This is a genomic window from uncultured Virgibacillus sp. (assembly GCF_947495635.1).
GTDB classification, from domain to species: domain Bacteria; phylum Bacillota; class Bacilli; order Bacillales; family Amphibacillaceae; genus Virgibacillus; species Virgibacillus salarius.
The window spans coordinates 1-49573 of record NZ_CANMAB010000018.1 but is presented as its reverse complement, the minus strand read 5'-3'; the positions used below and the strand labels follow the sequence as shown (position 1 = coordinate 49573).

The 49573-nt window shown below is 37.1% G+C and carries 51 protein-coding genes, 8 tRNA genes and 1 pseudogene; 19 read left to right on the top strand and 41 right to left on the bottom strand.

Annotation, left to right across the window (positions count from 1 at the left end; genetic code table 11):
• Positions 1 to 273: 273 nt before the first annotated feature.
• A pseudogene (locus Q1A47_RS06355) lies at positions 274 to 354 on the top strand (hypothetical protein); the annotation flags it as partial.
• Between the two features lie 110 nt (positions 355 to 464).
• Here the strand turns inward: Q1A47_RS06355 and Q1A47_RS06350 are convergent.
• The 9 genes from Q1A47_RS06350 to Q1A47_RS06310 form a co-directional block, all read right to left on the bottom strand.
• Positions 465 to 548: transfer RNA gene (locus Q1A47_RS06350), tRNA-Leu, on the bottom strand.
• Between the two features lie 56 nt (positions 549 to 604).
• Positions 605 to 686: transfer RNA gene (locus tag Q1A47_RS06345), tRNA-Leu, on the bottom strand.
• Positions 687 to 700: 14 nt separating this feature from the next.
• Positions 701 to 773, bottom strand: a tRNA-Lys gene (locus tag Q1A47_RS06340).
• A 26-nt stretch (positions 774 to 799) separates the two neighbouring features.
• Positions 800 to 874: transfer RNA gene (locus Q1A47_RS06335), tRNA-Gln, on the bottom strand.
• A gap of 5 nt (positions 875 to 879) precedes the next feature.
• Positions 880 to 956: transfer RNA gene (locus tag Q1A47_RS06330), tRNA-Asp, on the bottom strand.
• 25 nt (positions 957 to 981) lie between these two features.
• Positions 982 to 1053 (bottom strand) — tRNA-Glu (locus tag Q1A47_RS06325).
• A 9-nt stretch (positions 1054 to 1062) separates the two neighbouring features.
• Positions 1063 to 1153, bottom strand: a tRNA-Ser gene (locus tag Q1A47_RS06320).
• 3 nt (positions 1154 to 1156) lie between these two features.
• Positions 1157 to 1231: transfer RNA gene (locus tag Q1A47_RS06315), tRNA-Asn, on the bottom strand.
• A gap of 179 nt (positions 1232 to 1410) precedes the next feature.
• Positions 1411 to 1860, bottom strand: coding sequence for a SprT family protein (locus Q1A47_RS06310; RefSeq protein WP_121604541.1), 450 nt, complete (start codon positions 1858 to 1860; stop codon positions 1411 to 1413).
• A gap of 211 nt (positions 1861 to 2071) precedes the next feature.
• Here Q1A47_RS06310 and Q1A47_RS06305 point away from each other — a divergent pair, with 211 nt between their 5' ends.
• Positions 2072 to 3535 (top strand): catalase, encoded by a 1464-nt coding sequence (locus Q1A47_RS06305; protein ID WP_166530332.1) that lies wholly within the window; start codon positions 2072 to 2074, stop codon positions 3533 to 3535.
• Positions 3536 to 3772: 237 nt separating this feature from the next.
• Here Q1A47_RS06305 and Q1A47_RS06300 read toward each other — a convergent pair whose 3' ends face one another.
• The 15 genes from Q1A47_RS06300 to acpS all read right to left on the bottom strand — a co-directional run bounded on the left by Q1A47_RS06300 (position 3773) and on the right by acpS (position 17489).
• Entirely contained in the window at positions 3773 to 5944 is a 2172-nt protein-coding gene (locus Q1A47_RS06300) for a Tex family protein (RefSeq protein ID WP_166530331.1), read from the bottom strand.
• A gap of 630 nt (positions 5945 to 6574) precedes the next feature.
• Positions 6575 to 7165 carry a protein phosphatase 2C domain-containing protein gene (locus Q1A47_RS06295; protein WP_026680367.1) on the bottom strand — a complete coding sequence of 197 codons (591 nt, stop codon included), beginning with the start codon at positions 7163 to 7165 and terminating at the stop codon, positions 6575 to 6577.
• A gap of 2 nt (positions 7166 to 7167) precedes the next feature.
• Positions 7168 to 7959, bottom strand: a complete 792-nt coding sequence (sigB, locus tag Q1A47_RS06290; RefSeq protein WP_166530330.1) for an RNA polymerase sigma factor SigB — start codon at positions 7957 to 7959, stop codon at positions 7168 to 7170.
• On the bottom strand, positions 7931 to 8407 hold the full coding sequence (rsbW, locus tag Q1A47_RS06285) for an anti-sigma B factor RsbW (RefSeq protein WP_026680365.1): 477 nt from the start codon (positions 8405 to 8407) through the stop codon (positions 7931 to 7933). Before rsbW ends, sigB begins: the two co-directional genes overlap by 29 nt.
• Positions 8407 to 8739: an STAS domain-containing protein gene (locus Q1A47_RS06280; RefSeq protein ID WP_166530329.1), complete on the bottom strand. Its 333-nt coding sequence runs from the start codon at positions 8737 to 8739 to the stop codon at positions 8407 to 8409. The genes rsbW and Q1A47_RS06280 overlap by 1 nt, the downstream gene beginning before the upstream one ends.
• Before the next feature lie 97 nt (positions 8740 to 8836).
• A complete protein-coding gene (locus tag Q1A47_RS06275) occupies positions 8837 to 9850 on the bottom strand; it encodes a PP2C family protein-serine/threonine phosphatase (RefSeq protein ID WP_026680363.1) in 1014 nt (337 codons plus the stop codon).
• 283 nt (positions 9851 to 10133) lie between these two features.
• Positions 10134 to 10535: an anti-sigma regulatory factor gene (locus Q1A47_RS06270; RefSeq protein WP_026680362.1), complete on the bottom strand. Its 402-nt coding sequence runs from the start codon at positions 10533 to 10535 to the stop codon at positions 10134 to 10136.
• Between the two features lie 5 nt (positions 10536 to 10540).
• Positions 10541 to 10897: an STAS domain-containing protein gene (locus tag Q1A47_RS06265; RefSeq protein WP_026680361.1), complete on the bottom strand. Its 357-nt coding sequence runs from the start codon at positions 10895 to 10897 to the stop codon at positions 10541 to 10543.
• Positions 10898 to 10902: 5 nt separating this feature from the next.
• Entirely contained in the window at positions 10903 to 11772 is an 870-nt protein-coding gene (locus tag Q1A47_RS06260) for an RsbT co-antagonist protein RsbRA (RefSeq protein WP_026680360.1), read from the bottom strand.
• Between the two features lie 317 nt (positions 11773 to 12089).
• Positions 12090 to 12449: a type II toxin-antitoxin system PemK/MazF family toxin gene (locus tag Q1A47_RS06255; protein WP_026680359.1), complete on the bottom strand. Its 360-nt coding sequence runs from the start codon at positions 12447 to 12449 to the stop codon at positions 12090 to 12092.
• Positions 12450 to 12453: 4 nt separating this feature from the next.
• Positions 12454 to 12738: a CopG family ribbon-helix-helix protein gene (locus tag Q1A47_RS06250; RefSeq protein ID WP_026680358.1), complete on the bottom strand. Its 285-nt coding sequence runs from the start codon at positions 12736 to 12738 to the stop codon at positions 12454 to 12456.
• A 182-nt stretch (positions 12739 to 12920) separates the two neighbouring features.
• A complete protein-coding gene (gene alr / locus Q1A47_RS06245) occupies positions 12921 to 14039 on the bottom strand; it encodes an alanine racemase (protein ID WP_034678655.1) in 1119 nt (372 codons plus the stop codon).
• 445 nt (positions 14040 to 14484) lie between these two features.
• On the bottom strand, positions 14485 to 15501 hold the full coding sequence (locus Q1A47_RS06240) for an outer membrane lipoprotein carrier protein LolA (RefSeq protein ID WP_026680356.1): 1017 nt from the start codon (positions 15499 to 15501) through the stop codon (positions 14485 to 14487).
• 57 nt (positions 15502 to 15558) lie between these two features.
• Positions 15559 to 17070 carry an NAD(P)H-hydrate dehydratase gene (locus tag Q1A47_RS06235; protein WP_166530328.1) on the bottom strand — a complete coding sequence of 504 codons (1512 nt, stop codon included), beginning with the start codon at positions 17068 to 17070 and terminating at the stop codon, positions 15559 to 15561.
• A gap of 59 nt (positions 17071 to 17129) precedes the next feature.
• A complete protein-coding gene (acpS, locus tag Q1A47_RS06230; protein WP_026680354.1) occupies positions 17130 to 17489 on the bottom strand; it encodes a holo-ACP synthase in 360 nt (119 codons plus the stop codon).
• Between the two features lie 244 nt (positions 17490 to 17733).
• Here acpS and Q1A47_RS06225 point away from each other — a divergent pair, with 244 nt between their 5' ends.
• The 3 genes from Q1A47_RS06225 (at position 17734) to Q1A47_RS06215 (ending at position 20229) form a co-directional block, all read left to right on the top strand.
• Positions 17734 to 18507 carry a rhomboid family intramembrane serine protease gene (locus tag Q1A47_RS06225; protein WP_121604536.1) on the top strand — a complete coding sequence of 258 codons (774 nt, stop codon included), beginning with the start codon at positions 17734 to 17736 and terminating at the stop codon, positions 18505 to 18507.
• A gap of 91 nt (positions 18508 to 18598) precedes the next feature.
• Positions 18599 to 19549 (top strand): LacI family DNA-binding transcriptional regulator, encoded by a 951-nt coding sequence (locus Q1A47_RS06220; RefSeq protein ID WP_121604535.1) that lies wholly within the window; start codon positions 18599 to 18601, stop codon positions 19547 to 19549.
• A gap of 65 nt (positions 19550 to 19614) precedes the next feature.
• Positions 19615 to 20229 carry an HAD family hydrolase gene (locus Q1A47_RS06215; protein ID WP_026680351.1) on the top strand — a complete coding sequence of 205 codons (615 nt, stop codon included), beginning with the start codon at positions 19615 to 19617 and terminating at the stop codon, positions 20227 to 20229.
• Between the two features lie 529 nt (positions 20230 to 20758).
• On the opposite strand, the gene Q1A47_RS06210 is transcribed toward Q1A47_RS06215, so the two are convergent.
• Positions 20759 to 22237 (bottom strand): DEAD/DEAH box helicase, encoded by a 1479-nt coding sequence (locus Q1A47_RS06210; RefSeq protein WP_026680349.1) that lies wholly within the window; start codon positions 22235 to 22237, stop codon positions 20759 to 20761.
• A 483-nt stretch (positions 22238 to 22720) separates the two neighbouring features.
• Between Q1A47_RS06210 and Q1A47_RS06205 the strand changes: the two genes are divergently transcribed.
• The 3 genes from Q1A47_RS06205 to Q1A47_RS06195 are packed head-to-tail and all read left to right on the top strand — an operon-like array spanning position 22721 to position 24686.
• Positions 22721 to 23635: a DMT family transporter gene (locus tag Q1A47_RS06205; RefSeq protein WP_026680348.1), complete on the top strand. Its 915-nt coding sequence runs from the start codon at positions 22721 to 22723 to the stop codon at positions 23633 to 23635.
• 22 nt (positions 23636 to 23657) lie between these two features.
• Entirely contained in the window at positions 23658 to 24518 is an 861-nt protein-coding gene (locus Q1A47_RS06200; protein ID WP_026680347.1) for a DegV family protein, read from the top strand.
• A gap of 30 nt (positions 24519 to 24548) precedes the next feature.
• Entirely contained in the window at positions 24549 to 24686 is a 138-nt protein-coding gene (locus Q1A47_RS06195) for a hypothetical protein (RefSeq protein WP_166530327.1), read from the top strand.
• Positions 24687 to 24728: 42 nt separating this feature from the next.
• Here the strand turns inward: Q1A47_RS06195 and Q1A47_RS06190 are convergent, their stop codons facing one another.
• From Q1A47_RS06190 to Q1A47_RS06170, 5 genes are all read right to left on the bottom strand, one after another.
• The gene (locus Q1A47_RS06190) at positions 24729 to 25433 is read right to left on the bottom strand and encodes a carboxylesterase (protein WP_026680346.1); all 705 of its coding nucleotides are present in this window, start codon (positions 25431 to 25433) and stop codon (positions 24729 to 24731) included.
• Positions 25434 to 25646: 213 nt separating this feature from the next.
• The gene (locus Q1A47_RS06185) at positions 25647 to 26069 is read right to left on the bottom strand and encodes a YppG family protein (protein ID WP_051388271.1); all 423 of its coding nucleotides are present in this window, start codon (positions 26067 to 26069) and stop codon (positions 25647 to 25649) included.
• A 75-nt stretch (positions 26070 to 26144) separates the two neighbouring features.
• A complete protein-coding gene (locus Q1A47_RS06180) occupies positions 26145 to 26438 on the bottom strand; it encodes a glutaredoxin domain-containing protein (protein ID WP_026680345.1) in 294 nt (97 codons plus the stop codon).
• A 494-nt stretch (positions 26439 to 26932) separates the two neighbouring features.
• Positions 26933 to 27391 (bottom strand): MarR family winged helix-turn-helix transcriptional regulator, encoded by a 459-nt coding sequence (locus Q1A47_RS06175; RefSeq protein WP_026680344.1) that lies wholly within the window; start codon positions 27389 to 27391, stop codon positions 26933 to 26935.
• A 454-nt stretch (positions 27392 to 27845) separates the two neighbouring features.
• A complete protein-coding gene (locus Q1A47_RS06170) occupies positions 27846 to 28745 on the bottom strand; it encodes a diacylglycerol kinase family protein (protein ID WP_026680343.1) in 900 nt (299 codons plus the stop codon).
• Between the two features lie 213 nt (positions 28746 to 28958).
• On the opposite strand from Q1A47_RS06170, the gene Q1A47_RS06165 reads away from it, so the two are divergent.
• The 5 genes from Q1A47_RS06165 (at position 28959) to Q1A47_RS06145 (ending at position 34053) form a co-directional block, all read left to right on the top strand.
• A complete protein-coding gene (locus Q1A47_RS06165; protein WP_026680342.1) occupies positions 28959 to 29891 on the top strand; it encodes a phosphate/phosphite/phosphonate ABC transporter substrate-binding protein in 933 nt (310 codons plus the stop codon).
• 110 nt (positions 29892 to 30001) lie between these two features.
• Positions 30002 to 30778 carry a phosphonate ABC transporter ATP-binding protein gene (phnC, locus tag Q1A47_RS06160; RefSeq protein ID WP_026680341.1) on the top strand — a complete coding sequence of 259 codons (777 nt, stop codon included), beginning with the start codon at positions 30002 to 30004 and terminating at the stop codon, positions 30776 to 30778.
• Complete coding sequence (gene phnE / locus Q1A47_RS06155) at positions 30775 to 31584, top strand: phosphonate ABC transporter, permease protein PhnE (RefSeq protein WP_026680340.1); 810 nt, start codon at positions 30775 to 30777, stop codon at positions 31582 to 31584. Before phnC ends, phnE (Q1A47_RS06155) begins: the two co-directional genes overlap by 4 nt.
• The gene (phnE, locus tag Q1A47_RS06150; protein ID WP_026680339.1) at positions 31584 to 32384 is read left to right on the top strand and encodes a phosphonate ABC transporter, permease protein PhnE; all 801 of its coding nucleotides are present in this window, start codon (positions 31584 to 31586) and stop codon (positions 32382 to 32384) included. The genes phnE (Q1A47_RS06155) and phnE (Q1A47_RS06150) overlap by 1 nt, the downstream gene beginning before the upstream one ends.
• Positions 32385 to 32454: 70 nt before the next feature.
• Positions 32455 to 34053: a bifunctional UDP-sugar hydrolase/5'-nucleotidase gene (locus Q1A47_RS06145; protein ID WP_026680338.1), complete on the top strand. Its 1599-nt coding sequence runs from the start codon at positions 32455 to 32457 to the stop codon at positions 34051 to 34053.
• 228 nt (positions 34054 to 34281) lie between these two features.
• On the opposite strand, the gene Q1A47_RS06140 is transcribed toward Q1A47_RS06145, so the two are convergent.
• The 5 genes from Q1A47_RS06140 to Q1A47_RS06120 form a co-directional block, all read right to left on the bottom strand.
• Positions 34282 to 34821, bottom strand: coding sequence for a PepSY domain-containing protein (locus Q1A47_RS06140; protein WP_026680337.1), 540 nt, complete (start codon positions 34819 to 34821; stop codon positions 34282 to 34284).
• 349 nt (positions 34822 to 35170) lie between these two features.
• Positions 35171 to 35758, bottom strand: a complete 588-nt coding sequence (locus Q1A47_RS06135; RefSeq protein ID WP_166530326.1) for a PepSY domain-containing protein — start codon at positions 35756 to 35758, stop codon at positions 35171 to 35173.
• 100 nt (positions 35759 to 35858) lie between these two features.
• A complete protein-coding gene (locus tag Q1A47_RS06130) occupies positions 35859 to 37217 on the bottom strand; it encodes a cell wall metabolism sensor histidine kinase WalK (RefSeq protein ID WP_026680335.1) in 1359 nt (452 codons plus the stop codon).
• Positions 37214 to 37909 carry a response regulator transcription factor gene (locus Q1A47_RS06125; protein ID WP_026680334.1) on the bottom strand — a complete coding sequence of 232 codons (696 nt, stop codon included), beginning with the start codon at positions 37907 to 37909 and terminating at the stop codon, positions 37214 to 37216. Before Q1A47_RS06125 ends, Q1A47_RS06130 begins: the two co-directional genes overlap by 4 nt.
• Positions 37910 to 38011: 102 nt before the next feature.
• The gene (locus Q1A47_RS06120) at positions 38012 to 38578 is read right to left on the bottom strand and encodes a GNAT family N-acetyltransferase (RefSeq protein ID WP_026680333.1); all 567 of its coding nucleotides are present in this window, start codon (positions 38576 to 38578) and stop codon (positions 38012 to 38014) included.
• 87 nt (positions 38579 to 38665) lie between these two features.
• Here Q1A47_RS06120 and Q1A47_RS06115 point away from each other — a divergent pair, with 87 nt between their 5' ends.
• A complete protein-coding gene (locus Q1A47_RS06115; protein WP_166530325.1) occupies positions 38666 to 39292 on the top strand; it encodes a VOC family protein in 627 nt (208 codons plus the stop codon).
• Between the two features lie 363 nt (positions 39293 to 39655).
• Positions 39656 to 40948, top strand: a complete 1293-nt coding sequence (locus Q1A47_RS06110) for a S8 family peptidase (RefSeq protein ID WP_026680332.1) — start codon at positions 39656 to 39658, stop codon at positions 40946 to 40948.
• A 342-nt stretch (positions 40949 to 41290) separates the two neighbouring features.
• On the opposite strand, the gene Q1A47_RS06105 is transcribed toward Q1A47_RS06110, so the two are convergent.
• From Q1A47_RS06105 to Q1A47_RS06090, 4 genes are all read right to left on the bottom strand, one after another.
• Entirely contained in the window at positions 41291 to 42031 is a 741-nt protein-coding gene (locus Q1A47_RS06105; protein WP_121604524.1) for a Type 1 glutamine amidotransferase-like domain-containing protein, read from the bottom strand.
• A 360-nt stretch (positions 42032 to 42391) separates the two neighbouring features.
• Entirely contained in the window at positions 42392 to 42712 is a 321-nt protein-coding gene (locus Q1A47_RS06100; RefSeq protein WP_026680331.1) for a thioredoxin family protein, read from the bottom strand.
• Between the two features lie 72 nt (positions 42713 to 42784).
• Complete coding sequence (locus tag Q1A47_RS06095; protein ID WP_026680330.1) at positions 42785 to 43594, bottom strand: DUF368 domain-containing protein; 810 nt, start codon at positions 43592 to 43594, stop codon at positions 42785 to 42787.
• A gap of 152 nt (positions 43595 to 43746) precedes the next feature.
• Positions 43747 to 44886 (bottom strand): thiolase family protein, encoded by a 1140-nt coding sequence (locus tag Q1A47_RS06090; protein ID WP_166530324.1) that lies wholly within the window; start codon positions 44884 to 44886, stop codon positions 43747 to 43749.
• 218 nt (positions 44887 to 45104) lie between these two features.
• Between Q1A47_RS06090 and Q1A47_RS06085 the strand changes: the two genes are divergently transcribed.
• From Q1A47_RS06085 to Q1A47_RS06070, 4 genes are all read left to right on the top strand, one after another.
• Positions 45105 to 45263, top strand: coding sequence for a YfhE family protein (locus Q1A47_RS06085; RefSeq protein WP_080668632.1), 159 nt, complete (start codon positions 45105 to 45107; stop codon positions 45261 to 45263).
• 185 nt (positions 45264 to 45448) lie between these two features.
• Entirely contained in the window at positions 45449 to 46369 is a 921-nt protein-coding gene (locus Q1A47_RS06080; RefSeq protein ID WP_026680328.1) for an ABC transporter ATP-binding protein, read from the top strand.
• Position 46370: 1 nt separating this feature from the next.
• Positions 46371 to 47315 (top strand): ABC transporter permease, encoded by a 945-nt coding sequence (locus Q1A47_RS06075; RefSeq protein WP_318279811.1) that lies wholly within the window; start codon positions 46371 to 46373, stop codon positions 47313 to 47315.
• Positions 47316 to 47472: 157 nt separating this feature from the next.
• A complete protein-coding gene (locus Q1A47_RS06070) occupies positions 47473 to 47652 on the top strand; it encodes a hypothetical protein (protein ID WP_026680326.1) in 180 nt (59 codons plus the stop codon).
• Between the two features lie 151 nt (positions 47653 to 47803).
• Here the strand turns inward: Q1A47_RS06070 and Q1A47_RS06065 are convergent, their stop codons facing one another.
• Positions 47804 to 48076, bottom strand: coding sequence for a YkvA family protein (locus tag Q1A47_RS06065; protein ID WP_026680325.1), 273 nt, complete (start codon positions 48074 to 48076; stop codon positions 47804 to 47806).
• A gap of 199 nt (positions 48077 to 48275) precedes the next feature.
• Positions 48276 to 49346 carry a sorbosone dehydrogenase family protein gene (locus Q1A47_RS06060; protein ID WP_166530322.1) on the bottom strand — a complete coding sequence of 357 codons (1071 nt, stop codon included), beginning with the start codon at positions 49344 to 49346 and terminating at the stop codon, positions 48276 to 48278.
• Between the last annotated feature and the right edge of the window lie 227 nt (positions 49347 to 49573).

Genomic DNA, 49573 nt, shown 5'->3' with positions numbered 1-49573 from the left:
CATTGACACCCTGTACTATACCAAGGGGGCTCTTTTTTGTTCAACCCTCAAATTTCTTCATTACAGGAATGCTCCTAATACGAATAAAAGAACACACTATATCTTTTCATTTTGATAGCCCCCTTCATATATTACTGTAAGTATAAGAGCAAACGACTACTACAACAGTGTAAATTCCGTAGAAGGGACACATAGAGCTTTGAAGGAAAAATTGACGGATTACAGGAGACAAACAATTCTAGAAAGAAGAAAAATTGTGAGTTACCTCTTTTTAAAACTACAATTGATGTGTATGGTCACCTATTTCCGAACAAACAACGAGAAACAGCAGATCGGCTAGACGACTTCTTTTAAGAAATGGTGAATAAATCATAAAAAAAACGCTCAAATCCTTAATGGAAATGAACGTATAAAAAAATACCAACCCTCTAAAAGTGTTGGTATGACTTGTTCTATGGATACGATGCGGTCGAGAGGACTTGAACCTCCACGGGTTATTCACCCACTAGGCCCTCAACCTAGCGCGTCTGCCATTCCGCCACGACCGCACATTTTGCAATAAATGACAGAAAATAAAAGGCTGTGGATTAACACAGCAATTCAATGCGGGTGGAGGGAGTCGAACCCCCACGTCCGAAGACACTAGATCCTAAGTCTAGCGCGTCTGCCAGTTCCGCCACACCCGCAAAAATACAAATGATGAGCCATGGAGGATTCGAACCTCCGACCCTCTGATTAAAAGTCAGATGCTCTACCGACTGAGCTAATGGCTCATGTAAAAAAACGAAAAATAAAAAAATGGCTGGGCTACCAGGATTCGAACCTGGGGTACACGGGATCAAAACCCGATGCCTTACCGCTTGGCTATAGCCCAACATCTGGCGGTCCGGACGGGACTCGAACCCGCGACCTCCTGCGTGACAGGCAGGCATTCTAACCAACTGAACTACCGGACCCAGCCTATTTATTTTTAAAAAAAGATGACCCGTACGGGATTCGAACCCGTGTTACCGCCGTGAAAGGGCGGTGTCTTAACCACTTGACCAACGGGCCATTAAAAAATGGCGGAGAAGGAGGGATTTGAACCCTCGCGCCGCTTACACGGCCTACACCCTTAGCAGGGGCGCCTCTTCAGCCACTTGAGTACTTCTCCATATGGCTCCACAGGTAGGATTCGAACCTACGACCGATCGGTTAACAGCCGATAGCTCTACCACTGAGCTACTGTGGAATAAAGTGTGAATCAATCGCAACGAAAAATATAATACAATATTTCAGTGTAATTGTCAACATTTTTTCGTTAAAATCTATTCGAAAAATATGTAAGTTGAAGTGCTGTATGAGACAGCCTATTTAATTTATCATGGATGACATATTTCGTCAATGGGTTATAGCGATATTTTTTTGCTTTTATAGTAAATAAATTCTCCCTTTGCATTTTCCACATCTAAATTTAGCTGTGTTTACCCTCCTCATACGTTTAAACTCATCATTACAACTAGTACACTTATAGACATATTTATACTTTTTTTGTGAAGGAAGTGGCTTACAATGCCTTGGAGATCCGGTGATTTTCAAAAGTTGCTTAAACGCCTGATCACGATGCCTATATCCTCTTCCTTCTATATGTAAATGATAATGACATAACTCATGTTTAATAATCCCGATAAATTCTTCCATGTCACTTTCCTGCATGTACTTCGGATTCAATTCAATTAACTTCTTATTAGGAATATATCTTCCACCTGTTGTTCGTAAACGAAAATTAAAAGCTACGTCATGTAAAAAGGGTTTATGAAAATATGTTAAAGATAATTTATTGACCAAATTAAATAAATCCTGATCATCCAGCAGCTCCATTATACCTATCTCCTTATCAATAAGCGATGTTAATATTCTAATATATAAATATTAACTTTGTACAGAAATGGGTTACTTCCTATATTATATAAATAAATTAAACTTACTCGTTATTTAAAATTATTGTAAATAAATATTGATTTTTACTTGGATTATATTATAATATAGATGTAGATAGATAAATACTTAGTTTAAGAGAGGAGATTTAATATTGAGTAATAAAATAAATACCTTAACTACTGCCGCTGGAGCTCCAGTTGGAGACAATCAAAACTCCATTACAGCTGGACATAATGGACCTACATTACTTCAAGATTTTCATTTACTAGAAAAACTTGCTCATTTTAATAGAGAACGTATCCCTGAACGCGTCGTACATGCAAAAGGTGCTGGTGCACACGGATACTTTGAAGTAACAAATGATGAAATTTCAAAATACACAAAAGCTGATTTCCTTAGCGAAGCCGGAAAGCGTACTGACATGTTTATCCGCTTCTCAACCGTTGCTGGTGAACTAGGCTCTGCAGACACAGTACGTGACCCACGTGGTTTTGCAGTTAAATTTTATACGGAAGAAGGGAACTATGACTTAGTTGGAAATAACACACCAATTTTCTTCATTCGTGATGCAATTAAGTTCCCAGACTTCATTCATACGCAAAAACGTAACCCGCAGACGCACTTAAAGGATAAAGATATGGTTTGGGACTTCTGGTCATTATCACCAGAATCACTTCACCAAATTACGTACCTTCATAGTGATCGTGGCATCCCGGCTACGTTCCGTCACATGAATGGATATGGAAGCCATACCTTTAAATGGGTAAATGCAAAAGACGAAGCATTCTGGGTTAAATATCACTTTATAAGTGAACAAGGGGTCAAAAACTTAGATCCAGAGCTTGCTGACAAGATCGCTGGTGAAAATCCTGATTATCACACAGAAGATCTCTTTAATGCTATTGATCAAGGTGACTTCCCTGCTTGGAAGCTTTACGTACAAATTATGCCTTACGAAGACGCCAAGACTTACAAATGGGATCCATTTGATGTTACAAAAATCTGGTCGAAAAAAGACTATCCACGTATTGAAGTAGGTCGAATGGTACTAAACCGTAATCCTGAGAACTACTTTGCTGAGGTTGAGCAAGCTGCCTTCTCACCTGGTCAATTCGTACCTGGTATTGAAGCTTCTCCAGATAAAATGCTTCAAGGTCGTCTATTTGGTTATTCAGATGCACATCGTTATCGCTTAGGAGCAAACCATCATCAAATTCCCGTAAACCGTCCAAAAAATGAAGTAAATAATTATCAACGTGATGGTTTCATGAATGTAAGTGGTAATGGTGGTAGCAAGCCAAACTACGAACCAAACAGTGTAGATGGACCAACTGAGGATCAGGCAACCAAAATTAATCCGTTTGAGGTTTATGGCGAAGCTAATAGCGTTTCCTATGACAGTGATGATCATTATACACAGGCCGGTGATTTATATCGTTTAATGACTGCAGATGAAAAAGATCGCTTAATTAAAGCATTTGTTGATCACATGAAGCCTGTTACAAAAGAAGAAATTAAGCTACGTCAAATCGAACACTTCTATAAAGCAGATCCTGAATGGGGCGAGCGTATCGCTGAAGGACTTGGCCTTAAAGTTCCAGAAAGCGTAAAATAAACAACTATGGCGCAAGCTCCCGAATAGAAACGTAGCGACTGGAAAGATTCAACTTAGATAAAGGAAGCACGGTGAGTTTGCGAGCCGATGATGACTTAGCTTAGGGCGATTTGTGAGGTCGCTTCTGGGCGCCGGAGCAGGACGCGCTTAACACGCCCATATTTATCCAGCTGGCTAATTTATCATTTCCTAGACTAAAACAAAGACATGGTTCCTATTAGAGCCATGTCTTTTCAATTAATATTCTTTGTTCACCATTGATAAGGCGATTCTTCCTTTATTCATATCAATATCCTCGACCCAGACAGTTATTACATCGCCAACAGAAGCAATGTCCATTGGATGCTTCACGAATGAATTTGACATCTTAGAAATATGGACAAGTCCATCTTGCTTCACACCGATATCTACGAACACACCAAAATCAACTACATTTCTAACCGTACCCTGCATCTCCATTCCAGGCTTGATATCTTCCATTGTCATTACGTTTTGTTTTAACAATGGTTGCGGAAAATCATCACGAGGATCGCGCTCTGGTTTACTTAGTGCTTGTAAAATATCACTTAAGGTTGGTACTCCTATGCCCAGCTCTTCTGCAACCTCCCTGTTTTTAATTGTGCTAATGGCCTGGCGAAGTTTTTCTGAGCCTATATCGCTTAGATCACAGTCCAGCATTGTTAACAGCTTTTCTGTATGAGCGTAACTTTCAGGATGTATAGGGGTTCTATCGAGTGGGTTATCCCCATCAACGATGCGTAGAAAACCAATCCCCTGTTCATACGTTTTTGCTCCTAAACGAGGAATTTTCTTTAGTTGCTTCCGATTCGTAAATTTCCCATCTTCCTCACGTTGCTTGACAATGTTGTTTGCCACCGTTTTACTTAGTCCCGATACATATTGTAGCAATGACGAGGAGGCTGTATTTACATTTACGCCTACCTGATTAACTGCAGTTTCTACAACAAATGATAATGATTCATTTAATGACTTCTGACTTACATCATGCTGGTATTGTCCAACCCCAATAGATTTCGGGTCAATTTTGACAAGTTCAGCTAGCGGATCTTGTATCCGTCGGGCAATCGACACCGCACTTCTCTCCTCGACTTGAAGATCAGGAAATTCCTCTCTTGCTAGTTTGGAAGCAGAATACACACTTGCACCAGCCTCATTAACGATAATATACGGCACATTTAGACTATTTTTTCCAATTACATCGGAAATAAATTGCTCTGTTTCTCGTGATGCTGTTCCATTACCAATTGCTATTAATTCAACATCGTATTTCTTCATTAGCTCTAGTACCTTTGCTTCCGCACCTAATTTATCATTCTTTGGTGCTGTTGGATAGATCACGCCAATACTATGTACTTTCCCCGTTTCATCGATGACAGCTAGTTTACAGCCTGTACGGAATGCCGGATCAACGCCAAGAACAGTCTTTCCTTTTAAAGGTGGCTGTAATAATAAATTCTTTAAGTTTTTGGAAAAGATATCTATTGCTTGCTGCTCAGCCTTTTCGGTTAAACTACTGCGAATTTCCCGCTCTACAGATGGTTGAATTAATCGCTTATAACTATCTTCAATTGCATGCACTAAAATATCTACTACTTGCTTAGATGCAGAACTTTTAATTACATGCTGTCGCAAGAACTCATGAATTCGCTCTGTAGGTGGCTTTATAGAGACTTTGATAACATCCTCTTTCTCTCCACGATTTAAAGCTAGAATTCGATGTGACACTAAGGAACGCACAGGTTCATGAAAATCATAGTACATTTCATAAACGTGCTTCTCGTCCTTTTCTGCATTTTTCTGCTCAGATTCAATGCTTCCTCGGTTATACGTAACTTGTCGCATAAATTCACGATAAGCTGGCTCTTCGGAAATCCACTCCGCAATAATATCATTTACCCCAGCTAGTACTTCTTCTATCGTTAGTAATTCATGATCTTCTGAAATATATTTCTTCGCTTCACTTTCTACTAATTCTATATCCTGCTTCCATACAAGTAATGCTAATGGTTCTAAACCTTTTTCTTTAGCAATCGTTGCCCTAGTACGTCGCTTTTGCTTATACGGTCGATATAAATCTTCCACTCGCTGTAGCTGTTTTGCTTCTGTAATAGCTTGTTTTAATTCATCTGTTAGTTTTCCCTGTTCTTCAATGCTTCGTAATACCTCTTGCTTCCGCTCCGAAAGATTGACAGCGTAATGCCATTTATCTTGAACCGCTTTAATCTGTACCTCATCTAAGCCACCAGTCACTTCTTTACGATAACGAGCAATAAAAGGAACCGTATTCCCTTCCTCTAATAAGGCAATTACTTTATTGACAACTTGTATATTGACTTTTGCTTCGTTAGCTACCCATTTGCTTAGATCTTGGTTTATTTCTTTTGCCACACGTTTTCCTCCTTTACCTTCCTATATATTTTACCAAAGAACAGAACGATTCCCAATGAATAAGCAACGTGTAAAGCGCCTAACAATGGGTTTCATTCACAATTTTTTACATAAGAAAAACGGAGCAAAATTCGCTCAGTCCTTATCACTACATGCTCAGATTTACGCTTCCTCTAGTAGCTATTATGGAATAATAGCTACTGCTTGACCACCACTCCGGCTGCCCACTTCCCTTTCCGTGGGGTTTGTCCTTCAGCTAACTTTGCAACGTGTTCTTCTTTGCAAAGTTAGTTGAGGCCGTGCCCGCGGAAAGCGAAGTAATTAGTCGGAGCATTGCCAATATACATCAAACATTTCAAAATAACTACTTGGCTTAACGCAGTCATTGCACTGATTTTATACTTTCTTAACTTAGAACAAAAGCGCAAGCGACAAATAGAAACGGAGCGAGTCAACGGAGATAAAGGAAGCACGGTGAGCTTGCGAGCCGATGATGACTTAGCTTAGGGCGATTCGTGAATTCGCCTCGTTTCTGGGCGCTGGAGCTTGAGACACGGCTCAACACGCCCATTTTTATCCACATGGGCTAATTTTAATTTTTCTAGACAACAAAAAAACTGACAAAGATTGTCAGTCCTTTTTATAATGCATAGCAATTAAGGTAGTATCATCCTGGCGATTAGATTCACTTACATATTCAAACGTCTGCGTAATTGCCTTGACATCTTCATTTAAAAAATATTTTTCCGACAGATCTCTATCCGAAACTCCATCAGAAAACATGATAAACATCATATTTGATTCTAGCTTTTCTTGAATGATTTTAAAGGGACGGTGATAGCCTGCCAAATAACCAGCATTAGGTATATTTCGCTTTTTCTTTTGATTTTTCACGATGGTAAGGATACCAATGTTTCCAATCGAAGAAAAAGAGTACATTCCTGTAGTAAAATCGAGCTTAAGAATACCAACTACAACACCACGTTTGCCATATAACTGTTCGTTACATTTTTTTATAATACCTTCTATTGACGTATGAGCATTATCTTGAATAATATTAATCACAATTTGGGACGATTCCTTTGCAAATTCACCACTACCAAGTCCATCTGCCACAGCACAAATAAATTCTTTATCTGTTTCCTTGTAAAAGTAACTGTCCCCACAATAATAATTACCTTTCTTCGCTCTTTGAAAGACAGATACCTGTACACGTTTCATAATTATTCAAGAACCTCCGTACTTTCTGACTGTATGGCCTCTCTTAGCTTACGCAAGGATCGACGCTGAAGTCTAGAAACATGCATTTGCGAAATCCCTAGTAACTCTCCAGTTTCCTTTTGACTCATGTTTTCAAAATAGGTATATTTCAAGATTTGCTGTTCACGCTCAGATAAAATAGGGAGTATCTTTTCTAGTAGCATTCGTTGATCGATCGTATTATATCCAGCCTCTTCATTGCCAACCAAATCTAAAATTGCTACCGTACTACCATCGGAATCTGCTTCAATTTTTCTGTCTACAGATAATGCTTTATAGCTTTTTCCCATCTCCATTGTCTCAAGAATATCCTCTTCCGATACTTCTAGATAGTCTGCTATTTCTCTCACTGTTGGGGATTTCTGATTGTTTGTCGTTAGTGTATCTACTGCTTTTTTTATTTTTGGTCCTAGTTCTTTTATTCGTCTTGGTACATGGACACTCCAGGTTTTATCGCGAATAAATCGTTTAATTTCTCCGATTATAGTAGGTATTGCGAAAGATTCAAAGGATTTACCAAATGACGGATCATACCTTCTAACTGCAGCTAATAGCCCGATCATACCAACTTGAACAAGATCTTCATGAATAGCACTATTTCTTGAGTACTTGCGTGCAATCGACTCGACTAGATCCTTATAAGTAAGAACTAGCTTCTCTTGTAATGCTTCATCAGTCGGTTCTTGTTGGATAGCTTCAATTAGCTGGTAAACCTCATCTCTTCCGCTATTGTGTGGTTGAGATTTGGTCGTCATCAAAGTCCACCTCAGTTTCGTGTATATACTTAGTCATCAATACAATGACACCATAGTTATTGTTAATTTGTACTTTATCCATTAGTGCATCAATTAAGAACAGACCAAAACCCCCTTCTCTTAGATCTTCAATTGATTCCGTATTTTTATATGGTCCAATACCATCTTTGACTTCATTTAGGTTAAAGCTTCCTCCATGGTCTGCTACCATTACCTCTAAACGGTCCTCATAAACTCCAAAACCTATTGTTACTTCGCCATCATCCTGCTCATGATAAGCATGAGTCACAGTATTTGTAATTGCTTCAGAGATAGCGACTTTCAAATCCTCAATATCCTCGTAAGAAAAACCCATTCTATTCGCTATGCCTGAGATACTTAATCGAACAACACCGACATATTCTGCTTTCGCAGGAACTTTCAATTCAATAAAATCAAATCTCTCCATTATTCGCTTCCACCCCGAATCGCAGCATTTATATCCATAATTTCATCTAGTCCTGTTATTTTAAATAATCGAAGCACACGATCTTGTATATTTACTAGCCGCATCATACTTTCATGTTCTTTTGTAGACTTCAATGCACTAATAAATATCCCTAAACCAGTGCTATCCATATACGTGACATTTTCAAGATCAACTTCGACTATATTTCCACGTTGTTGCGTTAACGGAAGTAACGTCTCTTTTAATTGTGGTGCTGTATACGCATCTATTTCACCCGAAAGATTGACGATTGACTTTTTCGTCTCTTCCACTACATTAATGGTTAAATTCATAATTGCTTCCTCCTATATCTTCACGATAAGACATATTGTATAATATCGCTTCTTATAGTTTGACTTCTCCATAACATTTACCCACATAACACCACGATTAAACTTCCCGTCGTAATATAAGTAACGTAAAGTCATCTCGCAGTTCAAAATTCTGTAGACGTTCGAAGTATTTAAAAACCTGATTTACCATCTCTTGAGCGGGTAGATGCGCATATTGTCTGATGACACTCAATACTTCTTCACTTTCAATAAAACGATCACCATCTCTACACTCTGTAACTCCATCTGTAAGCATGATAACTAAGTCATTTTTATGAATGTTTAATTCATATTGACCATAATCGGCATCAGGGGTCACACCGAGCACGAGGCCTTTTGTTTCCATCTCTTCAAATATATCCTTCTCAGCGTTATAATAAAACCCAGGCTCATGACCAGCTGAGGCGTAACGAAGTGTGTGTTCGGAAGGTATATATTGTGCATAACACATAGTAATAAACATACTGGGGTCAACATTTCTTTCGACTACACGATTTAGATTCTTTAAAATTGCCCTTGGTTCCATTGCCTCCTCAGGATAACTATCCATGGCATATTTAATCATAGACATACACAAAGCTGCTGGAATTCCTTTACCAATAACATCTGCCATAGCAATACCTAATGAACCATCACTTCCCTTTACAAAGTGATGATAATCACCATTCATTTGGTGCGCAGGTACACTAATAACACCAATATCCAGTCCTTCTATTTCTGGTTTTATTGTTCCAAGTAGTGTTTCCTGCATACTAGCGGCTACGGATATTTCGGATTTCAATTCAGACTGCTTTTCACGTAGCATTTGGTATTCCTGATGTGCGATACCATAGGCAATCATAGCTTCTAATAAAAAATTCATGGAAGACTGTATATCTTCACTTAGAGAAGGATACAGCTCCGCTAAAGCCTGAATGTGCATATTCACGATCTCATCTGGTAGGATATGATTTTTTATAAAGGATTTACTGACCTGCTCTACTTCATAAAGTGATTGTTCATCCTTTGTTTCAATGTAACGCTTCATCAATTCTTTATAATTTTCTACGTCTATTTTAACGGTATCATCCATACGTATCCCCCTAACATCCAACAAAAAGCAAGAGCATTTGACAGTATATATAAAGATAGGGTGTGCACTTCTTAATCATGTACACACCTCGGTTCCATTAAAGTGAAACTTCAATTAGTGGAGGTTTTGTCTTATCCCCCACGGATGGTTAGTACACTAAGGGTATGACCTCAAGGCCTTTGAACCAATTGGACATTTACTGCAGTCGATCTCCCACTTTCCATATAAATTTCACTTTATTGCATGAAATGGGGGTTTACTGCCAGTTATATGTGGGATAAAACTATCTTAACCACTTTATTGCTTTTATTCTTGTACCTTTCCCGACTTCTGATTGCAAATCAAACTCGTCCATTAATCGCTTTACTCCCGGTAATCCAGCCCCCAGTCCACCTGAAGTAGAATAACCATCCTCCATTACCTGACCAATATCTTCAATGCCTGGACCGACATCAATGGCTATCATACACATTCCTTTATGCTCAAGGTTATCAATAACTTCGAAACATATCTGTCCATGCTCCGCATATAAGTAGATATTCCTAGCCAGTTCAGATATTGTTGTAGCAATCCGAGCTTGATCAACGATACCGAAACCAACCTTCTTCGCAATATCTCTCCCTAATTGCCTGGCACCTACTATATCCCACTCTTTCTTTATATTTACGCAAGATTGAGGTTTCATAGGCTCTATTCCCCCAATTCCTGGTAGAGTTTGATAAGGCCTTGTTCTAAATTTAATGCAGTTGGAACATTTTTTAAATGAATCCCTAAATCAATTAATGTCATTGCAACTGCTGGCTGAATACCTGTTAAAACTACCTTCGCCCCCATAAGATCTGACATTGTAACCACATCACCTAAAACTTTAGCAATAAATGAATCAATGATTTCGACGGATGTTAAATCAATGACTACACCAGAAGAACCACTTTTATGAATTTTATCTAAGAGATCCTCCTGAAATTGAATTGCTGTTTGATCATCTATCTCTGTCTGAATGGAGATCAATAAATAATTATGGAGTTTTAAGATTGGTATTCGCAATGCCTTCACTCCCCTTTCAATGACTGAATTAATTCTTCAATACTTTCTTCTTTCGTTTCTAAATCAACTATCTTTCGGTTTGTTATTTCCAATGCGCTTCTAAAACCTTTTTTCAGCGAGCTCTTTGTCGGAAACTTCCCTAAATCAATACCAAGATTTACAATTGTTTGGGCAATTTCTGGGCGAATCCCAACAAGAATACATGTTGACCCGATTAAACGAACGGCTTCCGCAGCTTGAATAATATGATGCGCAACCATCGTATCTACAACAGGAACACCAGTAATATCAATTAGCACCACTTCCGAGTTATGCTTAATCACGCCGTCTAACAAATTCTCCATGATTAACTTTGCTCGCTCTGTATCGATCGTTCCAATTAATGGCATAATTGTAATACTATCCATAACAGGAATTAATGGAGCTGATAGTTCCTGAAGAGCGACTCGCTGTAAAGAAACAATATTCTCCCAGCTACCAGAATACTCATTTACCAATTGTCTAATTAACGGCTCCACCCATGCATCTACGCTTTTAAGAACATTAGAGATAAAAGCAGAGTCTACTTGTTCAGATTGACTTAAAATATAATCTACAGTGACTCGGCGAAATACTTGTAGACCATCAGTGATATAGCTTAATGGCCAACCAAGATTAATAATCTTTTCGGAAAAGCTCTCAACTGCCTTCGGTGGCCCTGCATTTTTTATACTTGTAAAGATAACATTAACAAACTCTCTATTGGTGCTTTCAAATAATTCATCGGAAATACTTGAAGTATAATTCCCATCTTTCAATGAATTGATTTCTTCCATCCACATTTGTACAATTGAGTCACTGTTTTCAATCGCAATCTTCTTAAATTTCTCGTCCATTGGATTACCCCCATTTATGGTTAAATGATTGTTAATGATTGTTATAGGTGTAAAGTGAAAGTTCTCTTCAAAGTGACTGTTACTAAGCAATATACGAAACTTTTATTATAGCTAACTAAATACAATTATGTCAGTTACGTTTATTGACTATTAACCCGCAATAAAACAATTTTTCATCTGACATTGCTACTTATTTTTTTGTTTATAACCCTGTCTTGTCAAAGTTAATTGTAACACAGATCAAAATTATGTATGAAGAATAATGTCGTATTTCTGCATGCAAAAACACCCTTGTTCTTCTATAAACAAGGGTGTTTTTATTGACCATACATATCTTTCAGCCCTAGACTGATTTCTAATGCTTGGTTAATCTTATTCATCATTTCTTTATCTAACTTTGTTATTTTATCTGTTAATCGTTGTTTATCAAGCGTTCTAATTTGTTCTAGCAAAATAACGGAATCCCGATCAAATCCATAACGTTTTGCGTTAATCTCCACATGCGTTGGGAGCTTCGCTTTCTGAATTTGTGCTGTAATTGCTGCGACAATAACGGTAGGACTGAAACGATTCCCGATATCATTTTGCAGGATCAATACCGGGCGCACGCCTCCCTGCTCTGATCCAACAACAGGGGAAAGGTCAGCGAAATATACTTCGCCTCTTTGTACGATCAAATGGTTACACCCCGATCACAGAGCGTTCCAAGGTATTTTTTGCCTCCTCTTCAGCTTGAAAAGCTTCTGAAGCAATTGTTAAATTAATGCGGCCCATTTCTTCATAGCCTCGTTGCATCGTTTCACGAAATTGTTGGATATGCTCATCTCTTTTGTGTTGAAGATAGCTTCTAGTTGCCTGACAAATGAAATCACTTAAATCACTATTCTCATATTTCATTAGACCATCCACCTCATTTAACAGGTTTTTCGGTATCTTAACTAATACTTCTTGTAAGCTCTCTGACAAAACCATCACACCTCCGCCAACTGTTGAACGAACTTTGTAAAAGTCATTTTTAATGATATCATTGAATTCGCCCATTTGCAAAGGGTTCCCTAATTTTTTTCAAAAAATATCTTGTTTTGTCGTTTATTCTTTCTCTAAATGTGGTATATCATGTAATTAAGTTAATTATGATGAGCTTTTCCTTAAAGGCCTTTATATATTCGTGGAATCCGCTTATTAATTACACAAGGAATCTCGTAATTAATTGTCTCTGCATGCTCGGAGATTTCATCCATTGCAATAAACGTGTCGTCTTGCCTGCCAATAAATGTGACCTTTGTTCCGACAGGGTAAGCGCGGTCCAGTCGAACCATGGTTTGATCCATGCAAATTCTGCCGACTATTGGTAATCGTTTTCCATTGATTAATACTGAAAAACCCTGCATTTTTCGCAGCCACCCATCACCATATCCAATAGGTATTGTACCAATCCATTCTTTTTCATTTGCCGTATACGTACAGCCGTAACTTACAGTATCTCCAGATTCAATTTGTTTGACATGCACTAGATTGCTGTGTAACGAAAAAGCCTGCTTTAAGTCTATCTCCCCCTTATCTTTTACTGCTTTAGAAGGATATAATCCATACATGGCAATACCAAATCGAATATAATCGTACATATCTTCTGGTAAACGAATAGCACTCGCACTATTGCCTATATGAATATCAAGCTCCCCAGCCCAATGCTGCTTCAGTTTCGATAACAGTATTTCAAATCGCTCCTTTTGCTGTAAAAAGTAAGCTGACTCTGGTTCATCTGCTGTTGCAAAATGGGTGTATACTCCTGTTAAATATATGCTTTTATTTTTATTTAATGCATATAGAATAGAATATAGCTCTTTCTCTGACCTTATGCCGATCCTCCCCATACCAGAATCGACTTTTAAATGAAGCTTTAATGGTTTAGCAAGTGTATAACTATTTACTTGATCTAGCCAATCCTGTTGAAAAAAGGTTAATGTAATATCAAGTTCGGCTGCTACAACAGCTGATTCAGGAGGAACCCAGCCCAATACCAAGATCGGCGCTGTTATTTGAGCCTTTCGTAATTCAATTGCCTCCTCAAGCAATGCCACAGCTAACGCTTCCGCTCCAGCTGTCAGGGCTTTTTTTGCTACAGGAATACTCCCATGACCGTAGCCATCCGCTTTTACAACAGCAATTACTTTACTTGTTATCGGGAGCTTTTGTTTTATTTGTTTTATATTATATGCAATTGCCTCCAAATCTATTTCAACCCAAGTATATCTATGTAATTCCACTAGCTCTAACTCCTTTCGCAAATAACGCGAGGTTTCTTACGTTAATGGTTATATAAATTGAAACTTCAATCAGTTCGTGAGTTGGTTTAGCCCCCACTGATAGTTCGTATCACAAGGATATGAACTAAAGGACATTGAACCCTCGAACATTTACTGACAGTCGATCCCCCACTTACCAATAGTGGATTCTCTTTATCGCGCTTGAATTGGAGGTATTACTGCCAGTTATATAGGGATAAAAATAATAATACCCCTATTATTTCTTGGGGGGAGGTTGATGTCAATATTATGATAATGAGTAATTGCAAAACCTGAAGTAAAACCACAATCGAACGTCTTGAGTATAGCTACAATTCATTCGCTTAATCAGATCACTTATGTTAAAAATAACCAAAAATAAAAGCAGACCCCAAGTAATTGCGAGTCTGCTTGTTAGAATTTCATGTTACTTCACTTCTTTACTTTGCACAGATTGAGCAACCTGAATTAGTTCTTGCTTCGTTAATTCATCACTTGCTAACATGAAGTCTACCCCATTATGAGACCACTCTAACTTGTTAGCTGAAATTGCTCCAACAGCAAATCCTAGATTGACAATTTCTCCCTTCACTTCATTTGGAGACATCATTGTCGTTTGTACCTTTGATTTTTCTTCGACCAACGTGAAATTTTTTTCACCCTCAAAGGTCAAAATTACACGTTCCCCTTCTTCCGTTGAGGCTTCTTTTTTCTCTGTTAATTCAGATCCTGCCATATAAGAAGGATAAAATACAGTAAGTGTATCTTCCACACCATCTCCAGAAACCTCTTCCTCAGCTACTGCTCCACTCGCCATATTCTTCTTCATAGTAAAGTCATTGTCTTTAAACGTAGCTTTTTTGTCAAAGCTCGAAAATTTTACTTCTACCAATGCATTCTTATCCTTATCTAGTACATTTACCTGAACAGGCTGAAAGGTTTTCTTATCAAAGTAAATTTCTTGATATGGCAAATTATTGTTGCTTTGATAATTTGTTTTTGTTTTAAAGATATAATGGGAGTCACTCACTTCAAATGCTGCTTCCTTATCTTTTTCAATATCCTTAACTAAGGATTGATAAAGATATGGTTGACTGCTATTATCTGGCCATTCTGATTGAAATTTAAAGCTTTTGCTTAATGCAGGCGTTAAAACAAATACACCATCTTTATTTTTTAGGATAATCTGATTTCCTTTTTCGTCTTCATTGTTAGATAAGGCAACGCGATAGAGATCATCCTTTTTATGCCAAACATCAATATTGAACTTTTGCTGCTCCTGGCCGGTATTCATACTCATTTCTGCTTTAGCTTTGTAACCATCCATTTCATCCAAATTGTCTTTTAATTCTGCAACAACATCCTCCTGTGATTTTTCTCCACAGGCTGATAATAATAGTACGAAGCCAAATACAATGATCCAACCGCCAATTTTTCTTTTCATGGACATATCTCCCTTGTCTCAGTTAAAAACAAAGGGAACGTTATCACCTAATACCTCTCAAGAAATAATACGAAATACCTTCGCAAGCCCATCGATCACATCACTAGCGAGTAGGTCATGATAGGAATGCTTTTCACTTATTAATTCATCTGCGGACCTTCCATGAATATAACAAGCATTACACAGCGCTTGAAAAATCGTTTGTCCCTGCATAATCATTGCTAAGATAATGCCTGTTAACACATCTCCACTTCCCCCTTTGGCAAGACCAGGATTACCAGACATATTCACAACTTGCTCACCTTCAGGAGATGTAATAATGGTAATCATTCCCTTGAGAACGACATAGGAGTTATTTTTAATAGCGAATTCACGCGAATACCTAAATGGTTCTAGGAGTAACTCATTTACAGTAATCCCTAAAAGCATTGCCATTTCTCCAGGATGCGGTGTGATTACTGTTGGATAACGCCTATTTTCTATATCTAAAAGATCCTCTTTTATATGATATAGGCCATCCGCATCTATCACAATCGGACATTCAGCTGTATGAACTAAGCTTCGAACCAAATCACCGGTACACGTTCTTCTTCCCATGCCCATTCCTATAGCGACAGCATGATAGCCTTCTAAACTTACATCAGTTCGGTTATCAAGAAAACCATTTGTTTCAGATAATTCTTTATAGGTAGCTTCTATACAATTAGCAGAAAGCATCCGAATGACGCCTTCGGTAGTTGCTCCAGTAATGAGACCCGCTCCAGCTCGTAGCGAAGCTTTTAAACTCATAGCTAGCGCACCCGGCATCTCCTTACTCCCTCCTATCACCAGACCCTTACCGTGCTCTCCTTTATGATCATCTGGTTTCCGATCAGGTAAACTATTCCGAACATCATCTATTCCCCATACGAATCTAGATGTGTTAGTTTTGAAAGCACGGGAAGGTAAACCAATGGAAACAGGCTCCCACTTTCCGTAATAAGGAGAGGTGTGATTCAAAAACGCACTGACCTTCGGCGCACCTATAACAAAAGTATAGTCTGCTTGAATAGAAATAAATTCCCCTTTACCTTCATCTGCCGGTAGTCCCGAAGGAATATCTACAGAAATTACTTTTTTCGCTTCACGGTTAATATAATGAACCAACGATGCTAATGGTTCACGTAATATCCCCTTCGAACCAATGCCAATTATTGCATCAATGATTACATTATTACTAGTTATCATTGATGTACATTTACCATCAAATAAGGATATGATGCCTCCGCACCTTTCAAATAGTCGTTTATGATAATACGCATCTCCAAGGATTTTATCATTAGCAACCACCTGTAGTACCTGAACAGCATAACCTTTGTCTAGAAGTGTTCTAGCTATAACAAAACCATCTCCACCATTATTACCTGAACCAGCAAGCACGCAAATCTTGTCCGTATCCTTAACAATTGCTGTCACACGATCAGCAACAGCTCGTCCAGCATTCTCCATTAACAATTTCCCATCTAAACCAATTTCGGTCATTGCAAAGTGATCGATATCGTACATTTCCTTAGCGGTGACAATATACAATGTGTTCCCTCCTACCCGCACTAAAATATATGAGACAACCTGAGCGATTATGCATGTCCTTATAGAGCTTCAATCACAATTTGCGCAGCAGCATAATCAGCCGTATGTGTAATGGACAAAAATATTTTCTCTTTTCCATACCCTTTAGCATGTAAAATTGGAGCACCATTCTCTCCAATTTGAATCTCTATATCCTGAAAGCTAAGCCGTCCGATGCCTATTCCTACAGCTTTAGCAAATGCTTCTTTCGCTGCAAATCTACCAGCTAAAAATTCCACCTGCCTCCTCTTGTTATGGAGAGCATAGAATCTCTCCCTTTCGATCGGAGTTAAAATTCTTTCTATTATACGTGGAGTTCTCTGCATACTATTTTCTATACGATATAACTCAATAAGATCAATTCCTATTCCTCTGATCATGAACATCTTACTCCTTTTCAAACTGGCTAAAGTCGTTAAATACGCCTGAAGAATCCAATCGAATTACTTCTCTTATTATTGCATCAGTCTATTCGTGCAAATTACTATGTTTTTAATTATTATTTTAGTACGATAAAATTGGTCATACTATACATGATCGTATATTACAATAATAATAATAACAATAACGAATGGAATACCATAGTAATTCTATTTCTAAAAAAGTATAAGTCGGGGGAGTCCAATGTTTATACGAAATGAAAGAAGTATAAAAGAATTTAGGCAAGCATATCCTATTGTAACTACTTTAGTTATTATTCATCTTGGATTATGGATAATCATTGATCTTTTACAGTTACCATTCGGTGACACGCTCTATCAGTTCGGAGCAGGTAGCAATTACTATATTCATCAAGGAGAGTATTGGCGTCTAATAACACCAATTTTCCTTCATGTAAACTTGACACATGCATTATTCAATTCATTCTCCCTCGTATTATTCGGACCTGCTCTTGAGCAAATGCTTGGTAGAACAAAATTTATAATTGCTTATTTAGCAGCTGGATTTATTGGCAATTTAGGGACATATCTCTTCGGCTCATTGGATTTCTCCTTTGTCCATGTCGGTGCATCTGGTGCTATCTTTGGTTTGTTTGGGATTTATATATTTATGGTTACATTCCGTAAACATCTCATTGATCAAACAAGCTCACAAATAATACTAACGATCGTAATCGTGGGACTTATTATGACATTCATCCGTCAAAACATTAATATTTATGGACACATTTTTGGTTTTATTGGTGGATTCGCGATTGCCCCCATCGTACTGACAGGCGCAAAAATGTATAATCCCTGGGCTACAGTTGCCACAAGAAGAAATCATTCAGATGACTCGATCCAATTTGACCCTAATCGCTGGAATAAAAAACGCTTTCCAGCAAAATGGAAGAATCATATTTGGTGGATTATTTTTGCGATTTTAGTTTTTCTTGGATTAATGAGTAGAATTTTATAATTATCTTAAAAAAGGCTAACCCGCTCAGTACTCGGGTTGGCCTGTTCTGATTATCGTTCATAACTATACAAACCTATTACAGGAGAAAAAAATGACAAATATTAATGATATTGCAAAGATAGCCGGAGTATCCGTATCAACGGTTTCGAGAGTGCTAAATAATTATAAATACGTTTCTGAGGAAAAAAGAAACGCCGTTCAAAAAGTCATTAACGATTTAAACTACACACCTAATAAAAATGCGATTGATCTAATTCGCGGAGAAACAAATATAATTGGAGTAATCCTACCTTATAATAATAATCAAGCTTTTGATCAAATGTTACAAGGAATCCTTCATAGATCAGTAAAAATGGACTTTTCTGTCATTGTTCTTCCTACCAAATATGATAAAAAGAAAGAATTGGAATACCTCGCTATGCTAAAAAATAAATTACTAGACAGTATCATCATAACCTCAAAAGCAAATGCGTGGGATGAAATCTTACCGTTTACAACTTATGGATCCATCATCTCTTGTGAATATACAGACTTCAAGAAAATAGGCTGTTCTTATATTGACAGATATGCTTCCTATATAGACGCCTTTCAAACATTAAAGGAATTGGGGCATTCCTCTGTTGCTTTTACGACTGCTAGGGGAGAAGAAAGTCTTAGTACACAGCAAACTTGCCAAGCGTATAAAGAAGTATTCGGAGAACTTAGACCCGGCACGTATATTTCGCAATGCTATTGTCTAGAGGACGGCTTTCAGGCAGCCAAAAGGTTCTTCGCCCTTAATAATAAACCAAGTGCTATATATGCCAACGGCGACGAGGTTGCGGGTGGAATTTATCAATATGCGCAATCTTCTGGCTTAAAAGTACCTGAAGATTTGGCAATAATCGGACAGGAAAACCAACCAGTAGGGGTGGCACTGGGTTTAGCTACTGTAGATCATCATTTAATGCATGTTGGCGAGCAGGCTTTTGAGCTTGCTATCAGAAAATCCCGTGATAAAATAAAAATTCCATATAATATTATTCGGCGATCTTCAATCTGACTATTGACCTGAAATCCATTTCATCATCTACCATAAATGTATCATAAGATGGGAGATGAATAGGCATGTATAAAAGCTTTATATTTGATTTAGATGGAACGATTATTGATTCAGAAAGAATTGGGCTTGAGGCATTACAATCCACATTACGACAAATCGGAATTCTAAAAGATATTGAAGAGTTACGTTTTTCCATCGGGATTCCTGGATTAAGAACTTTGGAAATCCTTGAGATCGCAGATATTCCAACCACACTCAATACTTGGTTAGAAAAGCAAAAACCTTTCATGAAACATGTACCTGTATTTCAAGGTATGATTGAGGTCATTGCCAAACTTCCAAATACGGCAATCGTAACTTCTCAAAATAAGAAAGAATTGCAAGCCGGATTTGAAAAATTAAATATTGCTCATCACTTTCAATCCGTTATTTGTGCAGATGATACCGAAAAACACAAGCCTAATCCAGAACCACTAGAATTAGCACTTAAAATATTGAATTGTAAAGCAAGTGAGGCAATCTATATAGGTGATTCTGTATATGATTTAAGATGTGCAAAATCCGCTGGTGTTGATTTCGGGTTAGCCTATTGGGGGGCAAAATCCAAAGAAGGCTTTGAAGATGCAAATTATATATTCACTACCCCCAATGAACTATTAAATTGTAAGCAGACTATTTAGAAAATACGTGATAGAGAAACTAATACTGGAACATAAAAAGTTGGGGGTTTTGTTTATTCCCCACTAATGGTTAGTACCACAAGGGTATGACCTAATGGTCTTTGAAGCCATCAGACATATACTGGCAGTGAGTCACCTACTTACCACTATTGGTTTCACTTTATTGCTTGAAGTGAGGGTATTACTGCCAGTTATAAGTGGGGAAACTTCGAAAAAATTCAAAATTAATAGTGGAAGCATAGTTGTAAATAAAGCATTGCACCATCTTCTGCAAGCGCACGATTAGAAACGTAGCGACTGGAGCGAGTTAACGGAGATAAAGCTACTTGACGTGGCGTATATAGAATTCCCCTGCCTTTTCACCTGATCCCATTGCAAATTAACCAATCAGATATTCATATGCATCACCTAAAACATCACCTTTTTGTAAGGCAACCATATTTAAATTAGCACGTTATTAAAAAGCTGCCGAGAAAAAATTTCTCGACAGCTTGAAGCTTCTTACAACGAAGAAGTTGTAATGATATGATTAGGAATCACGATTCCTGCGCTTCTGGTAATTTCCCTTTCTATTACGTCCACCTTGATTGCGCCCTCCTTGGCCACCACGACCGCTTTGACCACGTTTACCATAGAACCGTTTATTATTTGATCGACGATTATCCTTAGAACGCTGCGCCTTCTTCACGCTAACAGGGGCTACAGAAGATATTTTGACTGGTGTATCTTTTCGTTCCTTTGTAAGCAATTTAAGAGCTGCTGCAATTACAGAGACAGAATCGTGCTCCTCTAACAATTGATTAGCAGTTTGATGATAATCCTTTAGATCTTTCTTCTCTATCGTATCCATAATTTTCTTCAGCGCTACCTGCTGTTGACCTTTTTGAGCATCATGATTAGTCGGTGGAACTAAACGCTTCATTTTACTCTTCGTTACTTTCTCGATCAACTGCAAGTGTGCCATTTCTCGTGGAGTAATAAAGGAAATAGCCTCACCTGTACGACCTGCACGACCTGTACGCCCAATACGGTGTACATAGCTCTCTGGATCCTGTGGAATATCAAAATTATATACATGGGTAACACCGGATATATCAAGACCTCTAGCAGCCACATCCGTAGCCACTAAAACATCGACACGCCCATTCTTAAACTTGTTTAACACTGACATCCGTTTCCCTTGTGTTAAATCACCATGAATTCCTTCTGCGCGATAACCTCTTGCTTGTAAACCTTCTGTTATTTCATCTACCCGCTTTTTCGTACGACTAAATACGATTGCTAGATCAGGTGAATGAATATCTAAATGATTATTCAACGTATCAAACTTATATTTTTCAGGAATTTCTATAAAATATTGGTCAATATTTTCAACTGTCATTTCCTTCGCTTTGATCTTAATCTCTTTAGGTTGCTTCATTAAATTTGTTGCAATATCACGTATTTCTTTTGGCATCGTAGCCGAAAATAGAAGTGTTTGTCTTTCTTCAGGTATGCCTTTTAGAATATCGCGAATATCATCAATAAAACCCATGTTTAGCATTTCATCTGCTTCATCTAAGACAGCAGTTTGAATATTATTTGTACGTATCGTTTTTCTACGCATATGGTCAAGTAATCTACCTGGAGTTGCAACTACAATTTGGGGACCATCCTTTAGTGAACGAATTTGACGGTCCATATGCTGTCCACCATATACCGCAAATGCACGTACCCCTTTTAATTTTCCAAGTCGATTAAGTTCTTCCGCTACTTGAATTGCTAATTCTCTTGTCGGGGCTACAACTAGCCCTTGGATTTTTCGTGCTTTGGCATCCAATTTTTCGATCATAGGAATACCAAAAGCAGCGGTTTTACCTGTTCCTGTCTGCGCTTGTCCAATAACGTCATTACCCTGTATCGCTAATGGTATTGTTTCTGCTTGAATTGGGGTTGCTTCTTCAAAACCCATTCTCTCCAATGCTTTCATTATGGGATTTGAGATGCCTAGTTCTTTAAATGTTGTCACCTATTCCTCTACTCCTTTTTTGTGTAAAAATTTTATTGTAAAAGAGGCCGTGTTGCTTCTATACTTTAGTCCTTGTTATGGTCCCCGCTTTCACAGCATCGTATTAGAGGATCTTCAAAAAGTCCATGAAATAGTATGCAGATCGTATTCTGCTCCTCAGACCATTATATTACTAACCATATAAAGGCTGTACTTCTTGATCCAATCTTGCCCTTTTGTAAGAACACACACTATAAAATTTATTTAAAGGGAATCTACACAAATCGTATCACTTAAAATTTATATTCTATTAATAGAATGTATTTTTATACTTCCTAAAGTACAAAAAGGCTTCACCTTATATGGTAAGAGGCCTCAATCGTAAACTCATGCAATCAATATCATAACATATTTTTCACAAGGATACTAATTAGATAAATGATTTTTTAGTAATACCATGATAAAATGAATGAGATATACAAGATAGAAATAAGGAGGTTTGGGATGCGTCTTCCTCCATTTAATCCATACATTGCAGTTGTAATCGGAGTAATTTCTGTATCGACGTCTGCTATATTTGTCAGGCTTGCTGATCAAGCACCTGCTTCAATAATAGCCAATTACCGATTAGTATTTGCTGTATTATTGATGGCTCCCATCATTTTATTAAAATATCGTCATGAATTAAAGTTAATAAATAGAAAAGACTGGCTTCTATCTATTCTTGCAGGAGTTTTTTTAGCCTTCCACTTTATATTATGGTTCGAATCCTTAAATTTTACTTCCGTAGCTAGTTCTGTCGTACTAGTATCCTTACAACCAATTTTTGCATTTTTAGGTACGTATTTCTTTTTTCAGGAACGTTTTTCATCTGGAGCAGTAATAAGTATGTTGATTGCATTAATCGGAAGCATTATCATAAGCTGGGGTGACTTTAAAATAAGTGGAATGGCTTTATATGGAGACATATTGGCATTGGGCGGTGCTATAACGGTTACGGCATACTTTTTACTTGGACAACGAGTTAGAAGAAGCCTTTCTTTGATGAGCTATACATTTGTAGTATATAGTGTTAGCGCCATTACACTTATACTATATAATTTAGCTTTTCAACATCCTTTTTTTGGATATCCAGCAGACCATTGGTGGGTTTTCTTAGCACTAGCTATCATTCCTACTTTTCTTGGTCATACCCTGTTTAATTGGGCGTTAAAATGGCTGAGCACAGCGACTATCTCAATGGGAATTGTATTTGAACCAGTTGGAGCCTCCATACTTGCCTATATTATTTTAGAAGAGAAGGTAACCGCCTTTCAATTACTGGGTGGTACCATCGTTTTATTTGGATTGTTCCTATTCATTTTAAGTACAAACCAGAAAAAGAAGGTAACCATTGCAAAAAAAGAACAACAAGATTAATTTATATGAAATGGGTGAAGGCATGCACATACAATTAATGACAGATGGCGGAGCTGATATTCCACAGCGTTTGCTTCGTAAGACAGAGATTATTCAAGTACCGTTATACCTGCACTTTAGTGATGGTCAATACAAAAGCGATGTCGATTTAGACTTACCAACTTTTCATAAAAAAATAAAGGAAATGAATGAACTTCCACGTTCTGCTGCTCCTAGTCCAAATGACTTTTACGAGGCATATAAACAAGTAAGTAAACAAACTCCTATACTTATGCTTAGTCTTACTAAAGGATTAAGCAGTACGTATGAAAATGCAGTTATGGGAATGAATATGCTGTTAGAGGAAGAGCCTGACCGGATCATTGAAGTGATTAATACGAAAACAGCCTCTTGTGGTATCGCTCTTCTACTTCACGAAGCAATCAATAAAATAGAAGATAATTACTCGTTTGGAGAGCTTGTGGATCACATACATTACCTAGTCGAGCATACAACTACATTATTTGTGCTCAAGACATTAGAAAACTTAGTACTAGGTGGTCGTCTAGATAAGGTTAAGGGGACAATTGCCAAAACTCTTAATATAAAGTTGTTAATGAAAGCTAGTGAAGAAGGAGCAATCGAAGTAACGGAAAAGGTTAGAGGCGATAAAAAATCGATTAGACGTTTTATTGAACAAATCGGAGAATACACAAAAAATTTCGAAGATAAAGTAATATCTATGTCTCATTGTAATGCAGAAGAAAGAGCGAAAAAAGTACTTGCCGACATACGTAGTAAATATCCCTTTAAGGATGCTTATCTCATGGATACCGGTCCGTTAATTTCAACTTATGGCGGGGAAGGAGCATTAGTTATCTCCTTTTTTAATACAAATAAATAATAGAAAATAAGATGAGGGATTTGCCACTGATTGGTAGTACCACAAGAGTATGACCAAAAGGCCTTTGAACCAATCGGACATTTACTGGCAGTTGCCCCCCTAATTACCCATAGTGGTTTCACTTTATTGCTTGCAGTTGGGGGATTACTGCCAGTTATATGTGGATAAAGTGTCCGAAGTAACTGAGTGTTAAAATGATATTACTACCGCCTATTCATTCGATACTGGTTCTTTCGTAAGGAAAGAAAACACCATCTGGTTCAGTGTATCCTTATCATCTCCTAGACATATTAAGTGCCTAGATCGTTCAAAAAAGACAACCTCTTTTCGTTTAGAAGTAATTTCTTTATTTAAGTAATATGCAGTTTTATATGGGACCATCCCATCCTGCTGGCCTTGTGCAATAAGTACTGGTGAATCAATTTTTCTTAAGTAACGACGTGTAAATTTCACCAATTTAAGAAATTCAATATTCGATTTTAACGGCACTGCTCCTATTTTTTTTCGATAATTTTGATACAATTTGTTTTTTCTTAAGTTCCCCTTCATAGCATCTGTTAATACACCAGCAACGTCTAATCCAATTTGTTTAAAGGATAAATATTTCCCTGATGTAGCTAGAAGGACAAGTTTATTGACGTTATATTTAGCTGCTAAATAAGCAGCTATCATTCCCCCCATAGAAAAACCAATAAGGTAAATCGTCTCAAACTTTGCCTTTAACTGCAGCAAGCTATTCTCAGCTGCCTTTATCCATTTCTTATGTGAAACATTCTTTAAGTTTAATTTTCTTCCATGTCCTGGTAACGTCGGTACCTCCACATGCCAATTCGTATTTTCTTGCAAATAGTTGGCTAAAGGTTCAACCTCATAGGGACCTCCTGTATATCCATGAATAACCAAACATGCTATCATTTATATTCTCCTCTTCAAGTCCTACCTTTCGTATACCCGATCATTCGTTAGATTATTACAAACTTCTTCGAGATACCGTGTGATTTTTACTCCCATGATTTCTAATTTTTAACAAAAGCAATTTCGTTACTCCTACAAAATAGCTTACAGCTTGACCTTAAAACGGTTGACAGAAAAAGCTGATGTGGCTAACATCAGCTTTTTAGCCATCAATTATCTAAATGCCTTTATTAATGAACCGAACTGTTTTACGATTGGCGATACTTGATGATACGTGTTTGCTAATTGACCTACCGTTGATAACATTTTATCTAAGTCTAATTGTTGCCCTGCTTCACCTGGTTGCTGTGCTTGCCCACTGTTTTCTGGAGCATGCATATTATGCATCTCTTGTTGAAAATTCGGCTGTGATGCTTGGGATTTAATACCTGGCCAGCTCATAGGTTGTTGCGGTTTAGTAAAATAGTCATAAGGGGTTTGGGGATAATAAGATTGAAAACTTTGCTGAATCGTTTGATGAAAGTTTTGTTGCTCGGGATCAATGTTCATATAGTGGGAAGTTGGTTGAGGATAGGGATAATTACGCTGGCCATCATAATGATTATATACATGATCAAAATAAGGCCGATTATACATTTGACACACACCTTCTCTAATTCTTCTTTTACAATAGCTTATGCAATTACGAAAGGTGTGTGACTGATACCGATACTACTTTCGATACCCCTCAAATAAGGAACTATAATGTGATATACCTGTATTTTCTAAACCCAAACGATATTTAATTTTATTTTTTTGGAAACCTAAAATTGGTTCACTTTCTTCTTTAATAAAGGTTGCTGGAGTACCGTATATACCCTTCTCTTGCAGTTCTTTCATATAATTGCTATTCTCGTTAACATTTTTTGTACGAAAAGAGATATCCCATTCCTTTAAATGTTTCAAAAGATTTTCACATTCTTTACAGTCACTGCTTATATAAACGAGCACATCTGATTCTTCCATAGCACAAACCTCCTTTAAAGCAACTAAGATTTCTAATTGTATAATACCCAGCAATAGAGTAACACAAACTGAATTATGTTAAAAACATTACAATTCATTTACATAATTTAGGTACTATTTCTTACACTGTCATTCGAATAGAAGAAAGTCACCCTTTTTAAACGATTATAGGCGGGATAAAATAAACCTACTTCTAGGATTACAACATACCTAGTAGTAGGTTTTAATTTAATCTCCACGCACAACGTCTCCTTTTAGAAACCTTCAATCCATACAATATATAGGTTACAGCAATACTGTTTCCTATATGGGAAAAAGCAAAACATATATCTTCTATTGAGATAAATATTTTGCTTCTTCATTGCCAAGCATATATCGCTTGTCTATTCATTTTAAAGAGCAGGGATCCCACATCCCATTTGAATATTACCATATTTTTCTATTAAAGGCTGTGACATTTATCACACCCTATAAGTTATTTCTTGAAAGTAATCCTATAATGTACGAATGGACGTACCTAGCTTTTTTAATAGCTCTATTGCTATCTCTTTCTCCGCTACATTTAGTCCATTTGTTATCTCTTCGATTCTTTCCCAATGTCCTGGAAAGATCGTTTGCAATAAATCGGCTCCCTTCTCCGTAATCTCTGCAAATGTAACGCGACGATCATCCGGGTTTGGAATTCGTTTTAAATAACTCTTCTTCTCTAATTTATTGACAACATATGTAATACTGCCACTTGTTAGCAATATTTTCTCGCCAATATTTTTTAATGGTTGCCCTCCCTTATGATACAGTAATTCCAATACTGCAAAATCTGTTAAATTAAGCCCTCTACGTTGAATATCTGCTTCTACTTGTTCCATAATTGTTCGATACGCTTTTGATAATACAACGAATAACTTTAGAGAGGTGTCTTCCTTTTTTTCTTTTAATGTACGATCTATGATCATTCCCTCTCCTCCCTTTCCGAATCCATAATTAAACGTATGATAGCATAGTTCCTTCGTCATTTTGTAAATTAAGCGAACGTCTTTGTCACTACAATACTTACACTATCCATAACGATTGGTTTGTTGGATATTTTTCCCTATTCCTACGCATCATCCACTTAGAAGGATTCAAAAAACACAATTTCTTAGGAGAAATTTTCAAAAGAACTGCATGCTACGTTATTATCGTTTGTGCGGAGAAGAAAATATGTGAGAACAAGCATTACTCAGGGGTAGCTTGCCAAAACATAAAGATGATTACCTGCACCTATTCAAGTTGTGTTAGGTGCGAGTCTATTCGATGAAAACGACGAATACCATAATTTCCCAAGCAAAAAAAGCTTATGAAAACAGGGGTGTCTCTACAAGCTGACAATTGCTTATTCGGAATTGTGTAAAAATCAAATTCATTTTTTTATTTTACAGATCCACATATCATTTTCAGGTGTGATGGTACTACCTCAATGGTTGAAGGAGTACCAGCTGCTATTTCCCCATCGGTATCCACTTCTTTTTCCTCCTCTGTATACACCTCTAAATAATCCGTTTGGAAGTATGTGACTTCCCTTAAGTTGTCTGTATCCATTTCTGGATTGTTCATCGATAATAACTCTCGAAATGAAGCTAAGTTAGAGTTTTTCACAATTAAGACATCAAGTAAGCCATCAGAAGGATGTATCGATGTAATTGGAAGTTCCCTTGTTCCGATAAACTTGCCATTTAATACTAATATCATAACAGCTTCCCCATTATAGCTATCTTGTCTCGTAGTTATATTATATGTGAAGCTTTTCGCCTGACTAACCGTTTTAATTGTACTCATAAAATAACTAAGAACACCAAAATTTTTCTTTTGATTTGGATCAATATTTTGTGATGTCTCCGTTACTAGCCCCACGCCCCAAAAATTCAAAAAGTAACGTTCGTCTGCCTTTCCGATATCAATATCCATTATTGTACCTTCAAGGATCGTTTGTGCTGCTTCCTCCAAACTTTGCGGCATCAGCATCATCCTACTAAAATCATTTGACGTACCGCCTGGCAAGACTGCAAGAATTGGCCGCTCCTTCAAAGAAGCAATCTTATTTATACATGCGTGTACAGTACCATCGCCTCCAAGAATAATAATAAGTTCTACTTGCTTCGCATACATTTCACATGTGCGTTTAGCATCCTCGACAGAATTGGTTTGGATAACAGTAAGCTGCTTAATTGCCTGCGATAGTATAGGTATGGTTTGGGCTAGCTTATCTTCTATTACATCACCACCAGCATTACCATTATATAAGAATAGTGCCTTTTGAAATGTTGACATGACATTTCTCCACTCCTCTATACCTATTTATTACCTTCTCTAGGATAAAAGAAATCTACTCCGGTACAAGTATATCCTTATTTACAGCATTCGATAAACCACACTTTGTAATGAATTTGTAAATTTGTAGAATTTTTTTGAAATCAACCTAGCATTTTTGTCCTAAATAGTATTTAATTAAAGTGTACATTTTAATTTTTTAGGAGGGTCAAGATGAAAAAGTGGCTTAGTCTATTTTTAGTCTTATTTTTGGCAATTGTACTAGCAGCATGTGGAAGCTCTGATGAATCCAAAGATAGTAATGGGGACAAAAGTAGCGAAGGTAACAGTAAACCAGAGACATTAGTAATGGGGTTCGTTCCATCACAGGATTCGGATACGATTGCTGATACCGTTGAACCTTTAGCAAAGCGTTTGAGCGAAGAATTAGGTATAGAAGTAAAAGGTGAAGTAATGACAAATTACAACGCTTTGGTTGAAGCGATGGGTGCAAATCAGGTACATATTGGCTTTATACCAGCGTTTGGCTATGTTTTAGCAAATGAACAATATGACGTGGAAGTAATCTTAAAATCTATTCGATACGGCTCCGGTACATATAAAGCACAATATCTAGTTCGTTCTGATTCAGATATCAACTCATTGGCAGACTTAGAGAATAAAGTTTGGGCATATGCAGATAAAGGCTCTACTTCTGGATATCTTTTCCCTGCATATCAATTAATGCAAGAATTTGATTATGCTTCTGGTCCTGAACTGGAAAGTGATTTCTTTAGTGCAACTACTTCTGCCGGCGGTCACGATAGTGCTGCCATCGCTGTTTATGAAGGAGATGCAGATGTGGCAACAACTTTTGATGATGTACGCACGGAGCTAGAAGAAGAATATCCAGATGTTATGGATAAATTAAAAGTACTTGACTATACTGAAGAAATCCCGAACGATACGATTTCTGTCACCAAAGAACTAGATGATGAATTAGTACAAGAAATTAAAGAAACTTTCCTTTCCTTTAATGAAGATAAAGAAATGATAAAAATTATGAATGATGTTTATAATTGGGATGCAATTGATGAGGCAACAGACGAAGAATATGAAATCGTTAAAGAAACATACCAAAAATTCAAAGATGATATTGAACTATAGATTGATAGTGTAAATTGAATAATAAAAAGGGGGAGCACAATCTCTCCCTTTTTTTCCTAGTTCAGAAGATTACCGAACAATCTAAGTTTGTTATGGGGGAAATACATACAATGATTCAATTTAAAGACGTTGGGCTTATCTACCCAAATGGTACAGAAGGCTTGAAAAATATTAATGTAACCATTAACGACGGTGAGTTCGTCGTTATTGTTGGTCTATCAGGTGCAGGGAAATCAACATTTATAAGGAGCATAAACCGTCTTGTCACACCTACTAGCGGTTCATTATTGGTTGATAATGAAAATATATTAGATTACCGTAGCAGTGACTTACGTCAACTACGTACGAAAGTTGGCATGATCTTTCAAAACTATAACTTGGTCAAACGGACAAATGTGCTTAAAAATGTCCTAGCAGGTCGACTAGGCCATACTGGCACGTTACGTTCGATCTTGAACCTCTATAAAAAAGAGGATATTGGATTAGCATATGAAAGTCTAAAACGGGTTAACATTGATGAAAAAATTTATAGCCGAGCAGATGAATTAAGTGGGGGGCAACAGCAGCGAGTGAGTATTGCCCGAGTACTTACCCAAAAACCACATTATATTCTGGCAGATGAACCTGTTGCATCCCTTGATCCACCCACTTCTCATCAAGTAATGACATACTTGAAGAAGATAAATAAAGAAGATAACATTACAACGATTGTAAACCTGCATTTTATTGATATGGCAATGGAATATGCTGATCGTATTATTGGTATGCGAGCAGGTGAAGTAGTATTTGACGGACCCGTTTCTGAAGTGTCTGAGCAGACCTTCGAAGAAATTTATGGTCGCTCTATACGTGAGGATGACTTGCGTGGGGGGGCAGATCAATCGTGACAAAGAATACAACAGGTGGTGGTAAGACACCAGCGCTTTATCCAGTGAAAACGAAAGTGCAAATAACCATTATTTTCTTTATTGTTCTAGGCTTTTACTTGTTTAGTATGGTTTGGACACAACGGGAAATGGTTGGTGGTCTTGGTGACGCATTAGGTAATATGCTTGTTGTCATCGAAAAATTCTTCCCTCCCAATTTAGAGGTCATTCCGAAAGTTTGGGGAGAAATGGCACAAACGATTCAGATGGCAATTATTGCTACAACAGCGGCGGCAATATTAACTGTCCCCCTTGCCATCCTTTCAGCTCAAAATGTAACAACGTTTAAACCGTTATATTATCTAACTAGGACATTATTAAATATTTTAAGAACAATACCTGACCTTGTACTTGCAGTAATTTTTGTTGGCCTATTTGGAATTGGGGTATTACCCGGAATTTTAGCTTTATTTATTTTTTCTTTAGGCATTCTAGCGAAATTAATTAGTGAAACGATTGAATCTGTTGATATGAATCCTTTAGAGGCAATGCGGGCTTCTGGAGGCAATGTGTATCAAGTAATCTTTTTTGGACTAGTACCACAGGTTCTACCACAATTCACTTCATTCGTCCTATATGTGTTCGAGATTAATATCCGTGCATCTGTAGTATTAGGTTTAGTTGGTGCTGGTGGGATTGGGCTAGTACTAGATCAGCAGTTAGGGTTTTATAATTATCAAAACGCCATGGCAATTATCATCTTAATATTTGTTGTTGTTATTGTCATTGAATATATAAGTAATAAATTAAGGGAGGCATTGATATAATGGAAAATTATTCATTACCTCCAAAGCAAGAAAAATCGATATGGAAACGATTAAAACGAATCATAATTGCGCTTTTCGTCATCGCTCTATATGTCTGGACATTCGTAGGGATCGATATTGATTGGGGACGTGCGTTGGAACGGGTTATCAGTAATTTTGATCGTGTTATTCCAAAGCTATTTTCCCCCGATTGGACAGCAGTTGGTGAAGTTGGGTTAAAAATAGCGGAAACTGTGCTAATCGCATTTGCTGGATCATTTATGGCCGCAATTCTTGCCATTCCATTAGGCTTTCTAGCAGCGCAAAATATGACAGGGAGTAAAATCCTAGCAACAATTGGAAAATGGATTCTATCGGCAGTACGTGCATTCCCTGATATAATCCTCGCTATCTTGTTTGTAGTAGCCGTAGGACCAAATGCATTTGCTGGTGTACTGGCTATTGCAATTGGTTCAACCGGAATGTTAGGAAAACTGTACTCAGAAGTAATTGAAGCGATTGATATGAAGGTTGTTGAAGCAATGGAAGCAAATGGCGCAAATAAAATTCAAATTCTTTTTTATGGTGTTCTCCCACAAATTATTCCTGAATTTTTGTCCTATGCGATTTATCGATTTGAAATCGATATTCGTGCGTCTTCCATATTAGGGATAGTCGGTGCTGGTGGGATTGGGACAATGATCATCTTTGCTGCTAATAATCGAAATTGGAATGAAATGGGCTTAATTTTGCTAGCTATCATCATTGTCGTTACCATCATTGATTTTATTTCAGCAAGAATTCGTAGAAAAATTGTATAAACGCTCGTATTTGTCCCTCAGGAATCCTGCGGGACAGCTTCTTTTCATTTGAATTAAGTTAATAGAAAGGATGCTCACTTTGCAAAACAACACAGCGAAACTCACCATTTTATATACAAGTGATGTACATGGACATGTTATGCCAATTCATTATGGAACGAATGAGAAAGCAAATCTTGGACTTGCTAAATATGCGACTGTCGTAAAACAGACTCGAAAAAAATCAGATCACGTTATTGTATTAGATAATGGCGATTTGATTCAGGGAACCCCCCTAATGACGCATTATGTTAAACAACATACCGACAAAGAAAACCCAATGATAAAAACGATGAATACGATTAATATAGATGCGGGTGTTATCGGCAATCACGAATTTAATTTTGGCAGTAACATCTTGGCAGATGCTATTAATCAATCCAACTTTCCTTGGCTTTCCGCTAATATTATTGATAAAGAAACAGGGCGCCCAAAATATGGACCCCCATACACAGTAAAGACTTTTGCTAATGATATCAAAGTCGCCATTATAGGAATTACGACACATTATATTCCGAACTGGGAATCTGCTGATCATATTAAAGGTATTTTATTCAAGGATGCACTTAATACATTAAAAGAATGGGTTCCCTACATACAGCAAAAAGAACAACCAGATATCCTTATCGCATGTTATCATGGCGGGTTTGAAAAGGATTTGGAGACTGGCGAACCTACTGAAAGCTTAACAGGAGAGAATCAAGGCTATGACATGTGTGAAATTGAAGGTATTGATATTTTATTAACAGGACATCAACATCGAAAAATAACAGGAAGAATAAATGATGTACTTGTTGTTCAACCAGGAAATAATGCAGCTGCTTATGGTGAAGTAGAGATAAACCTTGAAAAAGTAGCAAATCATTGGTGTATTCGCAATAAAAAAGCCTTTATAAGACCGCTAGAGCACATACGTGATGATAAAGAGATTATGAGTAACATGGCTTTTCTCGAGGAGTCGACGCAAAAATGGCTTGATCAGCCAATTGGCTACATAGAAGGTGATATGACAATTGATGAACCATTTCATGCTAGGATAAACAAACATCCATTTATAGAGTTTATTCAAAAGGTACAAATGGAAGCAAGTGGAGCAGACATATCCGTAACCTCTTTATTAAATAACGAGTCCACTGGCTTTTCATCAACTGTAACCATGCGTGATATCGTTTCTAATTATATGTACCCTAATACATTAGTTGTTTTAGAATTAACTGGAAAAGATATTAAAGCAGCACTAGAAAAAAGCGCAGAATATTTTATTCTCGATGACCAAGGAATTGTTACTGTAAATCCAGTTTTTGAACATCCAAAACCTCAGCATTATAACTATGATATGTGGGAAGGCATCCATTATACCATTAATGTATCAATGCCTATAGGACAAAGAATAGAAGGGCTAACCTATCATAATCAGCCTGTAGCGGATACTAAAAAATATCCAGTCGTCCTCAATAACTATCGTGCATCTGGTGGAGGCGATTATACGATGTTTACCAATAAACCGATCATAAAAGAAATTCAAAAAGATGCCGTTGAAATTATTCGTGAGTATTTTGAAAGATATCATACTGTAAAAGCAACGAAAACAGATAATTTTAAAGTGAAGCCAGTAAAAAATACAAGCTGATCTTAAGATCGGCTTGTATTTTTTATCCCGCCTATAACTGGCAGTAATATCCCCATTTTATGCAATAAAGTGAAACCTATATGGTTACAGGGAATCAACTGCCAGTAAATGTCCGATTGGTTCGGGCCTACATGGAAGTAGGTCACAAAGGCGTTGCCACAGGACGTGGCGAATGAAGCCTTTGTACGTATTTGTTTCAGTAAAAGCCGGATGGAAATTTCACTTTATTTAATCGTCATCGTCTTCTGTATCAATGTCCATTTCTATAATATCACCGTTCTTTGCATCAAGTTCAAAGTCTGCTTCTTTCTTACCATTTCTTAATTCAACTTCATATACTAGCTGATTGTCATCCTCATCTAGCTCAATGCTTATTACGTTACCATCAAAGTTTTGTTTAGCAATTTCTTTCGCTTTGTCAACACCAATGATAGCTTCCTTATCTAATTGAACGGATGAATCATCCTGCAAATCATCGTCTTTTCTTTCTGTGGAGCTTTCGTGTAGTACTTCTCCTGTGTTAGCGTCTAGCTTAATATCATGCTCAATATTCTTTTCTTTTACTTCTACTTCATACACCGCTTTATCCAAATCCTTTTCCAATTCTAATTCAGTAATCGTTCCAGAATACTGCTCCTCAACCATTTGACGAACCTGATCACTATTTATTTTTGGATTTGCTTCATCAGCTTGTGAGTGATAAATGCCTGTTCCAAAAATCGTAGCTCCTATAAGTGTTCCTATTACAATACTAAATGTTTTTTTCATTTTATTATTCCTCCTCATTTCTTGTTAGTTATATCATAACCATTAAGAATAAGAAGACCGTGTGAATAACATTAGAATTTAATGAGAAAAAATAAATCTATTTTAACGTAGCACATAATTACATGTAATCATTAATCTGTTAAGAAAAACAAAAGATGGTGAGAAAGTCTTTTCTGATTCAGGATGCTCTCCATTCCCCTTTTCATGCAAAAATAATAAAGCATGGGTGTATGAAAAGTAATGGCGTTTTAAAGAATAACTGCCGAGGCAACGCCTCGACAGTTTCTGAATAGCTCAAAGTGAAACTTCAATCAGTGGGGTCTTACTGTCAGTTATATGCGGAATCCACTTAATCATCATTATCTCTTTCTATATCTTTATAAATAACTTCACCTGTAAATGCATCAATGGTAATATCAGCCTCGTCTTCTCCTTTAACTAATTGCACCTCATAAACCATCCGACCATCATCTTCATCAAGTTCTAATTCTTCAATGGTTCCTTCAAATTGCTCTAAAGCAAGTACTCGCGCTTTAGCTTTAGTAATAATAACTTCTTTTTCTGACTGCTGATTTTCCTTATCATTATTGGAATCCGCTTTTTGTTCCTTTTCTTTCTTCTCTTTAGACTCATGGGTAGAATCATCGTCAACAGAGATACTCAGCTCTTTTAAATTTAATACTTTTCCAGTATTTTCATCTATTTGAATATCGTAGGCTTTACCTTTATGATCAATAATTGCGTGAAAATAACCATGTGTTTCATCTTTTTCTACTTCACCATGAATACTTCCCGGATATTGTGATGTTATTATGTTTTCTGCTTCTAATTTAGAAATTTCTGCACCAGATGATCTAATGCTAAAATAAAATATACCCAAGCTTAGCAGGCTAATCGCTACAATACTAGCTATAATGGTACTTACTTTCTTATTCAAGTTCACCCCTCCTTACTTCCCAAAGTTACTAAACATATCTGAGAAGCTACGGTGATTCACATTAAAATTTACTAAGAATAGAGTGTTCGTTCTGTCACTTTTATGCGGAATAAACAATTGGAAGACTAACAGTAAAGGTTGAACCTTCTTTCATTTCACTTATAACTGCTATTTTCCCTTGATGTTCTTTTACTATTGCCTTTGCTATTGCAAGACCTAAGCCTGTTCCACCTGTATCCCTACTACGAGCTTTGTCTACACGATAAAACCTTTCAAAGATCCGATCCAGCTCCTGTGCAGGAATTCCAGCCCCATAATCCCTTACCGAAAAAACAGCCTGATTATTATTCGCTTCTAACCTAACTTCTATCTTTTCATTACTATATTTAAGCGCATTATCTATTAAAATGTAGATTACCTGCTCTAACTGATCACGGCTACCATTTACCAATAATTTTCGCTGTACTTGATCAAATTGTATCTCTCTGGAATAAGCGCCGCGAAACGTAGTGACTGTTTCTTCTACTAAGTCAGCTATATCTACTTTTTTCATGACAGCTGACTCCTTATTTTTTGCCAGGCTTAGCATTTGCTCCACGAGTTTGCTCATACGATCTGCTTCAGAATCAATAGCCTCGATAGATTCCTTAACTAGTGATGGATTGCCCGTTCCTCTCCGCTCCAACAATTGAGCATAACTTTTTACTATTGATATAGGAGTTTTCAATTCATGAGATGCATCAGATACAAATATTTCCTGCTTTTCAAAATTATCCTTTAAGTGATCAATCATCTCATTAAATGTCTTCTCCATCTCATAAATTTCATCCCGAGATCGTTTGTCTACATCAATTTTTTTCCAACTCGCTTCTTTCATATTTTCTCGCATGGTATGAATAAAAGCTTTTATTGGATTTAATAAAAACCGACTAAGTACATTTCCAGCGATAATAATTGGAATAAGCATGATTCCAGATGCAGCTAGCAGTACGTAAAACAAGGTAGTCATTGTATTATCTAAGGTTACAAGGTGCTTGGATACTTGTAAGGTAACTACCTCACCTGCATGTTTTCCTGTTTCCCAAATAATCGGTTTAGATACAACTGCAACATCGGGTTCATGCGCCTGCTTTTGTATCATTTGTGTTTCTGTATTCGTAAATTTAGGTGCCAACTTATAATTACTCGATTGAGAAGAACTTTTCATTGCTGTCTCTGACCGATCAACGATTTGGATCATACCTTGCTGCGGCGAAAATGAACGTAGCAGCTCTTTAGATGTAACATCAGGATGTTCTTTAATCGTTTTTACCAACGTATCTGTTTGTTCTGCCAACTGCTCCAATTGACTATCGGTAGAAATTTTATAAAACAAAACATAAATGGACGTATTAATTAATACAATTAATACGAGCATGAACAAGCTTGAAAACAATTGAATCTTTGTTCGCAACCTCATGAGACATGATCCTTTATCGTGTAACCAACACCTCGCACAGTTTGTATGTATGCTTGATCATAACCTTTATCCACTTTCTGGCGTAAATAACGAATATATACATCAACAACATTGGTATCTCCAAAATAATCAAATCCCCAAACCTGCTCAATTAATTGCTCTCTTGATAAAACAATGTTTTTATTTTTCAACAGACAAACAAGCAAGTCAAATTCCCTAGGTGTTAATTCAATTTGTTCATCCTCACGTTTCACTTCTCTGCTTTGTGGATTGATATGCAAATTCCCAACAGATAGCGTATCACCATTACTATCATATTTCTTAACCGGAGTCCTTAAATGCACGCGAATCCGTGCAAGTAATTCCTCAATTTGAAATGGTTTCGTGATATAATCATTCGCACCTAAATCTAAGCCACTGACCTTATCATGCACCTGATCTCTTGCAGTTAACAAGATAATCGGTGTCCTCTCATCTGATCTTCTTACTCTTCTTAAAACCTCTAAACCGCTAAGCTCTGGAAGCATAATATCCAGAAGTACAAGATCCCAATCCTTAGCTTCTATTAATTGTAGTGCATCCTTTCCATTAGCTGCCACTTCTGTCACATACTGCTCATATTCTAATTCAAGTTGTAAAACTCGACTTAATTTCTGTTCATCCTCAACAATTAGTATATTTGGTTGACTCATGCTATCACCTGCTTTTTTATACTTATCTTGCTATCAAATCCAGCCTTTATTTGTAATTTTAAAAACATGTATCGTTATCCGTCTAGACGAATGATACATACCCTACCATTCTATCCTAGCATATATACACGTATTACGGAGCTCATCACTATCTATAGCTCGAGAATCCTGTCTGTGAATACCTTCCAAGGTGTAGCCTAGACGCTCGCATATTGCTCTACTTCGCTCATTTCGTTCATCACATTTGATCTCCACCCGGTTTGCTCCTAATGTTTGAAATGCAAATTCAGTCAGGCCCGCTACTGCTTCCGTCATATACCCTTTTCCTTGGCATCTAGAATCAATCCAATAACCAATTTCAAATTTCGAAACGTCCCAATCGATACGATGTAGACCTGTGCTACCAATAAAAGCTCCACTTACTCGGTCGAAAATAAGAAAACGTAAATCCTCCCGCTTTAAAAAATCCACATGCGATTCTCTTATATTTATTTCTGTTTCTTCAAGTGTCTGTTCACTTTTTGCAAAAGGAAGCCACTTTTTTAATTCTTTTCTACTTGCTTGAATTGCTTCATAGACAGCTGTACCATCTCCTGGTAGTGGTAAGCGAATAAATAGCCTTCTCGTGTGAAATTCTTGTGGGAATTCTTTTAATATTGGTTGCTGCATTGCTCCTTTTCCCCTTCATCTTTAATTTTTATCCATTATACTGAGTAACAAAGGAAATGAAAAGAAGTTTTAAAGGGAGGTCATCAAATGCTAGCATTAGATCATATTGTAATAGCCAGTAAGGATCCAGCTCATGCAGCGCATCAATTAGCTTTACAGCATGGTATAAAAATCGTGGAAGGAGGAAGACATGAGTTTTGGGGAACTTATAATTATTTAGCCTATTTTGCAAATGATTGTTATGTAGAATGGCTTGGGATTTTTGACAAGCCCGTTGCAGAGCAATCGTCTAATCCACTAATTAAGCAACTCGTTACAACTCTTCAACAAAATGAAGAACTACCTGTTCAAATTGCATTAAGAACAGATCATTTAGGTAAATTTATCGACCAATTTCAAGCCTCTTCGATGAAATACACTGGACCTGTCGCAGGACATCGAAGAAAACCTGATGGAACTAATTTGTCATGGAAAATGCTATTTCCACAAGGGCAAAGCAATCTCCCCTTCTTAATAGAGTGGGATAACCAGATAAATAAACCGGATAACGCTCAATTCCTTAATAAACAGCAAATTAAAAGTGTAGCTTACCCCTTTCCAAGCGACAATTTTAACAATATTTACCAAGAACAGATTAAAAATGATGGAATTATATTAGCGAACACATATTTACACCTCAGAAAAGAAAAGGAGATTGATTTTCAGATTAAGTAAAACGTCTTGAGGGAGCAGAACTATTTTTCTCCCTCTATTTTTATAGAAAAAATACTAGTAAACAAACAGCGCATGTACAGTTAACCTTACAACGTCTATGTTCATCATAAAACACGCCTCTTATTTCCGAATATATTTTATTGCCCGAATAGTTTAAATTGGTAATTTCGGCATATTGTTCACAATATCATCCAATGCTAATCTATTAGCAAGGACTTATCCTATCAAATCAAGCTACATGACACTTATTTTCTTAAAGATGACCAAATAATTGAGATATCCACCATGCCAACGGGTTTGTTCTCATTACTTATAGCTCTATTTTGTAGATTTTAAAAAATTAAAATCACAAGGAGGAAGAAAATGAGTAACAGAAAAAAAGTTTGGTTTGAAGAGGCTGGTCGCAGACTCGATCCGAGTTTAGTAGAACAATTACGGATAAAACGCAGAGAAGATCCTTACGAAACAACAAATGAAAAATTACCAGTAATCGTATACTATTCTAGAGACACCGATGATAATAAGAAAAAAGATTTATTTCATAGTTGTCAACTAGACAACCATAGTAAATTAGACAAAGAAATTGGCAGAAGATCAATCTGTGGAGACTTAACCCCACAAATGATTAAACAGATTAAAGATCACGATGCCGTTGAACGCATTTTTTATAATCGTACCGTAACCGCCTTATTAGATGTTGCCAGTAAACAGATTGGCTCTATCGACATCCAAGAACAGAGCGGACTAACTGGAAAAGGAGTTAGCATTGCAGTAATTGATACTGGCGTACATCCACATGCTGATTTAACACAACCCACCAATCGTGTGATCGCCTTCAAAGATTTTATAAATAATCAGAACGAACCATACGATGATAATGGACATGGCACCCATTGTGCTGGAGACGCTGCTGGGAATGGACATCAATCAGAAGGGTTATATACCAGCCCCGCTCCCGAGGCTTCGATCATTGGTGTAAAAGTACTTGACGAGAATGGTAGTGGTAGATTATCCACGATCATTGAGGGAATAGATTGGTGTGTAACTAATAAACATAACTACAACATTCGCATTATTTCGCTTTCATTAGGAGCACAGGCATATGAATCTTATCGAGATGATCCATTGGCCGTAGCAGTACAAGAAGCTTGGCATCAGGGGATTGTCGTTTGTGCAGCAGCTGGTAATAGTGGCCCTGAACAAACCACAATCACTACGCCTGCTATCAATCCCTTTATTATTACCGTAGGATCAACAATGGATCAAAATACAGAAGAACGTTCTGATGATCATATTGCTACTTATTCTAGCAGAGGACCAACCATTGACTCACTAATTAAACCAGATATCTATGCACCAGGTACGGATATAATCTCCTTATTAGCACCCAACTCTAAAATAGAACAACAAGTACCTGAGCAAGTTGTAAATGATTATTATTTACAACTATCTGGAACATCTATGGCTACTCCTATCTGTGCTGGTGTAATTGCACAAATGTTAGAAGCAAATCCGAATCTAAGCCCAAATGATATTAAAAGTATCTTGCAAACAACCTCCAAACCGGTGCTCAACGACCTTTGGGGATATATAGAGGCAACAAGTGCCGTTAATATGGCTACTGACTATATGCTTTTTCAAAAAACCGCAAAATAAGAATTGCCTTCTAACGTACCACAAATACATGAAAATATATAGTGAAGCTTCAATCTGTGGAGATCTTACTGCAAGCTATATACGGGATAAATTTCAAACGAGGCTGGAACAAAACACAACTTCTTTACTCAAAATACGGATAATCATGTTATCAATAGGAGGGGCATCGCCGCACCGTGAAAATATACGCGCTTTCCACGGGCAACGGCCTCAGCTAACTTTGGTAAAGAAAAACACGTTACCACGTGGATCTTCGGACTCGTGCTGTTCCCGCCGGAGTCTCGCTTATTTCAGGTGCTAAAGAATGATTCTGATCAAAAAACGAACGATAATTAATTTCAACTAATCATCATTCATTTTTAATTGTTTCTCATTCTTTTGTCTCAGCCTCGTTTTTGTATGAGTAAAAGAAATCCTATCATTTGCTTGAATTTTTACTACATCTCCATTTTGTATTTGATAAATACCACAGCCTTCCGTTGCTTCTAATTTGCCATTAAGCAGGTAAATGCCTGCTCGTTCGTCTATTCCGTAATTATCGGAATCTATATGAGCTTGAACAGCTTGCTTTAAATGTTCCTCATCCTGCCACTGTGAGAAGTGAACGGCGATTACAAGCTTTGAAAGTAATCCTAGACCAGCTCTTTGTTGATAAATACCTTTCACATTATCTTTTGGCGAAATAATACAAAATTTAGGACTAATTAATGCCCCAGCTGAAAATCCCGCTACAGGGGCACCAAGCTCATACCGATGTTTAATTACATCGGAAATGGGTGAATCAACAATGTAATCAGCATAAAGGTTTGTATTTCCTCCGCCAATTAGAATTCCAGAGCTTTCTTTTACAGTATTTATGACAGTCTCTACTGGGGTACTCGGAAGCGGTAAATAATTAAAATTTCTAGCTCCTGCTTTCTCTAATAAATTTGTATATGTTGGCATATAAGCTCTCCAACCTTTTCGCTCGATAAAGAGGACGGATATAGAACCGGCAAATACATTACTTTGTTTCATAAAAAGACTAGCCATTTTACTAGTGAATGGTGGACCGCTACCAAAAAGAAATAGATGATTATCCATAGAGCACCTCTTTCCTTCAATTATTCATTTATACCTATAATAGGTCATGAAGACGTCAGTTGCATAGGTACCATCTCTCGTTAAGTTGTTACTGTTCGGTAACAAGCGATCAAAAAACTGCCGAGAAAAGCTTCTCGACAGTTTTTTATAGTCTAGGAAATTTAGGAATTATAAAATTTACCCATGTGGATAAATACGGGAATGTTGATGCTACGTCAAGCTCCAACGCCCAGAAACGAGGCGACTTCACGAATGGCCCTAATCTAAGTCAGCATTGGCTCGCAAGCACATCATGATTCCTTTATCTCCGTTAACTTGCTCCAGTCACTAGTTTCTAATCGGGCGCTTACGCTTTTGTTCTTATCCTAGTTGTTGATGAAGGAATTCCGTAACTGATTCCGGAGTCTTTGTATAGGCACTATGCTGGTGTGCCTTTTTCTCCCCATTTTGGAAAATTAAAATACTTGGAATTCCCATAACATCATATTTTTCTGCGATGCCTTTAACCTCATCACTATTAATTTCGTACCATTTATAGTTATTGAATTCCTCCAAAATATCACCGATAAACATATCCATTCGCTTACAGTCTGGGCACCAGTCTGCAAAAAACTTAATAATTACCGGCTCTTCATGTTGGATAATTTCATTAAATGCTTCTTCTGATTTAATTGGTTCCATGTCTATCCCTCTCTTTCCTACTACGTCCATTGTAACGATTTTTACGAACTTTGTCTTATTGTTTGCTCTATTTTAATATTCTACTCTTCCTAATATATAAGCAACGAAAAGTCCTCCAGCAAACGAAACAATACTAGTAAGCACTAACGCCGGAGTTTCAGGCCATCCAGGAAACACCACAAATACAGATCCAATAACCATACCAATTATTACGGCAAATGTTGCTGTCTTATGATGTGTTAGGAAATAGTTGATAATCTTACTCATAATAACAATTCCAATCACAATCCCAATTCCTGTGACTACTATAATATCTAACTGAAAGTTACTAATTGCACCGATGACAGTTGGATAAACTCCAAGTATCAGTAACATAAATGAACCACTTATTCCTGGTAAGATCATGGCACTACTTGCAATAAAACCAGATATAAATAACAATATATACGTGGTCGTATTTAATTGGGTTATAATGGCACCCTCATCTGCATTTAAGAAAAACATCGATCCAACAATGATAATCCCTATAACCAGCAACAGAATATGCCTACCTTTAAATGTCGACCTTGCTTCTGCTTTACGAAATAAATACGGCAGCACACCAATAATTAAGCCTAAAAAAAAGAATTGTGTCGGACCAGGATAATGCTCGAAAAGCCACTCTATGACATGACTTAAGAGTAGTATAGCTGTTGCGACACCAATACCTAATGGTACTAAAAAGCCTAATTGTTTTTTCCAATCTTTGCTTAGGAATCCATTAATAGCAGCTATTAATCTATCATATATTCCTAATAATACAGCAATAGTTCCACCGCTCACACCAGGGATAACATCACTTGCTCCCATCAGTATTCCACGATAAATATTTTTCCATTCCATATTATAATCTCCTTAACTAGCAAAAAGTACGTAAGGCTAAATTTGGACATCATTAGCCAACGATAAAAATATCATATCAAATATTAACTACATTTTATAGAATAAGTTCTATTATTTATGAAAATGAATCAGATTTTATCTTTCAACTAATTCTAAAGTCGCTCAATAATCGTAGCATTCGCCATACCCATACCCTCACAAATAGCTACTAATCCGTACTGCCCTTGAATACGCTCTAATTCATGAAGGAGGGAAACGAGTAGCTTTGTATCAGTTGCACCTAATGGATGCCCTAAAGCGATAGCCCCTCCATTTACATTTAATTTACGTTGATCTGCATTTAAATCATGTAACCATGCGATAGGTATAGACGCAAATGCTTCGTTTACTTCATATCGATCTATGTCATCAATGGAGAGGCTTGCTTTATTTAATGCCTGCTTTGTAGCAGCAATTGGTCCAGTCAGCATCAGTGTTGGATCAGAACCAATCACAGTGCGCGCAATTATTTTTGCTCTAGGTTCCAAACCGAGCATAGCTGCTTTCTCCTTCGACATGAGTAATACCGCACTTGCTCCATCACTCATTTGACTCGAGTTCCCTGCCGTAATTCTTCCTTCCTCCATAAAAACTGCTTTTAACTTAGCCAATGCTTCTAATGTAGTATCCCTACGAGGACCTTCATCTGTATCAAACACACTATCCTTTTCTTCACTATGTATAGGTACAATTTCCTTTTGAAACCGCCCCTGATCCACTGCATGGATTGCATGTTTATGACTCCTTAAAGCGTATGCATCCAGCATATCTCTCGATATATGCCAACGCTGTGAAATCTTTTCTGCGGAAACTCCTTGATTAACAATTTCATAATTAGCCGTTAGCTTGTTACTTGGCTTTGTTTCTCCAACATTAGAAAACATTGGTGCCCTTGTCATACTTTCCACGCCACCTGCAATAACTACTTCCATGTCTCCGGAAGCGATAGCTTGCGCTGCGAAATGAACTGCCTGCTGGCTTGAACCACATTGACGGTCAATCGTCACTCCAGGTACATGTACTGGAAATCCAGCAATCAAAGCTGCAGTTCTAGCAATATTACCTGCTTGTTCATTACATTGAGTGACACATCCTAAAATTACATCTTCAATTATATCCTTTTTTACTCCTGCTCGCTTTACTAGTTCCTCAAGAATAATGGCAGCAAGCTCATCGGAACGATAATTCTTTAACGCTCCCTTTCTTCTTCCAACTGCTGTCCTACATCCCTCTACGATTACAACTTCACGCATATCCCTTCCCCCTTCTGGAATGTATATTTCTATTATAACCCTTCAAACTTGTATTCTGAAAGTTTGAAAAAGAATTGAATTTTCGATGGGATATTAAGTTAAACGGATTCTCTTCTAACAAGGTGGGAACTTCTTGGTATTAATTAAAAATGAATGTTTTATTTTATACACACAGGGTAGATAAATGATGTAACCATTTTTAAGAAAGGATTTTTTAAATGAGAAATACACAATATCAACCAACGAAAAACAAGCAACTTTCTGATGCACAAGAAGTCCATTATTCCAAGGATTTCAAACAAGCCGACATCGCTGGTGGATATCGTAAGCCTCGTGTAAAGCAAGCAAAAAATGAAAATCCAGATTTAGTGAAATAGCATAGGTTGCTGATGGATTGACTGTTATCCAGGTTGAACATTCTTAATCATATTCCCCCCTTAAATAGAGGTCTCCAAGATGTACAAGCTATATGCCATACATTTTGGAGATTTTTTTATTTTATTGAAACAAATAATATTATTATTTCGTACTAGTTATTAGCAATTTATTGGAGGTAGTATAGATGACTTTAGCAGCAATGGAATTAATCGATGTGAAAAGGTCAATTGGTAACAAAGAAATTATAAAGGGATTATCCTTTTCTATATATAAAGGAGAGGTCTTCGGTTTCATTGGCCCAAATGGCGCAGGAAAAACAACTACTATTCGTATGATGGTCGGTTTAATGAAACTGACAGATGGTGACATTCATATTTTGGGTAACAGTATTAAAACAAATTATAAAAAAGCGGTGCGTGAAGTTGGAGCGATTGTTGAAAATCCTGAAATGTACCCATTTATGAGTGGATGGCAGAATTTAATGCATTATGCAAGAATGATTCCTGGTGTTACAAAAGATAGAATTAATGAGGTAATTAATCTAGTAGGATTAGAGAAACCCATCCATGACAAGGTTGGAAAGTATTCCTTAGGTATGCGACAACGACTTGGTATTGCTCAGGCGCTACTTCACAAGCCTTCCGTATTAATTTTGGATGAACCAACAAACGGATTAGATCCCGCTGGCATTCGTGAAATCCGTCAATACATAAGGAAGTTGGCAAAAGAAGAAGATGTTGCAATTATTATCTCTAGTCACTTACTATCTGAAATTGAGCAAATGTGTGATCGGATTGGGGTTATAAAAAATGGTGAATTAATATCCATTCAAGATGTTGGTGAACAAGCATCCGTAGATAATCTTACCAAAATCCAAGTGGAAGTAACGCCACTGGAAAAAGCCAAGAACTTGCTTAAGGAACATTATGATATAGAAACAATTGTAATGGACAACGGCCTTTCCTTCCAAGGCGAGAAAGAAAAAATACCTGCAATCATAAAAACGTTTGTTGAAAATGATTGTTCTATTTATCAAGTTAGCGTAACAAAAGGGACGCTAGAAGATCAATTCTTTGAACTGATTGGAGAGAATACCATTGAGTAGAATGTTAAAACTTATTTATAATGAACAACTAAAAATATATATTCGTAAATCAACATGGGCTATGTACATTATATTAGGCGTCATCATTATTGGTTTGGCAGTTATGACAAATAGCTTTGGCGAATTAGGTGAACAATATCAAGGTGATGATTGGCAGGAAGTACTACAGCAGGAAAATAAAGAATTGCAGAAAGAAGGAGAAGAGGACGAATTTGTAGGTAGCTTAAACGCAAGTATCATCGAGGAGAACAATTATTACTTAGACAATAATATTCAACCAACACCCTACGGTGCTTGGCAGTTCCTAAGGGAAAACATGTTGCTACTTTCCGTAGTAAGCTTATTGACAATTATAATTGCAGCTGGAATTGTTGCAAATGAATTTCGCTGGGGTACCATTAAACTATTATTAATACGACCAATCAGTCGTAGTGGTATATTATTATCTAAATATATTTCTGTCTTATTATTTGCCTTATTTACATCCATTTTTGTTTTTCTATTCTCCTTTATTATTGGCGCAATATTCTTTGGTGTGGAAGGAATGAATCCATCCATAGTAAGTAACGAAGCTAGCGGTTATACGACTATTTCATTAATACCAACTATTTTCTCAGAATATGGTTACAGTATGGTCAACCTTGTAATGATGACAACTTTCGCATTTATGATATCTACCGTATTCCGTAATAGTGCGTTAGCAATTGGTACTGCCATTTTCCTCATGATGGCTGGGAATTCGATTGTAGGCTTTTTCCAAGATAAGGAATGGGCAAAATATATCTTATTTGCAAATACAGATTTAAGTCAATATGCAGATGGTAGAACACCATGGATTGAAGGCATGACAATAGGATTTTCCATCACAATGTTAATTATTTATTATGTAGTATTCATCCTTTTATCTTGGTTATTTTTCACGAAACGAGATGTAGCAGGACAATAGAAAAGTGTTTTCAGCAATTTTCTATCCATTTTTCTTGGTTAGAACAATTCGTTCTAACCAAGAAAAAACATTATGATATAAATTTTACGAAACACATATTATAATAGATGCATACCATACTATTGAACTATTGACCTTAGCAATCGGGGTGTTTTTCGTGAAACGATACTTAACAGTATTTTTTATTGGATTGAGTGCTATTATATTAGTTGTTGGGCTAAGAACTAACTTCCAATGGAACGGAATTGTTTCTTGGGGATTGTCCTTTATATTCCTTTTATTTGCAGCTTATTTTACGAAGTATATTCCGAATGAGAAAGAGCGTAACAAGCATTAGACAATCCAACAATATCATTTTATTTTTTGAGATACTCCATCGGGCTGAGACATATTTACCAGCCCGTCTTTATTTAAATCAACCCCCGCTCTTCAGTTACGCACCATTGTCAAGGCGTTCATTTTTTAAACACTTTTGCCCTCCAACGCTATTAAAATGAATATTTCTCCTTTAACGATTGAGGTGCCATTTTCACCATCCATTGAAGTAAGAAAATTGCTACCGTCACATCATCCAGTAAGCCAAATCCTAATAAAAAATCTGGAATTAAATCGAATGGTAGAAGAAAATAACCGATGATAAAGCCTGCAAATAATAATTTCTTTGCTGTTGCAATATCCTCAGCAATGAAAAAGTCTTTTATAAACGGGACAGAACGAGGAAATGTAAATAAGAAACGTATTCTTCTTAATACCTTTTTCATGAGTAAAGCACTTCTTTCTATCTAATGTCTTCGATAATTTACCGATTGTACTTAAAAAGCTATTATATATTCTATATTGTCCTCCTAATGCGCCGACGATATACTAGGCTGTATTCCTATGATGTTCATTATGACCTATTCATTTCAGTTGTAAAACTACAGGATGAAACAAAGAGGTTCTAATTGTAAACAAAAACCATTATTGATGAAGCTGATTTTCTGGAATTGTTATATAAATCAACTTGTCATCCTCCTGTGATGGGCTCCCTCTCCCATCAGTATTATTGGTAATTACATATAACCCATGTTGATCTGCAAACACATCACGTATTCTTCCGATATCTGAAATAACCTCCTCTTCACTTCCAGTCATTGGGTTAAATTGACGAAGTGCCTCTCCTCTTAATGATGCAAAATAGAAATTTCCATGTAAATTAGCCATTCCAGAAGGTGCCCACGTCTGTTCGTTCGAGTGTACAATCGGCTGCTCCATCCCATCTTGCGGTTCATCTCCCTGAATAATTGGCCAGCCATAGTTGTTACCAGCTTTTATATGATTAATTTCATCATGTGCATCGGAGCCATGTTCCGTAGCGTATAATTGCCCCTCCACATCCCAAGCAAGTCCTTGAGGATTACGATGACCATAAGAATACACATACGAATTACCAAAAGGATTATCTTCTGGGACAGTCCCATTTAATTCCATCCGTAATATTTTTCCTGCTAAACTATTTTTACTTTGTGCCAATTCTGGATTCGTCGCATCTCCAGTTGTAATATATAGCCGATTATCTGGTCCTATTTCTAACCTTCCACCTTGGTGATATTCACCACCCGGTATTTCATCGATCATACGCTCTGTCTCTATCCAGTTACTTTCTTTTTCCTCTATTTTAACCACTCTTTGAAAATAAGCTCCACTTTTTTCGTAGGAATAGTAAGCAAATGCTGTTTGTGTTGATGAAAAATCTTCTGGAAATGCCAGCCCTAATAAGCCAGCCTCCGATTGCTGAGATAAATCTGCAGCAAACTCCACTCGCTTGCGCTGTACCTTTCCTTCCTTTACTGTAACAATATGACCTGTTCGTTCACTAATATAAATACGATCATCTACAACCTCGATCTCCCATGGCTCTTGTAGGTTAGTTGCTAGTACTCTACGCTGATCACTTGAGGTAGTTACGTTCTCTTTTTCCTTTTCAGGTTGTTGATTTTTTTGATCTGCAAAATCGCTTTCATCTTCCGTACAGCCCGTTAAAAATACCATTACAACAAGTACTATAAGAAAAAAAATGAAGTTACGGATTGTTAACACCTCAACATATGATTATTTTTGTTTAGTATTCCCATTCGTATATAAGAAAAACGGAGCAAAATTCGCTCAGTCCTTATCACTACATGCTCAGATTTACGCTTTCTCTAGTAGCTATTATGGAATAATAGCTACTGCTTGACCACCACTCCGGCTGCCCACTTCCCTTTCCGTGGGGTTTG

Bases quoted from the DNA above. Each gene is read 5' to 3' on its own strand.
- Q1A47_RS06065 (WP_026680325.1), bottom strand. From the start codon at position 48,076: ATGAAAAAGGTATTAAGAAGAATACGTTTCTTATTTACATTTCCTCGT.
- Q1A47_RS06145 (WP_026680338.1), top strand. From the start codon at position 32,455: ATGCTCACTTTGCAAAACAACACAGCGAAACTCACCATTTTATATACA.
- Q1A47_RS06120 (WP_026680333.1), bottom strand. From the start codon at position 38,578: ATGCAGCAACCAATATTAAAAGAATTCCCACAAGAATTTCACACGAGA.
- Q1A47_RS06215 (WP_026680351.1), top strand. From the start codon at position 19,615: ATGTATAAAAGCTTTATATTTGATTTAGATGGAACGATTATTGATTCA.
- sigB (WP_166530330.1), bottom strand. From the start codon at position 7,959: ATGACGACCAAATCTCAACCACACAATAGCGGAAGAGATGAGGTTTAC.
- Q1A47_RS06075 (WP_318279811.1), top strand. From the start codon at position 46,371: ATGTTAAAACTTATTTATAATGAACAACTAAAAATATATATTCGTAAA.
- Q1A47_RS06260 (WP_026680360.1), bottom strand. From the start codon at position 11,772: ATGGACGAGAAATTTAAGAAGATTGCGATTGAAAACAGTGACTCAATT.
- Q1A47_RS06125 (WP_026680334.1), bottom strand. From the start codon at position 37,909: ATGAGTCAACCAAATATACTAATTGTTGAGGATGAACAGAAATTAAGT.
- rsbW (WP_026680365.1), bottom strand. From the start codon at position 8,407: ATGGAGAGATTTGATTTTATTGAATTGAAAGTTCCTGCGAAAGCAGAA.
- Q1A47_RS06140 (WP_026680337.1), bottom strand. From the start codon at position 34,821: ATGAAAAAAACATTTAGTATTGTAATAGGAACACTTATAGGAGCTACG.
- Q1A47_RS06085 (WP_080668632.1), top strand. From the start codon at position 45,105: ATGAGAAATACACAATATCAACCAACGAAAAACAAGCAACTTTCTGAT.
- Q1A47_RS06180 (WP_026680345.1), bottom strand. From the start codon at position 26,438: ATGGAAGAATCAGATGTGCTCGTTTATATAAGCAGTGACTGTAAAGAA.
- Q1A47_RS06130 (WP_026680335.1), bottom strand. From the start codon at position 37,217: ATGAGGTTGCGAACAAAGATTCAATTGTTTTCAAGCTTGTTCATGCTC.
- Q1A47_RS06105 (WP_121604524.1), bottom strand. From the start codon at position 42,031: ATGGATAATCATCTATTTCTTTTTGGTAGCGGTCCACCATTCACTAGT.
- Q1A47_RS06240 (WP_026680356.1), bottom strand. From the start codon at position 15,501: ATGAAAAGAAAAATTGGCGGTTGGATCATTGTATTTGGCTTCGTACTA.
- Q1A47_RS06270 (WP_026680362.1), bottom strand. From the start codon at position 10,535: ATGAAACCTCAATCTTGCGTAAATATAAAGAAAGAGTGGGATATAGTA.
- Q1A47_RS06080 (WP_026680328.1), top strand. From the start codon at position 45,449: ATGACTTTAGCAGCAATGGAATTAATCGATGTGAAAAGGTCAATTGGT.
- acpS (WP_026680354.1), bottom strand. From the start codon at position 17,489: ATGATCAGAGGAATAGGAATTGATCTTATTGAGTTATATCGTATAGAA.
- Q1A47_RS06220 (WP_121604535.1), top strand. From the start codon at position 18,599: ATGACAAATATTAATGATATTGCAAAGATAGCCGGAGTATCCGTATCA.
- phnE (WP_026680339.1), top strand. From the start codon at position 31,584: ATGGAAAATTATTCATTACCTCCAAAGCAAGAAAAATCGATATGGAAA.
- Q1A47_RS06200 (WP_026680347.1), top strand. From the start codon at position 23,658: ATGCACATACAATTAATGACAGATGGCGGAGCTGATATTCCACAGCGT.
- Q1A47_RS06225 (WP_121604536.1), top strand. From the start codon at position 17,734: ATGTTTATACGAAATGAAAGAAGTATAAAAGAATTTAGGCAAGCATAT.
- Q1A47_RS06110 (WP_026680332.1), top strand. From the start codon at position 39,656: ATGAGTAACAGAAAAAAAGTTTGGTTTGAAGAGGCTGGTCGCAGACTC.
- Q1A47_RS06295 (WP_026680367.1), bottom strand. From the start codon at position 7,165: ATGAAACGTGTACAGGTATCTGTCTTTCAAAGAGCGAAGAAAGGTAAT.
- phnC (WP_026680341.1), top strand. From the start codon at position 30,002: ATGATTCAATTTAAAGACGTTGGGCTTATCTACCCAAATGGTACAGAA.
- Q1A47_RS06280 (WP_166530329.1), bottom strand. From the start codon at position 8,739: ATGAATTTAACCATTAATGTAGTGGAAGAGACGAAAAAGTCAATCGTC.
- Q1A47_RS06100 (WP_026680331.1), bottom strand. From the start codon at position 42,712: ATGGAACCAATTAAATCAGAAGAAGCATTTAATGAAATTATCCAACAT.
- Q1A47_RS06185 (WP_051388271.1), bottom strand. From the start codon at position 26,069: ATGTATAATCGGCCTTATTTTGATCATGTATATAATCATTATGATGGC.
- Q1A47_RS06165 (WP_026680342.1), top strand. From the start codon at position 28,959: ATGAAAAAGTGGCTTAGTCTATTTTTAGTCTTATTTTTGGCAATTGTA.
- Q1A47_RS06090 (WP_166530324.1), bottom strand. From the start codon at position 44,886: ATGCGTGAAGTTGTAATCGTAGAGGGATGTAGGACAGCAGTTGGAAGA.
- Q1A47_RS06190 (WP_026680346.1), bottom strand. From the start codon at position 25,433: ATGATAGCATGTTTGGTTATTCATGGATATACAGGAGGTCCCTATGAG.
- Q1A47_RS06095 (WP_026680330.1), bottom strand. From the start codon at position 43,594: ATGGAATGGAAAAATATTTATCGTGGAATACTGATGGGAGCAAGTGAT.
- Q1A47_RS06175 (WP_026680344.1), bottom strand. From the start codon at position 27,391: ATGATCATAGATCGTACATTAAAAGAAAAAAAGGAAGACACCTCTCTA.
- Q1A47_RS06310 (WP_121604541.1), bottom strand. From the start codon at position 1,860: ATGGAGCTGCTGGATGATCAGGATTTATTTAATTTGGTCAATAAATTA.
- Q1A47_RS06060 (WP_166530322.1), bottom strand. From the start codon at position 49,346: ATGGTATTTTTAACGGGCTGTACGGAAGATGAAAGCGATTTTGCAGAT.
- Q1A47_RS06115 (WP_166530325.1), top strand. From the start codon at position 38,666: ATGCTAGCATTAGATCATATTGTAATAGCCAGTAAGGATCCAGCTCAT.
- Q1A47_RS06205 (WP_026680348.1), top strand. From the start codon at position 22,721: ATGCGTCTTCCTCCATTTAATCCATACATTGCAGTTGTAATCGGAGTA.
- Q1A47_RS06275 (WP_026680363.1), bottom strand. From the start codon at position 9,850: ATGGATGATACCGTTAAAATAGACGTAGAAAATTATAAAGAATTGATG.
- Q1A47_RS06170 (WP_026680343.1), bottom strand. From the start codon at position 28,745: ATGTCAACATTTCAAAAGGCACTATTCTTATATAATGGTAATGCTGGT.